50 protein-coding genes and 2 pseudogenes (1 of these 52 running past the window's edge) are annotated in these 56,942 nt (G+C 70.3%); 33 read left to right on the plus strand and 19 right to left on the minus strand.

Annotation, left to right across the window (positions count from 1 at the left end; all coding sequences use genetic code 11):
• From AB0C19_RS06640 to AB0C19_RS06655, 4 genes are all read left to right on the plus strand, one after another.
• Positions 1-420 carry the 3' end of a LamG-like jellyroll fold domain-containing protein gene (locus AB0C19_RS06640; protein ID WP_357180473.1) on the plus strand. It extends 528 nt beyond the left edge of the window, so 420 of the gene's 948 nt are visible here — the last part of the coding sequence; its start codon lies off the left edge, out of view; it ends in the stop codon at positions 418-420.
• Between the two features lie 37 nt (positions 421-457).
• Entirely contained in the window at positions 458-2,560 is a 2,103-nt protein-coding gene (locus tag AB0C19_RS06645; protein WP_357180476.1) for a PQQ-dependent sugar dehydrogenase, read from the plus strand.
• Positions 2,561-2,661: 101 nt separating this feature from the next.
• Entirely contained in the window at positions 2,662-3,132 is a 471-nt protein-coding gene (locus AB0C19_RS06650) for a molybdenum cofactor biosysynthesis protein (protein ID WP_357180479.1), read from the plus strand.
• Positions 3,133-3,290: 158 nt separating this feature from the next.
• Complete coding sequence (locus AB0C19_RS06655; RefSeq protein ID WP_357180482.1) at positions 3,291-3,818, plus strand: hypothetical protein; 528 nt, start codon at positions 3,291-3,293, stop codon at positions 3,816-3,818.
• A gap of 1 nt (position 3,819) precedes the next feature.
• Here the strand turns inward: AB0C19_RS06655 and AB0C19_RS06660 are convergent, their stop codons facing one another.
• The 4 genes from AB0C19_RS06660 to AB0C19_RS06675 all read right to left on the minus strand — a co-directional run bounded on the left by AB0C19_RS06660 (position 3,820) and on the right by AB0C19_RS06675 (position 6,199).
• On the minus strand, positions 3,820-4,197 hold the full coding sequence (locus tag AB0C19_RS06660; RefSeq protein ID WP_112672939.1) for a nuclear transport factor 2 family protein: 378 nt from the start codon (positions 4,195-4,197) through the stop codon (positions 3,820-3,822).
• Positions 4,198-4,302: 105 nt separating this feature from the next.
• The gene (locus tag AB0C19_RS06665; protein WP_357180486.1) at positions 4,303-4,722 is read right to left on the minus strand and encodes an ATP-binding protein; all 420 of its coding nucleotides are present in this window, start codon (positions 4,720-4,722) and stop codon (positions 4,303-4,305) included.
• Between the two features lie 273 nt (positions 4,723-4,995).
• Entirely contained in the window at positions 4,996-5,832 is an 837-nt protein-coding gene (locus tag AB0C19_RS06670; RefSeq protein WP_357180489.1) for an oxidoreductase, read from the minus strand.
• Between the two features lie 34 nt (positions 5,833-5,866).
• A complete protein-coding gene (locus AB0C19_RS06675; protein ID WP_357180493.1) occupies positions 5,867-6,199 on the minus strand; it encodes a nuclear transport factor 2 family protein in 333 nt (110 codons plus the stop codon).
• A gap of 181 nt (positions 6,200-6,380) precedes the next feature.
• On the opposite strand from AB0C19_RS06675, the gene AB0C19_RS06680 reads away from it, so the two are divergent.
• Both AB0C19_RS06680 and AB0C19_RS06685 read left to right on the plus strand, forming a co-directional pair.
• Positions 6,381-6,767: a DUF2267 domain-containing protein gene (locus AB0C19_RS06680; RefSeq protein WP_357180496.1), complete on the plus strand. Its 387-nt coding sequence runs from the start codon at positions 6,381-6,383 to the stop codon at positions 6,765-6,767.
• 171 nt (positions 6,768-6,938) lie between these two features.
• A complete protein-coding gene (locus AB0C19_RS06685; RefSeq protein WP_357180718.1) occupies positions 6,939-7,898 on the plus strand; it encodes a hypothetical protein in 960 nt (319 codons plus the stop codon).
• 75 nt (positions 7,899-7,973) lie between these two features.
• On the opposite strand, the gene AB0C19_RS06690 is transcribed toward AB0C19_RS06685, so the two are convergent.
• Both AB0C19_RS06690 and AB0C19_RS06695 read right to left on the minus strand, forming a co-directional pair.
• Positions 7,974-10,379, minus strand: a complete 2,406-nt coding sequence (locus AB0C19_RS06690; RefSeq protein WP_357180498.1) for a ricin-type beta-trefoil lectin domain protein — start codon at positions 10,377-10,379, stop codon at positions 7,974-7,976.
• 248 nt (positions 10,380-10,627) lie between these two features.
• Positions 10,628-11,494: a copper resistance protein CopC gene (locus tag AB0C19_RS06695; protein ID WP_357180501.1), complete on the minus strand. Its 867-nt coding sequence runs from the start codon at positions 11,492-11,494 to the stop codon at positions 10,628-10,630.
• A gap of 103 nt (positions 11,495-11,597) precedes the next feature.
• On the opposite strand from AB0C19_RS06695, the gene AB0C19_RS06700 reads away from it, so the two are divergent.
• From AB0C19_RS06700 to AB0C19_RS06710, 3 genes are read left to right on the plus strand one after another with little or no spacing between them, the layout of a single operon-like run.
• Positions 11,598-12,074 (plus strand): hypothetical protein, encoded by a 477-nt coding sequence (locus tag AB0C19_RS06700; protein ID WP_357180504.1) that lies wholly within the window; start codon positions 11,598-11,600, stop codon positions 12,072-12,074.
• Positions 12,075-12,079: 5 nt separating this feature from the next.
• The gene (locus tag AB0C19_RS06705) at positions 12,080-13,420 is read left to right on the plus strand and encodes a hypothetical protein (RefSeq protein WP_357180507.1); all 1,341 of its coding nucleotides are present in this window, start codon (positions 12,080-12,082) and stop codon (positions 13,418-13,420) included.
• A 37-nt stretch (positions 13,421-13,457) separates the two neighbouring features.
• Complete coding sequence (locus tag AB0C19_RS06710; RefSeq protein ID WP_357180510.1) at positions 13,458-14,225, plus strand: nucleotidyltransferase domain-containing protein; 768 nt, start codon at positions 13,458-13,460, stop codon at positions 14,223-14,225.
• A gap of 35 nt (positions 14,226-14,260) precedes the next feature.
• On the opposite strand, the gene AB0C19_RS06715 is transcribed toward AB0C19_RS06710, so the two are convergent.
• The 3 genes from AB0C19_RS06715 to AB0C19_RS06725 form a co-directional block, all read right to left on the minus strand.
• Complete coding sequence (locus AB0C19_RS06715) at positions 14,261-15,655, minus strand: FAD-dependent oxidoreductase (RefSeq protein WP_357180513.1); 1,395 nt, start codon at positions 15,653-15,655, stop codon at positions 14,261-14,263.
• 233 nt (positions 15,656-15,888) lie between these two features.
• Positions 15,889-17,601, minus strand: a complete 1,713-nt coding sequence (locus tag AB0C19_RS06720; protein WP_357180516.1) for a hypothetical protein — start codon at positions 17,599-17,601, stop codon at positions 15,889-15,891.
• 247 nt (positions 17,602-17,848) lie between these two features.
• Positions 17,849-19,420, minus strand: coding sequence for a bifunctional NAD(P)/FAD-dependent oxidoreductase/class I SAM-dependent methyltransferase (locus AB0C19_RS06725; protein WP_357180519.1), 1,572 nt, complete (start codon positions 19,418-19,420; stop codon positions 17,849-17,851).
• Positions 19,421-19,496: 76 nt separating this feature from the next.
• Here AB0C19_RS06725 and AB0C19_RS06730 point away from each other — a divergent pair, with 76 nt between their 5' ends.
• Entirely contained in the window at positions 19,497-20,093 is a 597-nt protein-coding gene (locus AB0C19_RS06730; RefSeq protein ID WP_357180522.1) for a helix-turn-helix domain-containing protein, read from the plus strand.
• A gap of 17 nt (positions 20,094-20,110) precedes the next feature.
• Here AB0C19_RS06730 and argJ read toward each other — a convergent pair whose 3' ends face one another.
• Complete coding sequence (gene argJ, locus AB0C19_RS06735) at positions 20,111-21,280, minus strand: bifunctional glutamate N-acetyltransferase/amino-acid acetyltransferase ArgJ (RefSeq protein ID WP_357180525.1); 1,170 nt, start codon at positions 21,278-21,280, stop codon at positions 20,111-20,113.
• A 401-nt stretch (positions 21,281-21,681) separates the two neighbouring features.
• Here argJ and AB0C19_RS06740 point away from each other — a divergent pair, with 401 nt between their 5' ends.
• The 4 genes from AB0C19_RS06740 (at position 21,682) to AB0C19_RS06755 (ending at position 25,179) form a co-directional block, all read left to right on the plus strand.
• Positions 21,682-22,521, plus strand: a complete 840-nt coding sequence (locus AB0C19_RS06740) for an alpha/beta hydrolase (RefSeq protein ID WP_357180528.1) — start codon at positions 21,682-21,684, stop codon at positions 22,519-22,521.
• 107 nt (positions 22,522-22,628) lie between these two features.
• Positions 22,629-23,333, plus strand: coding sequence for an HAD family hydrolase (locus AB0C19_RS06745; RefSeq protein WP_357180531.1), 705 nt, complete (start codon positions 22,629-22,631; stop codon positions 23,331-23,333).
• Between the two features lie 723 nt (positions 23,334-24,056).
• Positions 24,057-24,527, plus strand: coding sequence for an Imm26 family immunity protein (locus AB0C19_RS06750; protein ID WP_357180534.1), 471 nt, complete (start codon positions 24,057-24,059; stop codon positions 24,525-24,527).
• 271 nt (positions 24,528-24,798) lie between these two features.
• Positions 24,799-25,179, plus strand: coding sequence for a hypothetical protein (locus tag AB0C19_RS06755; RefSeq protein ID WP_357180536.1), 381 nt, complete (start codon positions 24,799-24,801; stop codon positions 25,177-25,179).
• Between the two features lie 15 nt (positions 25,180-25,194).
• On the opposite strand, the gene AB0C19_RS06760 is transcribed toward AB0C19_RS06755, so the two are convergent.
• On the minus strand, positions 25,195-26,958 hold the full coding sequence (locus tag AB0C19_RS06760) for an IS481 family transposase (RefSeq protein ID WP_357180721.1): 1,764 nt from the start codon (positions 26,956-26,958) through the stop codon (positions 25,195-25,197).
• Between the two features lie 272 nt (positions 26,959-27,230).
• Here AB0C19_RS06760 and AB0C19_RS06765 point away from each other — a divergent pair, with 272 nt between their 5' ends.
• On the plus strand, positions 27,231-27,848 hold the full coding sequence (locus tag AB0C19_RS06765; protein WP_357180539.1) for a DUF2625 family protein: 618 nt from the start codon (positions 27,231-27,233) through the stop codon (positions 27,846-27,848).
• Between the two features lie 39 nt (positions 27,849-27,887).
• On the opposite strand, the gene AB0C19_RS06770 is transcribed toward AB0C19_RS06765, so the two are convergent.
• Positions 27,888-29,687, minus strand: coding sequence for an IS481 family transposase (locus AB0C19_RS06770; protein ID WP_357180724.1), 1,800 nt, complete (start codon positions 29,685-29,687; stop codon positions 27,888-27,890).
• A 929-nt stretch (positions 29,688-30,616) separates the two neighbouring features.
• Here AB0C19_RS06770 and AB0C19_RS06775 point away from each other — a divergent pair.
• On the plus strand, positions 30,617-30,934 hold the full coding sequence (locus tag AB0C19_RS06775) for a hypothetical protein (RefSeq protein WP_357180542.1): 318 nt from the start codon (positions 30,617-30,619) through the stop codon (positions 30,932-30,934).
• Between the two features lie 103 nt (positions 30,935-31,037).
• On the opposite strand, the gene AB0C19_RS06780 is transcribed toward AB0C19_RS06775, so the two are convergent.
• Together AB0C19_RS06780 and AB0C19_RS06785 are read right to left on the minus strand one after the other, a co-directional pair.
• Positions 31,038-31,934, minus strand: coding sequence for a hypothetical protein (locus AB0C19_RS06780; protein WP_357180545.1), 897 nt, complete (start codon positions 31,932-31,934; stop codon positions 31,038-31,040).
• Between the two features lie 266 nt (positions 31,935-32,200).
• Entirely contained in the window at positions 32,201-32,407 is a 207-nt protein-coding gene (locus AB0C19_RS06785) for a hypothetical protein (RefSeq protein ID WP_146755391.1), read from the minus strand.
• Positions 32,408-32,687: 280 nt separating this feature from the next.
• Here AB0C19_RS06785 and AB0C19_RS06790 point away from each other — a divergent pair, with 280 nt between their 5' ends.
• Positions 32,688-33,152 carry a hypothetical protein gene (locus AB0C19_RS06790; RefSeq protein ID WP_357180547.1) on the plus strand — a complete coding sequence of 155 codons (465 nt, stop codon included), beginning with the start codon at positions 32,688-32,690 and terminating at the stop codon, positions 33,150-33,152.
• Between the two features lie 275 nt (positions 33,153-33,427).
• Entirely contained in the window at positions 33,428-34,843 is a 1,416-nt protein-coding gene (locus tag AB0C19_RS06795) for a HEPN domain-containing protein (RefSeq protein ID WP_357180549.1), read from the plus strand.
• Between the two features lie 395 nt (positions 34,844-35,238).
• On the opposite strand, the gene AB0C19_RS06800 is transcribed toward AB0C19_RS06795, so the two are convergent.
• The 4 genes and pseudogenes from AB0C19_RS06800 to AB0C19_RS06815 all read right to left on the minus strand — a co-directional run.
• Entirely contained in the window at positions 35,239-35,817 is a 579-nt protein-coding gene (locus AB0C19_RS06800) for an HD domain-containing protein (protein ID WP_357180552.1), read from the minus strand.
• Positions 35,814-36,512, minus strand: a pseudogene (locus AB0C19_RS06805) (transcriptional regulator); the annotation flags it as partial. The gene AB0C19_RS06800 and the pseudogene AB0C19_RS06805, both read right to left, overlap by 4 nt.
• Before the next feature lie 87 nt (positions 36,513-36,599).
• A complete protein-coding gene (locus tag AB0C19_RS06810) occupies positions 36,600-40,274 on the minus strand; it encodes a hypothetical protein (protein ID WP_357180727.1) in 3,675 nt (1,224 codons plus the stop codon).
• A gap of 75 nt (positions 40,275-40,349) precedes the next feature.
• Positions 40,350-41,450 (minus strand): annotated as a pseudogene (locus tag AB0C19_RS06815) (choice-of-anchor A family protein); the annotation flags it as partial.
• Positions 41,451-41,651: 201 nt separating this feature from the next.
• On the opposite strand from AB0C19_RS06815, the gene AB0C19_RS06820 reads away from it, so the two are divergent.
• The 12 genes from AB0C19_RS06820 (at position 41,652) to AB0C19_RS06875 (ending at position 52,793) form a co-directional block, all read left to right on the plus strand.
• A complete protein-coding gene (locus AB0C19_RS06820) occupies positions 41,652-42,635 on the plus strand; it encodes a zinc-binding alcohol dehydrogenase (protein ID WP_357180555.1) in 984 nt (327 codons plus the stop codon).
• 2 nt (positions 42,636-42,637) lie between these two features.
• The gene (locus AB0C19_RS06825) at positions 42,638-43,036 is read left to right on the plus strand and encodes a 6-carboxytetrahydropterin synthase (protein ID WP_112590267.1); all 399 of its coding nucleotides are present in this window, start codon (positions 42,638-42,640) and stop codon (positions 43,034-43,036) included.
• Positions 43,033-44,079, plus strand: coding sequence for a glycosyltransferase family 4 protein (locus tag AB0C19_RS06830; RefSeq protein WP_357180558.1), 1,047 nt, complete (start codon positions 43,033-43,035; stop codon positions 44,077-44,079). The genes AB0C19_RS06825 and AB0C19_RS06830 overlap by 4 nt, the downstream gene beginning before the upstream one ends.
• The gene (locus AB0C19_RS06835) at positions 44,076-44,894 is read left to right on the plus strand and encodes a class I SAM-dependent methyltransferase (RefSeq protein ID WP_357180561.1); all 819 of its coding nucleotides are present in this window, start codon (positions 44,076-44,078) and stop codon (positions 44,892-44,894) included. Before AB0C19_RS06830 ends, AB0C19_RS06835 begins: the two co-directional genes overlap by 4 nt.
• 66 nt (positions 44,895-44,960) lie before the next feature.
• Complete coding sequence (locus AB0C19_RS06840; protein WP_238682385.1) at positions 44,961-45,899, plus strand: lysylphosphatidylglycerol synthase transmembrane domain-containing protein; 939 nt, start codon at positions 44,961-44,963, stop codon at positions 45,897-45,899.
• 58 nt (positions 45,900-45,957) lie between these two features.
• Complete coding sequence (gene ribA, locus AB0C19_RS06845) at positions 45,958-46,659, plus strand: GTP cyclohydrolase II (RefSeq protein WP_238682384.1); 702 nt, start codon at positions 45,958-45,960, stop codon at positions 46,657-46,659.
• Positions 46,656-47,399 (plus strand): dihydrofolate reductase family protein, encoded by a 744-nt coding sequence (locus AB0C19_RS06850; protein ID WP_357180566.1) that lies wholly within the window; start codon positions 46,656-46,658, stop codon positions 47,397-47,399. The genes ribA and AB0C19_RS06850 overlap by 4 nt, the downstream gene beginning before the upstream one ends.
• Before the next feature lie 95 nt (positions 47,400-47,494).
• Positions 47,495-48,064, plus strand: a complete 570-nt coding sequence (locus AB0C19_RS06855; protein ID WP_357180569.1) for a DinB family protein — start codon at positions 47,495-47,497, stop codon at positions 48,062-48,064.
• Positions 48,065-48,108: 44 nt separating this feature from the next.
• Entirely contained in the window at positions 48,109-48,921 is an 813-nt protein-coding gene (locus tag AB0C19_RS06860; protein WP_357180572.1) for a TetR/AcrR family transcriptional regulator, read from the plus strand.
• 13 nt (positions 48,922-48,934) lie between these two features.
• Positions 48,935-49,390 (plus strand): GNAT family N-acetyltransferase, encoded by a 456-nt coding sequence (locus AB0C19_RS06865; RefSeq protein ID WP_357180731.1) that lies wholly within the window; start codon positions 48,935-48,937, stop codon positions 49,388-49,390.
• Between the two features lie 102 nt (positions 49,391-49,492).
• Positions 49,493-52,183, plus strand: a complete 2,691-nt coding sequence (locus AB0C19_RS06870) for a hsp70 family protein (protein ID WP_357180575.1) — start codon at positions 49,493-49,495, stop codon at positions 52,181-52,183.
• A 37-nt stretch (positions 52,184-52,220) separates the two neighbouring features.
• Positions 52,221-52,793: a nucleosidase gene (locus AB0C19_RS06875; RefSeq protein WP_357180578.1), complete on the plus strand. Its 573-nt coding sequence runs from the start codon at positions 52,221-52,223 to the stop codon at positions 52,791-52,793.
• A gap of 11 nt (positions 52,794-52,804) precedes the next feature.
• Here AB0C19_RS06875 and AB0C19_RS06880 read toward each other — a convergent pair whose 3' ends face one another.
• Positions 52,805-53,989 carry a low temperature requirement protein A gene (locus tag AB0C19_RS06880; RefSeq protein ID WP_357180581.1) on the minus strand — a complete coding sequence of 395 codons (1,185 nt, stop codon included), beginning with the start codon at positions 53,987-53,989 and terminating at the stop codon, positions 52,805-52,807.
• Positions 53,990-54,159: 170 nt separating this feature from the next.
• On the opposite strand from AB0C19_RS06880, the gene AB0C19_RS06885 reads away from it, so the two are divergent.
• From AB0C19_RS06885 to AB0C19_RS06895, 3 genes are all read left to right on the plus strand, one after another.
• Entirely contained in the window at positions 54,160-55,023 is an 864-nt protein-coding gene (locus AB0C19_RS06885) for a S1 family peptidase (RefSeq protein WP_357180584.1), read from the plus strand.
• Positions 55,024-55,117: 94 nt separating this feature from the next.
• Complete coding sequence (locus AB0C19_RS06890; protein ID WP_357180587.1) at positions 55,118-56,143, plus strand: sugar kinase; 1,026 nt, start codon at positions 55,118-55,120, stop codon at positions 56,141-56,143.
• Positions 56,144-56,210: 67 nt separating this feature from the next.
• Positions 56,211-56,819, plus strand: coding sequence for a bifunctional 4-hydroxy-2-oxoglutarate aldolase/2-dehydro-3-deoxy-phosphogluconate aldolase (locus AB0C19_RS06895; protein ID WP_357180590.1), 609 nt, complete (start codon positions 56,211-56,213; stop codon positions 56,817-56,819).
• The last annotated feature ends 123 nt before the right edge of the window (positions 56,820-56,942 follow it).

The following is a 56,942-nucleotide window of genomic DNA, read 5'->3' on the forward strand; positions in this document are numbered from 1 at the left end:
CTGCTGGAGCTGATCGACGTCGACGGGCAGTTGCGTCTCGTCGCGCTCGGCCGGCGGCTCGACGGCGGCAACTCACAGACCTTCGCCGCCACCCGGGACTGGCGCGAGCTGCTGCCGGTGGGGGAGTGGGTGCACCTGGCCGCCACCTTCGACTTCGCCACCGGCGCGCTCGCCCTCTACCGCAACGGCGAACCGGTGGACGGCTTCTACACCCGCGCCGACGACCCGTGGCTGGTGTCCGGGCCGGGCCCGCACGTGACCACCGCGTCCGACCCCCGGGGCATCAAGATCGGCGGCAGCTTCCCCCAGGACACCCTGGAACGCAACCCGTGCGACTGCCGGATGGACGGCCTGATGTTCCTCGACAGTGTGGTCTCCGCGAACGACGTGCGGAGGCAGTACCGCCACCTTGCCCGCTGACCACCCTCGGCACCGTCCCACCGAGAAGGAGACACGCGTGCGCACCCTGCACCGCCGCGCCGGCGCCGTCCGCCGGCCCACAGTGAGGGCCGGCCTCACCGCCCTCGTGCTGATCCTGTCCACACTGGTCGCCACGCCCGCGCGGGCCGCCGACGCGGTCGACGACCCGATCCCCGAGATGCCGGTCCAGTCCCGACTGGGGCTGGTCCTCAGCGAGTACGCCAGCTTCCCGCAGTCGTACCCCACGCCGGCGCCGACCGACGCGCGGCTCATGCGTACCGCGCGGATCAACACCATCATGGAGGTGCCCGACGGCTCCGGCCGGCGGGCGGTGCCCGACCTCAACGGCAGCCTCTACCTGGTCGAGGGCGGCGTGCCGCACGTCTACCTGGACGTGGCCGCGACGTTCGCGCCGCGGTTCTTCTCCGGTCGTGGGCTCGGCCAGGGCTTCGGGTACGTCGCGTTCCACCCGGAGTTCGGGGTGAACGGCCGGTTCTACACCATCCACACCGAGTTGGCGTCGACGACGACCGTCGCCCCCGACTACGCCCAGCCCAACACGCTCTTCCACGGTGTCATCACCGAATGGACGGCGACCGATCCGGCCGCCGCCACCTTCGCCGGCACCCACCGGGAGGTGCTGCGCATCGGCTTCGGCGGCCAGGTGCACGGCATCCAGGAGATCAACTTCAATCCCACCGCCAAGCGCCACGACCGCGACTACGGCCTGCTGTACCTCGCCGTCGGCGACGGTGGCCAGGGCGCCCGCAACACCGATCCGCAGAACCTGGCCCTGCCGCACGGCAAGCTGCTGCGGATCGACCCGCGGGGCACCAACTCCGCGAACGGGCGCTACGGCATCCCGGCCGGGAACCCGTTCGTCGGCCGGGCCGGCGCGCTCGGCGAGCTCTACGCAGTGGGTTTCCGGGACCCGCACCGGTTCAGCTGGGACCGGGCGACCGGCCGGATGTACCTCGGGCACATCGGTGAACACGCGGTCGAGGCGATCTACGAGGTCCGTGCCGGGGACAACTTCGGCTGGAGCGAGCGCGAGGGTTCGTTCGTCTTCGACAAGGCGGCCACGAACCCCTGCGACCGGCTGCTCCCGCTGCCCGCCGACGACGACAGGTACGGCTACACCTATCCGGTCGCCGCGTACGACCACGACCCCGCGGCTGGCTGGAACTGCACCGACGACGTCGGTGTCGCGGTGGCCGGCGGCTTCGTCTACCGGGGGCGGACGCTGCCCGCGCTGCGCGGCACGTACGTCTTCGGCGACCTTGTCGACGGCCGGGTGCTCTACACCGAGGCCAACGAGATGCGCCGGGGCCGAGGGCTGGCCACGATCCACCAGCTCGCGCTCTTCGACACGGCGGGCACCCCGGTCCGGATGCGCGACCTGTCCGCACCGGGCGCGCCTGGTGACCCCAACCGGGTGGACCTGCGCTTCGGCACCGACGCCGCCGGTGAGCTCTACGTCGTCGCGAAGGCCAACGGAAAGGTCTGGAAGGTGACCGGTACCCGGGAGTTCGCCAGCGGTGACGTCGGGGACGTCACACTCCGCCGCACCGCCGGGGCCGCGAACTGGGCGCCGGTCACGCCCGCGAAGTGGCAGTTCACACACGACCAGGTCATCCTGGCCGAGGCCGGGGAGAGCCGGCCGGGCCCGCGCCGGCCCTTCGAGTACGCCGTGCTGACCAACGGTCCGGCGTGGTCGTCGGTGCGGGTCGACGCCCAGGTAAGGCTCGACACGCCGGTGGAGATCACCAACCGGGATGTGATCATCGTCTTCGGCTGGCGTTCGGACACCGAGTACTACTACGCCCACCTCTCCACCGACAACACGATCTATCCGCACAACGGCATCTTCAAGGTGAACAACGCCGACCGGGAGCGCATCGACCACCAGTGGAACGGCCGGTCCCGGGGCGCCAACCCGGCGATCACCGATGCCAGGTGGCACCACGTCCGGGTGGTGCACCTGCCGACCACCGGTGAGATCGCCGTCTACGTCGACGGGCAGCGGGACCCGCTGCTGACCGCGAAGGACACCACGTTCGGCTCCGGCCGGGTCGGCTTCGGCTCGTTCGACAACGTGGGCCGACTGCGCAACCTGACCGTCACCGGCACACCTGCCTGAACCGGGTCACGGTGGGGACGGCGACGCTCGCGCCGCCGTCCCCACCGGCTCATCCGTCGACCTGCCCCGGCGGTGCCGGTCCGGTTCGTAGAATTCCTGCCATGCCGGAGATCGTCGAGTTGCTGGCCTCGCCCGTGCACCGCTTCCTGGGTCGGCCCGCCGACGGCCCGGCACCGGCCCCGCCCGGGGAGCTGGTCGACGCCGTCCGGATCCGGGCCGGCCTCGGCATCGTCGGCGACCGATACTTCGGCCAGCCGGCGCACCGCGACGCCAGCGTCACAGTCATCGCCCAGGAGTCGCTGCCGGTCGGCATCGGTCTGGCCGAGGTACGGCGCAACATCCTCACCACCGGGATCGCCGTGGACGAGCTGATCGGCAGAGTGCTGGTGCTGGACTCCGGCGACGGCCCGGTCAGCCTGCGGGTCAACCGGGCGGCCCGACCGTGCGCCTGGATGGACGTCACAGTCGGCCCGGGGACGTGGAAGGCGCTGCGCACCACCGGCGGCATCCGCTGCACACCGCTCAACGACGGCACCCTGCGCATCGGCGCGATCGACGCCGTCGTGAGCTGAGGAAAGGGCTCGACGGTGACGGCCCGGCTGGTCGATTCGGCGAGGTGACGCTCTGGCGAGCCGGTGCGTGGTAGAACCAAACCGCGCATCGGCTCGCAGGTCTCCGGGCAGCCGGGGGCAATGCCGGACGGGACCTCATCCGAAACAGAGGTGGTGCGTTGAACCTCGAGCTGCGGCAGCTCATCGAGGAGTTGCGGGCTGAGCTGGCCGACGTGCCGGACAGCCTGGCCTACGCTGACTTCGGCGAGGGGGCGGCCATCGACGCCGTGCCGGTGGGGCTCCCGGCCGACCTGCGGGACCTCCTGCTGGTGGCCGACGGGCTGCGGGCGGGCCGGGTCGAGCTGGCGTCCTCGTCGACCCTCGCGGGGATGCAGTACCACCTGGACTACGCTCCGGACTTCTCGTCCATTCCACAGGACCGGGCAGGCTGGCTGGTGGTCGGCGTCCGCAGCGACGAGCCGATCTTCATGGATCGTGGCACGGGAGCGATCTGGTACTTCCCACCCACCGGCACCGAGTGGTTCATGTCCGACGCGTTCGAGGAGCTTGCCCCCGACGTGGAATCCTTCGTGGACTACTACCTGCTCGGGCCGGGCTACGCCGACCTGACCCCCGCCGACGACCGGTGGTTCGCGTTCCTCGACGAGCAGGGCCTGCTCGACGAGGACGACGAGGACGGCAGCTGAGTCAGACCGGGCTGATGTGTGCGGCCAGGACCCGCCAGCCGTGCGGGTCGTCGTGGACCCACGTCCTGGTGTAGCGCAGCCGCGCCGCGAACGGCGCCCCCTCGGAAAAGCCGGACACCCGGCCCAGGAAGAACGTGACCCCCGTCTTGCCGACGACGAGCAGGTCCAACTCCTCCTCCACCAACTCCTCGACGACCGTGCGGCGGTCCCGGTGGGCGGCCAGGTCATCCTGCTTGCTGTGGGTACGCCCGTCCGGGCCGATGGCGATCAACTGGTCGACCAGCAGCTGATCGAGGGCGGCGACGTCGCCGGCCCGTTGGGCTGCCTGCAGGGTGCGCTCGGCGTCGAGCAGCTCAGCCTCGCGTGCGCTGTCCGGCATCGTGCCGTCCTCCCGTTCGGGTCCGACCCGGTGCCACAGTCGGCCCGGGCTGTCCGCATTGTGGCAGCCAACCCGACCCGGGTGGGGAGGGATCGCCGCTGACATTCACAGACTCAGGCGAATCCGTACGACGGTCTCCCCGGGACCGGTGAGCACCGCGACCTCGTCACAGATCTGCTCCACGATCGCCAGCCCGCGACCCCGTACCGAGTCTGCGGCCGGCATGCTCCGGCCGAAGGCCCGCGTCGGCCCCTGGTCGACCACGTCGCAGAACACCTGACCCGGCTCGGCCCAGAGCCGGACCCAGCCGCCGCCTGCGGTGTGCTGCAACGTGTTGGTGGCCAGCTCGCTGACCGCCAACGTCAACAGCTCCGCCCGCTCGGTCGACAGGCCACGGGCCAGCGCCCCGGCGCTGACGAACGCGCGCAGCGCTCGGATGTCGGTCGCGACCTGATACGCCATGGTGTCCGCTGCGTGGGTGGGGACACTCTGCTCGGCCACGGTCTCCCGTCGCTCGCCCGGCATCAGCCCGCCCGATGCGGCTGCCCGGCCAGCGGCACCGCGTCCCGTGCGGGTGCCGTGGGCGTGCGAGCCTCGAAGTGCGCCATCGGGCAGCAGGAACCCTTCTCGTAGCGACAGCTGTTGTCGCCACATCATGTCACCCACTGCCCGCTTGACTGTCTCGTCCGTTCGGCGGTTGATCACTTGCGGACCGGCCCGACCAGCGTCGCGGCCCCAAGAGCAATGAGATGAGCCTGGCGGGCCGGGCAGCCTGGCCGGTCCGGCAGGGGAGCCGGGTCAGGGTGTCGCGTCGAAGGCGATCGATTCGCTCAACTCCCGCCACCGCGCGTCCGAGGCGGCGAGGGCCTCGGCGGCCGCGTGGGCGGCGGCCACCGCGTCGGCGCCGAGCAGCAACCGGAGCGGCGGGTCGTCGACCCGGGTAATCCGGATGATCGCCTGGGCGGCGCGGGCCGGGTCGCCCGGCTGGGCGCCGCTGGCCTGGCGCAGCCGTTGCACGGCCGGGTCGATGACCGGCCGGTACGGTTCGCTGATCGGCAGGGCGCTCATCGACGAGCCGGCCCAGTCGGTGCGCAGCCCACCCGGCTCGACAGAGGTGACCCGGATCCCGAACGCCTCGACCTCTTTGGCGAGCACCGCGGAGAAGCCGCTGACCGCCCACTTGGCGGACTGGTACGCGCCCAGACCCGTGCTCGCGACCCGGCTGCCGACACTGGAGATCTGTAGGATGTGCCCGCGCCCCTGGTCGCGCATCACCGGCAGGGCGGCCCGGGACAGATTGACCACGCCGAAGAAGTTCGCCTCAACCTGCGCCCGGAAGTCGTCCTCCGACATGTCCTCGATCGCGGCGACGTCCGCGTACCCGGCGTTGTTGACCAGGATGTCCAGCGCCCCGAACGTGTCCACAGCGGTGCGGACGGCGGCGCGGGCGGCGGCGGGGTCGTTGACGTCGAGGGCCACCGTGCGGACCTGGTCACCGTGGCGGTCGACCAGGTCGTCGAGCTGTGCCGGGTTGCGGGCGGTGGCCACCAGGTGGTCGCCGTCGGCCAGAACCGCCTCGGCGAGGGCGCGGCCGAGACCACGCGAACAGCCGGTGATGAGCCAGACTCGCGGCACGGCATTCCCCTCGTGTCGGTGGACCTACTCGTCGTCAGGGTCGGATGTCCAGAGCGCCGATCAGCCCGTCGCGCAGCGTGAACCGGTACCGCAGCTCGATCGGGCTGCCGGGGAAGTCACCGGACACCCGGGTGATAGCCAGGTACGAGTCGCCCGCCTGCGACGTGACCCGGACCGGCTCCGCGGTGTACGAGTAGGCCTCCATCGTCTTCTGTCGCCAGGCGCGGATCGAGGCCCGCCCGTCGTACAGGCGGTCCTCGTCGGCGACGCTCGCGGTGTCCGCGAAGCAGGCGACGAAGGCGTCCAGGTCCCGGTCGTTGACGGCCCGGAAGTACCTGTCGATCACGTCGGGCAGGTCGAGGGCCATCTGCTCCTCCTGCGGCACGGGCCGCCGTCGGGCAGCCGTCGGGTTCCCGGTCCGACCTCACCGTACGAGAAGCCGACGGCACCGCGCGGAGCAACCAGCAGAACCATCCAGGCTGCGGCTGCCTGGTTTGCTGCCGGTGGGCCCGGGTAGCCACGCGTTTCCGACAGCGAAGGGCGGGGGCATGGCCGAGCTGGCGTTCGTCGACAAGGTTGCGGCACGGGCGGGTCTCCCGCCGGAGCAGGCGCGCTCGCTCACCGAGGCGGTCCTGCGGACCCTCACCGAGAGGCTCAGTGGTGGGGAGGCGGGCGCGTTGGCCCCCCACCTGGCCGACGAGCTGAGCCCGCTGCTGGTCAAGGCCGCCGAGCCGCCGGAATCGTTCGGCTACGACGAGTTCCTGCGCCGGGTGGCCGATCGCGCCGGGATCGACGGCGCGGCCGCCGAGCGGGGCACCCGCGCGGTGCTCCAGACGATGCACCGGGTGGTCGGGCACCGGGAGTTCGAGGACGCCCTGGCCCAACTCCCGGCGGACCTGCGGGCACTGGCGCAACCGCTGCCGCACGGCCCCTGACCAACGCCCACCGCCGCGCGCCTCGGGCGTCGGTGACCGTTCGGTCAGTGGCGTGCCGCCACGGCACCGGATCTACTGTGCGTTACCGATCGAACGCACAGTGGTGGTGGCCCCGCGCCCGTCCGCCGGGTCGTCGCCGCTCCGATCCGAGGAGCGTCCCCCTTGGCGTCCATGGTGTCCCCACGTCCCCTGCTGACCGCGGCGACGACAGTCGTCGCGCTGATCACCCTCGCTCCCGCTCCCGCCACCGCGTCCCCGCACAGCTATCGGGTCGTCGACCTCGGCACCCTGAGCGGGGGTGACGGCGCTGCGACGGCGATGAACGACCGCGGCGACATCGTCGGCTGGAGCACCGTCGCCAGCGGAGCCCGGCACGCCGTGCTCTGGCGCCACGGTGTCATCACCGACCTGGGCGTGCTGCCGGGCGACACGGATTCCAGCGCCGTGGACGTCAACGAGTTCGGTGACGTGGCGATCACCTCCTTCGGCTCGGACTACCTGACCCGCGCGGTGCTCTGGCGCGACGGTCAGCTCCACGACCTGGGCACCCTGGGCGGGGAGAACAGTGTGGCGATCGGCGTCAACGACCGGCGGCAGGTGCTCGGCACCAGCGAACCGGCCGGCGAGATGCCGCACCGCTTCCTGTGGCGCGACGGTGTCTTCACCGACCTGGGCCTGGAGTACTTCTACGAGTTCACCGCCGACTTCAACAACGCGGGCGACGTGGTGGGCGGGTTCAACGTGCCGCCGCAGGACTACCCGTGCACCTGCGTCGGCGGTCTCCTGCGCAACGGCGTCTTCACCCAGATCGGCAGCGAGGCCATCGGGGTCAACAACCGGGGCCAGGTGGTGGGTGCGGCGAACGGGCGGGCTTTCCGCTGGCAGAACGGGACACTGACCGACCTCGGCACGCTCGGTGGCGACTGGAGCCGAGCCACCGCGATAAACGACCGGGGCGACGTGGTGGGCCAGAGCACCACCACCGCCGCGTGGCGCCCGTTCCTCTGGCGCAACGGAGTGATGACCGACCTGACCACCCGGGGCGTGTGGGAGACCGACTCGATCGTGGACATCAACATTCGGGGCCAGCTCGTCGGCGCCCGGGGGAACCGGCCGGTGCTGTTCCGCTGAGCGGCGTTCCTCGCACCACGGACTTGGCGGGGTGCGGCCTGACCCGCCGGTCAGGCCGCACCCCTTCGCCCGAGGTCAGCCGATTACCCCGCTGCTGACCACCCACTTCTGGTGTGCGCCGCCCGCGTACGTGCCGAGCTGGATCTGGGTGCGGTCGGCGCTGCTACCGCCGGCGGCCTCCATGATCTTGCCGGACTGCGGGTTGCGGATCGACCCGTCCGCCTGCGGCTGCCAGACCTGCGCGCCGGTGCCGTTGCAGGTCCAGAGCTGGACCTTCGTGCCGTTGGCGGTGCCGGCGTTGTCGATGTCCAGGCACTTGCCCAGCACCCGGTACGTGTCGCCGACCTTCGTCCACGACTGCGCGGCGGTGCCGTTGCAGGTCCACAGCTGGATCTTTGTGCCGTCGGCGGTGCCCGAGTTGTCGACGTCCAGGCACTTGCCGCCGACGCCGGTGATGGTGCCGCCGGTCGGTGGCGGGGGACTGCCCGGGATCGAGTTGAGCGTGTACCACGCCTCGGTGCTCCACAGAGACTCGCCGCTGGTGGAGGTGAACGGGCGCGGCGAGCGCAGGTGCACCACACGGCCGGCCTTGCGACCGGGCACCGTGAGGGTGACCTTCTTGCCGTCCGCCGACAGGGTGGCCGACGTGACGGTCAGCGTCTCCTCGTCGATCTTCGGACCGCCGTAGCTCGACGTCGCCACGTACCTCCACTGCTTGAGCTTGTAACGCGCGGCCAGCTCGGCGGCGGTCGCCGTCGACACCGGCTGGGTGTACTCCACCTCGAAGCCGGTCGTGGTGGCGCGCATCGCGAGCATCTCGAACGTGGTGGCGGTGTTAGGGGTGAGCTTCTGCAGGCCGTACGACAGCTTGCCGGTCTGGCCCCAGTTGCCGCCCGCGCCGAGCCCACCGACGTAGATCGCGCCGTCCGGGCCGACGTTGACCTCGGAGACGCCCGCCTCCAGGCCCTGGGTGAGTCGGAACAGCGCGCCCTGGTACTCGCCGTTGACCTTCTCCACGTTCGCCCGTTGCAGGCCGCCGTAGGTGACGTCACCGATGACGAACTGGCCGGCGTAGCGACCGCTGGTCAGGTAGAGCGGCGTGCTGGGCGAGTTGGCGATCTCGTTCTGCGGCATCCAGAGCACCGGCTGCGTGACCGGTGCGGTGTCGAACGGACCCGCCGGGTTCGTGAAGTGGTTGAAGAATCGGCCCTGCTTGACGTGCACCAGCTTCGACGAGGGTAGCCAGCCACCCTGGTTGTCGGTGACGAAGATGCCGCCCTCCGGGCCCCAGCCGATGCCGTGCGGCGTCCGCAGGCCGCCGGCGACGTAGCTGACCGCGCCGGTGTCCTTGTTGACCTTGAGGGTGGTGCCGCGGTTGGTGGCGGGTTGCGGGTTGGTGGTGGCGCCGCCGGAGTTGATCGACACCGACAGGTTCAGGTAGAAGAACCCGTCCTGGTAGAGCAGGCCGAACGCGAACTCGTGGAAGTTGCCGCCGTACGGCCAGGTGGCGACGGTCTCCAGACGCTCGGCCACCTCGTCACCGCCGGTGTTCACCAGACGGGTCAGCCGCTGCTTCTCGGTCACGTAGACCACCCCGTCGACGACCTTGAGCCCCATCGGTTCCTTGAGGCCGCCGGCGATCTTCTTGGTGGTCACGTTGCCCGGGGTCGTCGACCCACCGGTGTTGCCGAGGATCCAGACCTCGCCGTCCTGCGAGCTGCCGGACTGGTCGCTGCCGCCCCAGGTGCTGATGACCAGCCGGCCGTCGGCCAGCCAGTCCATGCCGGTGACCTTCGGCTGGAAGCCGCTGGGCCGCAGGTTGGTCACTGTGTAGCCGGGGTGCACGCCGGTCAGCGGCAGGCCGTCGCCGGGGGTGTCGGAGACACCCTCGCACTCCTTGCGTCCGGGTGCTGTCACCCGGACCACGCCGGCGTCGGTGCTCAGCGCCGAGTTCGGTACGACCACGAAGGTCGACGAACCGGGGGTCTTCCACTCCAGGGTGATCTGCTGCCCGCCCCCACGCTCGAAGTGGTCGATGCGTAGCGGGTGCAGGCCGGCGGTGAGGGTGACTGTGCCCTCCTTTGGCGGCGTCGCGCCGTGCAGCCCGTCGTGGTTGATCACCACGGCGGTGTCGATCGACAGCTTGGAGCCGTCGTCGCTGCTGAGCCGGAAGGTGTAGCTGCCGGCCTGGGTGGTGGTGATGTTGCCGAGCACCTGCGAGACGAAGTTGTCCTCGAAGCCGAAGTCGGCCGCCGAGGTCCAGTTGATGGTGGACATCAGCTTGTCCACGTTGGGGGTCTGGGCGGGCTTGAGGGTGCACAACTCGGACAGCGGCACCTGCACGTCGAAGACGCGCAGCGTGACGCCCGGTTCCTGCGCGGGGGCGGCGTTGGCGGGGACGGCCCAGAGACCGGCGGCGAGGACGAGTGTCAGCGCACCCAGGACGGGATGGTGGAGTCGGCGTAGCAGGCGTGTGCCCATCGTTCCTCCAGGAGGCAGTGGAGTGTCCGACGGCCGGCGTGGATCAGTGGTGAGGATGACCGTCGGCCCGGCTCCGTAACGTCCTCGACGCCGACGAGTGACATTGCGGAAACACCGGGTGGATGGCTCGGAACATTAAGGCGTTTCGATTGGAGTGTCCATGGCTTCGCCTCGATACATCAAAAGTTCCCAATGTCCGTGCGAAAGTTCGCGATAATACGCGAAGAATGCCCGACTATGGCGACCGTCTACCGCCGTCCGCGCCGCGGCGGGCCACCGCTCCGATTGCCGGTCTTCCGAGTCGGGTTGGCGGACTTGCGGGTTGCGGCTCCGCCTCGGCCCGCGCCGCCGGCGGGCCGACGGTCCCCAGTAGATGCTCCGCGCGCTGCGGGCCGACGGCGGGCCGCCACCAGCACGATCGCCGAGACCACGACGACGATCAGGGCCGGGACCAACCAGGCCGGGAATCCGCCGTCACTCTGTTCCTCGGTGGCGCCAGCCGGGTCGCTCGCCGGGTCGCCGGTGGCGTCCGCCGGGGCGCCGGTCGCCCCCGGGCTGGCCGAGCCCTCGCCCTCGGCCTGGGCGAGCAGCGCCGGATCCGGCCCCGCCGTCGGCGCCGACCAGCCAGCCGGAGCCGGCGTGCCCGGGCCCTGGTAGTCGAAGGTCACCTCGCCCCGCACCGCCTCACCGTCAGAGGCGACCGAGAGGTAGCTGGCGGTGTAGCGGCCCTTCGCCGGCCAGTGCGCGACGGTCACCATGGCCGGGAAGCCGGTGTGGTAGAGCCGTGGCTCGAACACGCCGTTGACCATGAAGTACTCGGTGACCGGCTTGTCCAGTCGCTTCGGCTCACCGTAGGACCACCCGTTGTCCACCCGCGACCCGTCCGGACCGCTGATGGCGAAGTGCGCGTTGGACGCCGGCTTCTCGGTGAAGTACAACGCCAACTGAGTCAGTGGCTCGCGTACGACGGTGCCCTTCAGCGGGGTGGAGGTCGCCAGTTGGCCGTGCGCGGACGCCGGGGCGACCGGCAGCAGCAGCGACACCACCAGTGTCGCCGCCAGCGCCGCCACGACACGGCTCAGAACCTCACGCACAGTGACCAGCTTCGATCGCATTCGTTCATCATGGTCATTTCCCCCGCACCGAACAAGACGTAGAGTTCTCCTCCCCGACGATCAACCCGACACCCGTCCCCCTCGCGTCGTTCGGAGTCCGCCCGTGTTCGTCAGTACCCCCGCCGCCCGGACCGCCGCCACCCTCGCCGCCGCGACCCTCGGCGCCCTGCTCCTCGCCGGTTGCGGGCAGGACGACGACCCCTCGGTGGCGACCCCCTCGTCGGCGCCCACGTCCGTCGGCCCGTCGAGCGCCACCCCCACCGCGCCGACCCCGACGGCCACCAGCACGCCCAGCGCCTCCGCCAGCACCGCCGCGGTGGACCAACAGATCACCGTGACGATCGCGAAGAAGCGGGTCGATCCGCCAACCGGGCGGGTCACCGTCAGTAAGGGCCAGCTGGTCCGGATCACCGTCACCTCCGACGTGGCCGACGAGTTGCACGTGCACGGCTACGACCTGGGTGCCCGGCTGCCGGCCGGCACGCCCGGCTCGGTGGAGTTCCGCGCCGACAAGACCGGGCTGTTCGAGGTGGAGACGCACGAATCCGAGCTGGTGCTCTTCCAGCTCGTCGTCCGCTGAACGAGATGACTGCCGCTCCCACGCTGCTGGCACACGGCGTCGGCGGTCGCCAGGACCTGCCGATCACGCTCCCGCAGCTCGTCGTCGCCGCCGCGCTGACCCTCGTCGTCACGTTCGTGGCCCTGGGCCTGCTCTGGCGCGAACCCCGGCTCGACCGGGACGCCACCGGCGGTCGCCCGGTGCCGCGCTGGCTCGCCCGACTCGTCGACGCGCCCGCGTTCCGGTGGGCCCTGCGCGGGCTCGGCCTGTTCGCCGCCGCCTGGTTCTGCCTCGGTCTGCTGGGCGGGCGCGACACCGCTGACAACCCGACCGCCGGCGCGCTCTACGTGCTGCTCTGGGTCGGGCTGGCCCCGCTGTCGCTGCTGCTCGGCCCGATCTGGCGGGCGGTCAACCCGCTGCGCACCGTGCACCTGCTCACGGCGCTGGCGGCGCGGCGCGACCCGAACCGTGGGCTCCGTGAGCTGCCCGACAGCGTCGGTTGGTGGCCGGCCGCAGCCACAGTGTTCGGGTTCGTCTGGCTGGAACTGGTCGCCCCCGACCGGGCCACCCTGCCGGTCATCACCGCCTGGCTGGTCGGGTACGCGGTGGTCCTGCTGGCCGGCGCTGTGCTGTTCGGCGCCGGCTGGTTCGACAACGCCGACCCGTTCGAGGCGTACAGCACACTGATCGGTCAACTCGCCCCGCTCGGCCGGGCCGCCGACGGCGTGCTGGTCTGGCGCAACCCGCTCGACGGGATCGCCGGCCTGCGACCCCGCCCCGGGCTGGTCGCCGTGGTGATCGTGCTGCTCGGCTCGACCATGTACGACAGCCTCTCCAACGCGCCGGGCTGGTTGCGCTTCAGCCAGGAGAACGGCCTGCACCCGGCGGTCACCGGCAGCGCCGGTCTGAGCCTCGTCATCGCCGCCGTCGCGGTGGCGTATCTCGCCGCCACCGGTGCCGCGGCGCGCATCGGTCGCGCCGACGCGGCCGAGGCCCGTGGGGTGCCGGGCGAGATCGCCCACTCCATCGTGCCGATCGCAGTGGGGTACGTGGTCGCGCACTACTACTCGCTGCTGATCCTGGAGGGCCAGCGCACCGTCGCGTTGCTCTCCGACCCCCTGGGCACCGGCGCCAACTGGCTCGGCACCGCCGACTGGGAGCCGCGGACCGCGCTGATCACGCCGTCCGGGGTCGCGACCCTCCAGATCACCGTCATCATCCTCGGGCACCTGCTCGGCACGCTGCTCGCCCACGACCGTGCCCTGTACCTGTTCCCCCGGGCCCGAGCGGTGGCCGGCCAACTACCCCTGCTGGCGCTGATGGTCGCCTACACCGTCGCCGGTCTGCTGCTGCTCTACGCGGGGTAGTCCCGCCCGGGCTCCGACCCGTGCGTCATGATGGCCCGTGGACTCCGATCTCCAGCGCTACCTCGACGACCTGGTCAGCACCGCCCGGGACGTGCTCGGCGACGACCTGGTCGGCGCGTACGCGGCCGGCTCGGTGGGGCTCGGGGCGTACCAGCCCGGCCGCAGCGACGTGGACGTGGCGCTGCTCAGCGCCGGGCCGCTCACCGACACCGCCAAGCGGACGTTGGTCGCCCGGCTGCGGCACGAGGCGCTGCCCTGCCCCGCACGCGGACTGGAGTTGGTCGTCTACGACCGGGCGGTGGCCGCCTCCGGCACCCCGGAGCCCGGCTTCGAGGTCGAACTGAACACCGGGGCCGGCATGCCGTACCGGCGCACCCTCGACCCCGCCGACCGCCCGGCCGCCGACGGCCGATTCTGGTACGGCCTCGATCGCAGCATCCTGCACCAGAGTGGACTCCCACTGCTCGGCCCGCCGGCCGGAGAGGCCTTCACCGACCTCGCCCCGGCCGACCTGCGCCGGCTGCTCCTCGAGGCGGCGTCCTGGTGGCTCGCCCTGCCCACACCGCCGGCCGACCAACCCGCGCCCGGCGCCGAGGACGCCGTACTCGGCGCCTGCCGGTCACTGGTGCGCCACCGCGACGGCGTCTGGCTCGCGAAGGTGGCCGCCGGGCAGCGGCTGATCGACGCCGGCGACCCGGCCGAGGTGATCCGTCAAGCGGTCGCCGCGCGACACGGCGGGCCGCCGCCCACCGGTGCGCAGGCCCGGGCCTTCCAACGGCGGGTACGCGACGAGATCGCCGGGTAGTCGTTTCGCCGCTGCGGGGGCAGGCCTCGCGGCGCTCAGCGGACCGGGCTGGACTTCAGCGAGGCGAAGAGCAGGTTGAGACCCTCGGTCATGGTCGGGTGGGTGATGATCGCGTCCCGCAGGGCGGTCCACGGCATCCCGGCGAGCATAGCCAGCTGCACCGAGGTGATCACCTCACCGGCCTCAGCGCCGAGCAGCGCCGCGCCGAGTATCCGGTCGGTACTGGTGTCGATGACCGCCTTCCACATGCCCTGGGTCTGGCGCAGGGTGCGTGCCCGGGGGATGGCGGCGACCGGCAGATGGGCGACCTGGATGTCGTACCCGGCGCGGCGCGCCTCGGTTTCGGTCAGCCCGATCCGCGCCAGCTCCGGGGTGGTGAAGACGGTGTACGGGATCAGCCGGTCGGCGGTGCTGCGCTGGCCACCCGCGAGGTTCGCCCGGATGATCCGGTAGTCGTCCAGCGAGACGTGGGTGAACTGCGGGCTGCCGGCGACGTCCCCGGCCGCCCAGGTGCGCTCGGCGCTGGTGCGCAGGTGCTCGTCGACCTCCACGAAGCCCCGCTCGCTGAGCCGTACGCCGGCCACGTCCAGGCCGAGCCCGTCGGTGACCGGTTCCCGCCCGGCCGCCACCAGCACGTCGTCCCCGATCACCACGCTGCCGTCGTCCAGCGTCACCCGGAGCGAGCCGTCGGCCTCCCGGTCGACCCGCGCGACGGCGACACCCACCCGTACGTCGATGCCGTCATCGAGGAAGACGCGCATCACCGCGTCGCTGACGTCGGGGTCCTCGCGGGTGAGCAGCCGTGGACCACCCTCCACCAGTGTCACAGCGCTGCCGAACAGCGCGAACATCTGCGCGAACTCCACCCCGACGGTGCCGCCGCCGAGCACCACCAGCCGGGCCGGCAGCCGGTCCAGGTGTAGCAACTCGTCGCTGGTGAGCACCCCGGCCTCGGCCATCCCGGGCACCGACGGCAGATGGGGGCGGGTGCCCGTGTTGATCACCACGTCGCTGCCACACAGCAGTCGCTCGCCGCCGTCGGCGAGTGCCACCCGTACGGTTCGAGGCCCGACGAACTGGGCCTCGCCGATCACCAGGTGCAGGCCGGAGTCGAGGAACTGCTGCCGATTGGCGGCGACCATCCCCTCGACCACGTCCTGCTTGTGCGCGCGCAACAGGTCGATGTCGACCCGGCCGCCCTCCACCGTCAGGCCGAGCGCCGACGCGTCCCGCAGCTGGCGGGCGGCCCGCGCGCTGGTCACCAGCGCCTTCGTCGGGATGCACGCGACGTTGATGCAGCTGCCGCCGATCATGCCTCGCTCGACCATGGCGACCCGCTGCCCGGATCGGGCGACGTCCATGCTCAACGTCTTGCCGGCCTTGCCGCCACCGACGACGAGCAGGTCGAACTCCTCCGGTTGGTCGGTCACCGGGCGCTCCTCTCGGTCACCGGCCAGGCCGGCGGCCACCGCTGGTACGCGGCGGCCAGCCCAGCCTGCCAGCTCAACCAGTCACGGCGACCCGGTTCCGCGCAGAATCGCCCGGGCCGCCCCCATGCCGCGATCTTGCACTTACTGTCGCGACGTAGGGGGCATTCCGCGCATCCCGGCGACCGAAACTGCAAGATCGGCGGGGCGGGGTGTGGAAGCGACCGCGGCTGAGGTCAGTGCCGGGCGGCGCCGTTCTCGCTGACCGGCTGCCCGAAGGCCAGGAACGGCACGGGTGTCGGTGCGTCAGTGCCGATGTGCCGAGGGAAGGTTCGCTCGGCGTCGTCGGCGCCAACTTCTCGGGCCACCGTGGGTTCGGACGTCGTCGGCTCGTCCGCCACCGCCGGTGCGTCCGCATGCTCGTCGTTCGCCTGCTCCGCCGGGGACCGGTCGCCAGTGGCCTGTCCTACCGGGGTGAGGTCGGCGTAGCCGTTCTGGACCGGGCTCCGGTCGGCAGGCGCGGCGTTGAGCGGGGCGCGGTCGACGGCGGCGCGATCGGCGTCCGCGTCGTCCACGGCGGGGCGCTCGACGGGGTACCGGTCGACGCCGACGCGGTCGACGGTGAGCCGCTCGACGCCTACCCGCTCCGGGGCGGGCCGGTCAGCGCTGGAGCGGGAACCCACCATCGGGTACTCAGCGGTCTCCGTACCGCCGGCTGCCGCGGCCATGACCGCGGCGGCGGCCAGGTCGGCCACCCGCTTCGCCTCCCGCTGTACGCGGGCGCGGACCTCCTTGGCGTGCCGCTCGGCGGAGTCCCCGGCACGCCGGGCCTCGTCCAACCGGGCACTCTCGGCGGTCAGGTCCCGACGGACCTCACTGAGTCGCTGCTGCATTCGGGACAGCTCGTTCTCCAGCGTCTCGCCCTCCTGGCGGATCTCGGCGAGCTGCTGGCGGCCGGTGTCCAGCTCGGCGTTCAGGTCGGCGGCCTCCTGCCGGCGCTCCTCAAGCTCCTTCTGCAGGGCGGCGAGTTGCTGCTGATGGCTGGCGGCCTGCTCGTCGGCGCGGTTGCGCAGCTCGGTCACGTGCTGCTGCGCCTCGGCCAGCAGCGCGGCGATCTGCTGCTCGGTCGCGCTGCGCTCCTCGGCCAGCTCCTGCTCGGCGGCGGCCTGCTGTTCGGCGATGTCCTGCTCGGCGGCGGTACGCCGTTCGTTGACTTCCCGCTCCACTGTGGCCTGCCACTGGGCCATCTCCTGCTGGTGCTTGGAGCGGGTCGACTGGAGTTCCTGCTGGATCTGGGTACGGGCCGACTTCATCAGCGCGTCGGCGGCCACCCGGGTCTGGTTGAGCTGCTGCGCGCTCTGCTCGGTGATCCGCTTGGCTTCGTGCTGGGCGCGTTCGTGCGCGGCCTCACCGTCGGCCCGCAACTGCTCGGCGTGCTCGCGGATCGCTGTCAGTTCGGCTTCGGCGTGGGTGCGCCGTTCCTCGTGCGCCTGCTCCTGCTCGGTCCGCCGGGCGGCCAGCTCCTCGGCCAGATCCTGACGTGCCTGCGCGGCCCGCTCACGGGTGTCGGCGAGGATCCGCTCGGACTCGCTGCGCAGCTCGTTGGCCCGGTCGGTGGCCGACTCGGTGATGATGCCGGCCTGCTTTTCGGCGAGCGCCATGATCTCGCCGACCATCGGGCCCAGATCGTGGAACGAAGCGCGGTCCACCTGCACGGGTTGCTCCTGAAGCTCGGCCAGTTCGGCGCGCAGCCGCTGCACCTCGGCGGTCAGTTCACGGACGCGGACGGCGGAGCGCCCGTGCTCTCCGCTCAGCATCGCTATCTGGCCGTCGAGCTGCTCCAGGTGCCGGTCCACCTGGCGTTTGTCGTATCCGCGCAGGGCGAGCTCGAAGCTCGGCCGGGAGGCCGCATCGTCGCGTGCTGCGTGCGGCTCAGCGCCGATGGACATGCACCATCCTCCGTACGATCGGGGCGTCAGGGTCGGCTGTCGCCTGCCCCACGGGCCGTCAGTGTGGCGCAACGCTACCGCCGAGCGGACCTCATGCGAAGTCCTGCCCCACCACCTCTCACGTTGCCGCCCCGCGTTCCCCCGTTCCCGCGCCGATCATGGACTCATGGTGCCGGAAAGATGGTGCTCCACCACCTTTGTCATCCACCACAACTCCATGATCGACGCAGGTCACCTCGGCGCGAGGTCAGCGTCGGCGGGCGACCAGGACGGCGTCGTGGTGGGTGATGTCCTCGCCGTTCTGGTTGGTGACGAGGCGGGAGCGTTCCTCCGCCGCCAGCACCTCCCAGTGGGCCGGCTCCAGATCGGCGGCCACGTCCTGAGCGGTGTACATCATGTCCGGCATGTGCATCCGGTGCGCCGACCCCCACAGATCCGACGGGTGGTGCCCGACGATCAGCAGGACACCGCCCGGTGCCACCGCCGCGGCCAGCCGGTCGAACAACTCCTTCCGCTGCGCCGGGGGCAGGTGCATGAACTGCGCGGACACCAGGTCGTACGCCTCCTCGGTGGGCGGCTTGTCCCGCAGGTCGGCGTGGGTGAACTCGATCCGGTCGCCCACGCCGGCGGCCTCGGCGTGGGCGGCGGCCCGGCTCAACGCCGTGCTGGAGATGTCCACCGCCGTCACCTGCCAGCCGCGCTCGGCCAACCACACCGCGTCGCCGCCCTCGCCGCTGCCCACGTCCAGCGCGCGCCCCGGGGCCAGGTCGGTGACCTCGGCGACCAGCTGCGCGTTCGGCCGGCCACTCCAGACCGACGGCCGGGACTGGTAGCGCTCCTCCCACGCCGGTTCCTCGAACGTCGTGGCCACCAACTGCCGGTACGCGGCCACCGCGTCGCGGGTGTCCTCGGCGATGAGATCGGCGTTGATCGCCGCCGCGGCGGCCAGGCCGGCCCCGGCGGAGGTGATCACCTGAGCGCGGATGTCGGCCACGTTGCCCGCCACCCAGACACCCGGGACGGTGGTCGCGCCGGTGGCGTCGGCGGGGATCTGGGCGCCGATGACGTGCTCGCCCATCATCACCTCCTCCGGGGCCAGACCGAGCCCCACCAGCACATCGGAGCGGGGCGTCAGTCGCGTCCCCACCACTATCGCGTCGAGCGCCACCACCCGGCCGTCGGCGAGCCGTACGCCGGTCAGCGCGTCGTCGGTCACCTCCACGGCGGCGATCGGGCCGGGCACCACAGCGATGCTGCGGGCGGCGAGCCGCTCGGCGGCCTCCGCGTCGGGTGCCGGGGCGTCGTGCAGGAGGAGCAGCACGCTGGAGCTCCACTGTCGCCACATCTCGGCCTGGTGCACGCTCAGCGGGCTGGTCGCCAGGATGCCGATCCGGCGGTCCCGAACCTCCCAGCCGTGGCAGTACGGGCAGTGCAGCACGTCGCGACCCCACCGCTCGGCCAGGCCGGGCACGTCGGGCAGTTCGTCGGTCAGACCGGTGGTCACCAGCAGCCGCCGGGCCCGCACCGAACTCCCGCCAACGCTCAGCCGGAACCCGTCGTCGTCCCGGGTCGCGGCCTGCACCCGCCCGGTGCGGAACTGCCCGCCGTACCCGGCCACCTCGGCCCGTCCGATCGCGAGCAGCTCGCCCGGCGGCGTCCCCTCCCGGCCCAGGTAGTTGTGCACCCGGTCGGCCGGCGCGTTGCGCGGCTCACCGGAGTCGATCACCAGCACCGACCGTCGGGCCCGGCTCAGCGCCAGGGCTCCGCTGAGCCCTGCGGCGCCGCCACCCACCACCACCACGTCGTATGTCTCGTCCACCGGTATCTCCCTCTTGCTCTGTCGGCTGCGCCCACCATCCGTCGCCGTCGGCGGGGTGGCAACTATCCTTGCCGTTATGGCAAACGAGGACAGCGCCGCGCTGGCGGCCGTCGGCCCCCGGCTGCGTGCCCTGCGTCACCAACGCGGGACCACGCTGACCCAGCTCGCCGACCTGACCGGCATCTCGGTGAGCACCCTCTCCCGGCTGGAGTCCGGTAGTCGTCGCCCCACCCTGGAGTTACTGCTTCCGCTGGCGAGGGCCTACCAGGTGGCGCTGGACGAACTGGTCGACGCCCCCGCCACCGGCGACCCCCGGGTACGCCCCAAACCGATAGTCATCCACGGCGTGACGTACCTGCCGCTGACCCGCCGACCGGGCGGTGTCCAGGCGTTCAAGCAGATCTTCCCGCCGGACCCGTCCGCCGGGGGCCGAATCCCGCAGGCCCACGAGGGGTACGAGTGGCTCTACGTGCTCTCCGGCCGGCTACGCCTGCTGCTGGGTGACCGTGATCTGACGCTGACCCCGGGGGAGGTGGCCGAGTTCGACACCCGCATCCCGCACCTCTTCTTCAACCCCGGGCCCGGCACCGCCGAAGCCCTCAGTCTCTTCGGGCCGCAGGGGGAGCGGTTGCACGTCCGCGCCCGCCCGGCCAGACCCGACAAGCAGCCATAGCCCGGGTGCGTCGTCGCTCAGGTGGTGTAGTCAGCGTTGATCCGGATGTATCCGTCGGTCAGGTCGCACCCGTACACGGTGAAGGCGCCGGCGCCGATTCCCAGGTCGACCTCGATCACCACGTCGTCGCCTTCGAGGTGGCGCCGCAGCCGAACCAGGGTCTCCTCGGTGGCCTGTGTCGGATAGACCTCGATACCGCCGAAGCCGATCCGTACCCGTTGCTGGTCGATGTCTTCGTCGTCCTCGCACTTGCCGATCGCCATGGCGACCCGGCCCCAGTTCGGGTCCGCGCCGTGCACGGCTGTCTTCACCAGCGGCGAGTTGACGACGGCCTTGCCCACCCGCTTGGCCTGCTCGCCGTCCCGGGCACCGCTGACCCGGACCTCGATGAGCTTGCTGGCGCCCTCGCCGTCGCGGGCAACCATCCGCACCAGGTCCAGTGCGACGGTGTGCAACGCCTGTTCGAACTCGTCGAGATCGACGGGCCCGGCGAGACCGTTGGCGAAGACCGCCGCGGTGTCGCTGGTGGAGGTGTCGGTGTCGATGCTGACCGCGTTGAAGGTGCGAGCGATGACCGACCGGAACACCCGGTCCAGGTCGACCGGCTCGATGCGGGCGTCTGTACAGAAGAACGTCAACAGGGTCGCCATGTTCGGTTCGATCATGCCAACGCCCTTCGCGACGCCGACGATGCTTGCCGCTCCGCAGCTGACCCGCACTACCTTGGGTGTGGTGTCGGTGGTCATGATCGCCCGTGCGACCCGGTCGAAATCGGCAGGCGGAAAGGGCCACCGAAGCTCGGCCAGGCGCTGTCGCACCCTCGGCATCGGATACTGCTTCCCGATCACCCCGGTCGACGCGATGAGCAGCTCTTCGTCGTCCAGCCCGGCGGCGCGAGCCACTGTGGACCGAACCTCGCGGGCGTTCTCCAGCCCTTCCTTGCCGGTGGCCACGTTCGCGTTGCGGGAGAGCACCACGACGCCGCGGGCGGACGACGTCGACGCCGCCGAACGGCTGAGTACGACGCTGGGGCCGGCGAACCGGGAGCGGGTGAACACCGCGGCGCTGACCGCGGGCACCTCGGAGACCAGGGCGGTGAAGTCGTCCTCGTCCTCCTTGAGCCCGGCGTTCGCGACCACCGCGCGGAACCCCTGGGGAACGATCATGTACTGCTCCATCCTTCTCATCTCGGCCCGCTCCTGGGCCGCGAATGCCGCGGCGGACGACGTCAAGGCTCACACCAACTCGGACACCGGTGACCTGCGGTCACCGAAGCCGGAGCGGACCTCCGCGCGCCGGCACGGCGCAGGCCGAAGCCCATCGAAGGGCAGCCGCAGCGGCACGCCCTTCGTGACCCAAGGTATCAATGCGGTCGCTGTCCGACGGACGCCCGCCCGGCGCATCCCAGGGACGGTCCGCCGCTTCGTCAACTCCGGCCCCCGGCACCGCCGAGGCCTCAGCCTCTTCGGACGGCAGGGGGAGCGGCTGCACGTCCGGGCCCGCCCCGCCGCCGCGCAGGGAAAGGGGTGATCAAATAGGCAGGTCCGCGTCCGGTCCGCCCGGTCGACGTCGATGCGAGGATGGCCCGATGACCGATGCGGCATCCAAGCGCTGGAGCGACCGGATCGAGCACCGTGACATCATCGTCAACGAGGTGCCGGGCTTCCGCCCACTGACCTTGGATCTTGTCGTGCCGGTGGAGGCACCCCGACCCGTCCCGGTTCTGGTGTGGATCCACGGTGGCGCGTGGCTGTTCGGCTCGCCCAAGCAACCGGCGGACTGGCTCATGGAGGCGGACCCGTTCACCGCCGCCATCCGTGCCGGGTTCGCGGTCGCCTCCGCGCAGTACCGACTCAGCGGCGAGGCGCACTTTCCCGCTCAACTCGACGACGTCAAGGCGGCGGTGCGATGGCTGCGCCGACACGGCGACCAGGTGGGCGTGGACCGCGAGCGGATCGGGGTGTGGGGCGAGTCGGCCGGTGGACACCTGGCCTCGATGGTCGCGCTGACGGGGAACGACCAGGACGACAGTGACGTCCGGGCGGCGGTCTGCTGGTACGCGCCATCGAACCTGTTGACCATGCAGTCGCAGGCACACCCGTCCGGAACGATCGACCACGACGCGGCGGACTCGCCCGAGTCCCTTCTGATCGGCGCCCCGTTGGCCGACAACCCGGGGCTGGGCCGGGTAGCCAGTCCGATCACCTACGTCACCGACCAGGCCCCACCCATGCTGCTGATCCACGGCGACCAGGACGTGATCGTACCGGTCGGGCAGAGCGAGGAGCTTGCCGCGGCATTGACCGCGGTGGGGGCCGAGGTCGAGCTGTCGGTGGTGCCGGGCGCCGACCATTGTTTCGGCGGAGTGCCGCTGGAGCCGCTGATCCGCGGCAGCCTGGCGTTCTTCACCCGGATCCTGGCTGCCTGACGCACTGTCCTCGCCGGCATTGCTCATGCCGCTGGTTGGGCGGTGCGCGCTGGCGATACTCGACCGCTGTCAGTAGGCCGTCTGACCGATCTCAGTAGGATGCGCACGTGTCTCGGCCAGTGATCTTCGACCTCTTTCACACCCTGGTTCACGGCGCTGATGGCGAGCGTGACCGGGTAGTTGGCGAGATGGCGCTCATAGTCGGGGTGGCTCCGGCCGCGCTGGTCGCTGCGTACCACGCCACGTGGCGTGACCGGCTGGTCCGGTGGGACGTGGAGGAGACCGTCCGCATTCTCGCCGCACGCCTTGGCGGCAGGCCAACCGACGAACAGGTGATACGGGCCGGTGGACATCGACGAGCCCTCGCGCGCCGGGTGCTGGGCACTGTCTCGACCGCCACTCTGGACGTGCTCGACGCGCTGCGCGGTGACGGGCGCCCGCTAGCCCTCATCAGCAACGCCACCTCGGAGACCGCCGAGGCATGGCCGCAGAGTCCGCTTGCCCGCTGCTTCGACGTCGCGGTCTTCTCCTGCGAAGTCGGGCTGGCCAAGCCGAACCCGGCGATCTACCGCAATGCCGCTGAGCGGTTGGGCGTCGCGCCGGCCGAGTGCGTCTTCGTCGGTGACGGCGCAGACGGCGAGTTGGCCGGCGCGGCAGCGGTCGGTATGACAGCGCTTCGTACCACTGAGCACAACGACACCGACCCGAGCTGGGGCGGACGCGCGTTCGCTACCCTTGGCGACCTGCCCGCCCTGCTGCGCGAATCGGCCGGTCTAAGTTCCGCTTCGACGTTTGACGGCCGGGTTGAGTGACCAACTGGGTGACAACGGACGCGACCGCGGCCGGACGCCCATGGACGCTGATGATCCGTTCGGGCAGTTCGGCGCTGCTACTCGCGCAGCTCATCGCCGGGTGATCGCCCGCTCACACCGAAGACGTCCAGTGGCTCCACGTCGGTCCCGACGGACAACGGGCGCAGCCTGTCGTATCGCACGCCTCGACGTCCCAATGGATGTTGCCCGTCGCCGGGCAATCTTGTCGGCTGCACTCCGTCGAGTCACCCTCATGTAGGGTCACCGTTCCGAGACACGACGGAGCGGGCTCGACGCCATGCGGGAACCGCGCCACGGGCACCTTTCCGAGTGACTAGCTGAGTGACGATCGAGAAGCACAACGCTTGACGCGAGTGGACACTGGCGGACGATCTGGCCCAGCGCAGCGGACAGCAGCCGCAGGTCAGGGCGTCGTGATGGTTGCCTGGGGGTCAAGGAGTCGTCGGTTCGAAATCCGGCCGTCCCGACGCAGGTCAGAGGCCATTCGGAACCTTCCGGATGGCCATTTCTGATCTTGTAAAGCAGCGAAGTGCAGCAACGGCTCGCCTCAAGCCTTCCAGGGCGCTGGGAGGCGTCGAGCTGTTGCGGTGGGACGTCGGAAGACCCAGGGGGCGGTCTGAGACGATCCGCGGTGTGGAGCAGCCGTCGTTGGAACAGCGAGTGATCCGGAAGGCGCGAAAGAATCGCGCGCCTGGGCGAGTAGTGCGGATCGACCTGGGCGACGGTCGGTGGGCCTACGGTCGGCAACTGTGGTCGATCAACGCGGAGTTCTACGACCACGTCGACGCCACTGGGCAGGCTGCTGACCTTCTGGAACTGGTGGCGAAACCGGTCGCGTTCACGACCTGGGTGACAGACCGATGTCTCCAACGCAACGGCCGCTGGGTCCTGCTCGAAACGGTCCCGCTCCTGAAGCGGGAGCGGCAGCGCCTGGACGTCAAGTTCCGGCAGGACATGTTCAGTGGAGCGTTGAGCATCGCCTCCCGATCGCACCCTCCCTCGGTGTACTTCAGCGAACGGCCAGCCACAGTCGAGGACTGCGAGGGCCTCGAACGGGAAGCCATCTGGAGCCCCGAGCACATCGAGGACCGGCTGCGCGACCACTTCGACGACCGTCCGAACATGTGGGTGGAGTCGCTGCGCCCGAAGCCCTCACGCGGGGATCGTCTCTGATCAGCGCCGAACCGGGGCGGCGGATATGCCACTGCACCACCTGGCATGAGAAACCGAATGTCGATCATGTCAAGCATCTGGTGGGACGCAGATGTAAGGCGTCAGCCGGGACACGACAATAGTGCTGCCGGCAATGCCTGGTCTCGGATGATGTTTGACGGACCGGCGTCGGAGGATCCTTGACGCCAGGTCGTGATCGATTAGGTCTACTGCCTACGGCCGATGGTAGGGCTGGTCACCCGCGTGAGGCGGAAGGGCTAGCGTGTTCCGCGTGCCTGAGGAACCCGACGAATATTTTATGATGCACGAGGAGTCGGTGTTGGCCAGTCTGGTCGAGCTGTCCGGCGTCGAGATTCTGTGGTGCGACGACTTCTACGACGGAGCGATCGACGGGCTGGCCCGGTGGGATGGGCGGGAGTTCTGGTTTGCGGGGGTCTATCCACTGGGCCATCGCCCCCGGCGCTATGTCCTGCATGAGATCAGGGCCGCGGGCGTCGAGGCCGCGTCAGCGCTGCACCGTCAGTTGGGCGCATACGCTGAGGCATCCCGCCACGGACGCTTGGACTCGACACAGGAGAGAGCGTGGGGCCAGGTGTGGGCGAGCCGGCCGGATTATCGCGGTGCCCCGGCTGTTGGGTGGTTCACCGCCTAGCCTCAGGCTCAAGGTTCAGCCAGTGGTGCTGATGCGGTGGTGCGCCTTGGTGCGGTTCAGGTCGGTGGTGCTGCGTCGGGGGACGGCTTTGATTGGAGTGTCGGCGTCGTAGACGGTGACGGTGTGCTCGTCCAAGGCAACGGCGACAAGCTTGCGGGCGTGCACGACGCCGACCTGGATGCGTTGCCCGGCGACTTGGATGCTGCCGTTGACCGATACGACCCGTTCGACGGTGGGCGTGGTGGCCGGTGGTGGGATCGGGGAGGCGGGTCGGGCGTCGCGGATGCGGCCGCAGGCGGTGGGCGGCAAGGGGCAGCGCAGGGTGCGGCGCAGCTGCCCGGTCTCGTCGATGACGTGCAGGAGGGTGCCGTCGAGGCGGACCCGGACCCGTTGGCCGGCCAGTGGCATGCCGACGCTGATCTGCCGGCCAGCGATGCTGATCCCGCCGCAGGCGTTGACGACCCGGTCGACCTTGACGGCGGTGGTCTGCTGTTCGACCTGAGGTAGTGGGGGCGGTCCGGCGGGAGTGCCGCCGTCGGCCAGGAGCCGGGCGAGGTCGCGTTGGGACAGCCGGGAGGGGCTGGACTTGATGCGGGTGCCGTCGGCGGTCAGGACGTGCAGCCGGTCGGTGTCGACCCAGATAGTGACCGGGGTGCCGGCGAGGGCGGGGCCGAGCCACACCTGTTGTTGAGCGACGGTCAGGTTGCCCGACGGTGGCACGACCCGAACGAGTTGCACCGGCTGGGAACGGCCGGTGGACACGGTCACCGATCCGGCGTCGACCTCGACGACGGGTGGCGTTCTCGGGGCCGGTGGTGCGGTGGGCAGCAGCCCGGACGGCAGGCGCAGCGGCAGGGCCTCTGTTCCGGAACGGTTCCGGGCAGGGGTGGGTCGGTGGAATCGGTCGGCGGGATACTCGTCGTCGATGCCCTGGTGCGGCCGGTCGTAGTTGTATTCGGCGACGAACACGTCCACCGCGGCTTGCGCCTGCTCGATGGTGGCGAACACCCGTCCGTCCAGGCCCTCGCCCTGCAGGCTCTGGTGGAACCGTTCGACCTTGCCGGTGGTGGTTGGGGAGCGGGGTTTGGTGTTGCGGGCGACGATGCCGTTCTCCCGGCAGATCCGCTCGAACAGCACCTCACCAGGGCGGGGCTTGGTGAACCGGCCGGTGAACTGTTTGCCGTTGTCGGTCAGCACCTCACCCGGCACCCCGAACCGGGTCAGCGCGGCGGCGAACGCGGCGCAGACCGCCCGGACGGTGGCCCGACGAACAACGGTAGCGATCACGCAGTAACGAGAGTGGTCATCCAGCCCCGTGACCACCTTTGCCTCCGTGCCGTCAGCGAGCAGGACCCCTCCGACGATGTCCATCTGCCACAGCTCCATCGGCTCCGGACGTTCCCACCGCCGATAGTCCTCCCGCCGACGCTTCCGCGGCACCGCCGGAACCAGGTTGTTCCGGCGAAGGATCCGATACACCGTCGCCCGAGCTGGCGCAGGAGTCACACCCCGACGCCCTGCCTCGAACCGCAGCCGACGCGGACCCCACCGAGGATGATCCCGACGCAGCTCACACACCAACGCCTCCGTCGACGGGTCAACCCGGTGCGGGCAGACATGCGGACGGTGAGATCGGTCCTCCAAGCCCCTGACGCCCTCGGCGGCATACCGGGCCAGCCAGTTGTGAATCGTCTGCCGCGACACTCCATACCGGGCGGCGACCTCCGTCTTCGGAGTCCCACCCAGGCACTCCATGACGGCGTGAAACCGCTGTTCCATGACGCTCAACTCCGCGAGTCCCACCCGGTGCTCCTCCCGCCTGAGTTACAGGCGCAACGAGCACCAAGCCGACCGGGTGTCAAACGTCAACCGAGGCCGCAGTGTCAACCATGAACCGGCGCAGGACACAGGACTGCCGGCGATGTCGGGTCTCAGGACGTCGGTGACAGATCAGTCTCGGGACCTGCGTGACACGTCCGGCTAGACGATCTTGTTTCCCATGTAGCAGGCCCTCAGCGTCGCATGGTTGATGCCCCTGGGAGGCTGAGGGGGTGGAACAGTCTGCGTGGGCGGAGATATCGGCGCTGGTGGCAGCGGCTCCGTATCCGGTGGAGGTGCTGCCGGCCGACTCTGAGCGGGCGGCGGCCTGCCTGGCGGCCCTGGAAATCACGACGAGGTCGTGGCTCGGCGCGGTGGTGGCCAACAGTGGCGGGCTGGTGATCGATCACGGTTGGCTTCGGGTGCTCGGCGGTGGGCAGGACGGGCTGCCGGATGTAGCTGCCGAGATGGATGCCAATGATGGTCGTCTGGTCGTCGCCTTCGACGTGATGGGCGGACAGTTCGCGTGGTTGCCGGCAGAGCCAGGCGCGAGGCCGACGGTGCATTACTTCGGCCCGGAGGACCTGGCGTGTCATGATCTTGAGCTCGGGTACGGCGACTGGCTGCATGCGATGCTCGCTGGCGCGGTGACGCAGTTCTATGAGGGTTTGCGCTGGCCGGGGTGGGAAGCCGAGGTGGCCAGCGTCGCTCTGGATGAGGGGATCAGCGCGTTGCCGCCGCCGTGGACCAGGGAGGGGAAGGATCTCTCGGTGGTGTCCCGTAAGCCGATCCGGCTTGCTGAGCTCGTTTCGGTTCACCAGGAGTTTGCGCGTCAGCTCCGCTACCTCTAGAACACCGCTGCCTCTCCGGTCGACGGCCCGAACGCGGTGTCATCGTGGCGTCCTTCGGGCAGGCTCGGGTTTGCGGACCTTGAACCGGGCGATCGGTTTGACGGTGGTGCGGGTGACCTCGGTGACGAGTTGGTCGCCGTCATGGACGCGGAAGGTGGTGTCGGCGGCTTCGACGGTCAAGGTTGATCCGGCGTGGGCGATGCCGACGTGGATGCGTTGACCGGCGATGACCAGGGCTCCGCGGCAGCTGACACGGCGTTGAACCCGGATCGGTTCGGGTGTCGGGGTTGGTGGTGGTCCGGCGGGGCGGGCGTCGCGGATGCGGGCGATCTCGGCCGGTGCCAGCGGGTTGGGCAGGCTGCGTAGTAGGACGCCGTCGGCGGTGATCTGCATGAGGCCACGGTCGAGTCGGACGGTGACCCGCTGTCCGGCGAAGTGGTAGCCGACGGGGTGTTGGCGGCCGGCGAAACTGATCAGGCCGGTGGCGTTGACGAGCCGTTCGACTTCGATCGGGGCGCCGGCCTGGACGGTGCCTGTGGTGATCGGTGGTGGCCCGGCAGGTCGGGCGTCGTCGGCGAGGAGTTGGCGCAGGTGGTCGGGGGTGAGCCGAGACGGGACGGTCTTGAGTCGGACGCCGTCAATGAGCAGGTGGACGACGGTGGTGTCGACCCAGAGGGCGACCGGTAGTCCGGCGCGTGTGGGGCTGAGCCAGAACTGTTGCCCGCAGACGGTGAGGTTGCCCGAGGCGGGAACGATCCGGGTGACCTCCACGGCCAGGCCCACGTTGCTGGTGGCCACCGGCGCGGCGGGGACGGTGGTCTGCTCGGCGGATGGTGCGGGCGCCGGTGGCGGCGCCGACAGCCGGCGGCGGGGCTCAGGAACGGTGGTGGTCAGCGTTCGCGGAAGCAGCAGCGGCAGCTGCTCGTCGGCTGGTGGGGCGATGAACCGGTCGGCGGGGAATGCCATGCTCAGGGACTGGTGCGGCCGTTGGGTGTTGTATTCGTGGCGGAATGCGTCGATGGCGGCTTGGGCTTCTTCCGGGTTGGCCCAGACCTCGACCTCGTCGAGGAGTTCGCGTTGCAGGGTCTGGTGGAACCGTTCGACTTTGCCGGTGGTAGTCGGGGTGCGGGGTTTGGTGTTGCGGGCCACGATGCCGTTCTCGCGGCAGATGCGTTCGAACATCACCTCCGCTGGGCGGGGCTGGTTGAACCGGCCGGTGAACTGCTTGCCGTTGTCCGTCAGGACCTCCTCGGGGATCCCGAACCGCTGCAACGCTTCGCTGAAGGCGAGGCAGACAGCCCGGCCGGTGGCCCGCCTGACGACCTGGGCGATGACGCAGAACCGGAAGTGGTCGTCGATGCCGGTGACAACCTTCGCCTCACCACCGTCAGCCAGCCGGATACCACCAACGATGTCCAGCTGCCACAGCTCCATCGGCCGGCCCCGTTCCCACCGTTTGTAGTCCTCCCGACGACGACGGCGGGGCGTCGGGTTGACCAGCCCGTGCCGGATCAACACCCGATGCACCGTGACCCGAGACGGAATCGGGCCAGGGCAGTTGCGGCGGCCCAGCTCAAAGACCAGACGACGAGCACCCCAGCGAGGGTGGTTCCGCCGCAGCTCACAGATCAGCGCCTCCACCTCAGGCGGAGTCTGCCCCGGCGAGGAACGCGGACGGCTGGACCGATCGGCCAGCCCTTCCAGGCCCTCGTCCTGATACCAGGCCAGCCAGCGATGCACGGCCTGGCGGGAGACTCCGAACCGTTCGGCGACGTCCGTGACCGTCGACCCGGCGAGCACGTCCTGGACGGCTCGGTACCGCTGTTCCATCACGCTCATCTCCACCAACACTCGGCGGAGTGTCACCCAGGTCCTGATACCGATGTGTCACGCAGGTCCCGAGACCGGACACCGGACTGCCGGCGATGTTGTGCAAAGTTTCTGTACGTCTTCAAGGCGGCCCTGAACGGGCCGCACGCGCCGCCGCCTGGGCGCGCGTCCGTCGCTCCGCTGACGCTCCGACTCCGGCCACGCAACACGCCCGGCGGCTGGCGCGGAAGCGGGAAGCCCAAGGGGCCGCCGCAGAACGACAGGGAGCGTTGGCCAGGTGGTGAGCCGGCAGCCGGCCGGGCCGCGCGGCCACGAGCCCGCGCGACGCACGGGAGCGCACGCCGGCCGCGTCGGCGAGCTGGCGATGGTCGCGGGGTTGCGGTTACTGCGCCTCCGGCGGGGGCGCTCGGGCTCCGAGATGGTTGCAACCCCGTCGGCGGGTTGCGGTCCGTGGGTGGTTGCGCGAGCCATCCCGCCAGCCGACGACCCGGGCAAGCCGAGCAGACCGCCACCCGACCCGCCAGCGTCCGAACGTGCGTCAAGGCCGTCTTGACGTGGCGGGCCGGGAGGCGGCCCGCTCCCCAGAGGGCGGGTCGACGGCGGACGGGATGGCGCAGCTCTCGTCAGGGGTTGCGGCAACCGCCTATCTTCCTGCTGTGAGCTTTGTTGGCAGTATGTCGCTGATCAGTGACCTTGACTTAGGAGATGTCCCAGCGTGGGGTTCATTCGTCACCACTCTAGGTGCGTTCGTAGCCGCTATCTGGGCGGGCAGGACAGCCCGGAGACTTTATGAGCGAGAATCAGCACGCGATCAGCGCGCGGAGGAAGACCGGCGTGAGCGCTCGGAGGAGCAGCGGAGAGCCCAAGCTGTGCAGGTCTGCGGATGGTTCGGCAGAACGCCGAGATCAGGGGTTATGGGCGGGTTCTGGTGTGCTTGGATGCAGAACGCCTCCCCTGTTCCTGTTCACGATGTGAAAGTCGAATTCTACTTCCGCAAGTTTGGCACGGAGGGGGAGCCGGACTTGCGGGATACGAAGTTGATGAGCGTTCTTCCACCCGCAAGTGAGCCGACGGTTGTTTTGCCTGACGGTGACCTGACCCGTGAGGGGGGCGAGCTGGACGCATACGGTGAACCTGTGGTTTCGGAAACAACTAAAGACTTTGCCGTAGCGATCGAATTTACTGACGCAGCGGGATATCGCTGGCGGCGCAACACACGCGGTCAACTGACGGAGCTGTCGATTAAGGAGCACTGATGCGCGAGCAATGGCCTGACTGTCTGAGCCCCTGGCCGTCGGCCAACTCGATATGCAAGCTGAGAGTGAGGGTTTGCCGGATGGGCGGGACCCCGCTCGCGGCTCAAGCGCTAAAGTCGATCGGTGTCATAAATGTCGAGATATCTGAACTCGGCGTGCATGGCTCGGCCAGCCGTCGTGCTCGTTCGTCTTCGCTGATCTCACGTCGTGGATGTGGTACGTGCTCAGCATCGACCCAGCCACAGTGCCCACAGACGCCAGCGACCACCCGGTACGACTGGCAGGACTCGCATCGAACGCTCAGTCGAGCGTGACGCAACCGTGCAGCACTGAACATGCCAAGCAAGTGCTCCACCATCTTGAGCGCGATCTCCGCATCTATCCGTGCGGCGTTCTTGGCATGTGTTAAGCCGTTGGTGTATGACCACGTCTCTATCGAAATAGCCTTTAGATAAGATCGCAGTTTCGCGGACGAATCGCCCGGTGCAAGGCGATTGGCCAAGTGTTCCACCCAGCCCTTGAAATCGGCCTTTTTCGGCGGCGGGGTGCCGTCCGGCACCAGGTTTTCATCGGCAGTCTCGTCGATGAATGATACGAGGCACTCCCGCAGCCGCATGCCGACGGCCTGAAAGTTCTCGGCCTCATCGCCGCTATCATAGGCATCAAATGCTTGCTGCCAACGTCGCCATGATCCCGGCAGAAGCTCAGCGTGAGGTTCGGCGACTGGAACTTCACGCTCCTGCTGATAGGACAGTCGTAGAGCCAAGCCGACATGGAATGTCAATACAACATCGCGGCTTTTGAAGTCGACTTGGCTGTACAGATACATGGGTTCCGTGACAACCCACCAGCGACTACCGGTGCAGTGCACATCCCAGATGTCGTGCCGCACACGTCCTACCAGCTCGGAAGCGGCCTTCTCAAGGTGGACAACCTCTTCCTTGGCCTGGTCCCGGACATAGGCACGGACTGCCTCTTGCTCACGCTTGCTGGGGCGCATGTGGCATGCCTTCCGACTGGTGCTATCGAGCCCACGTCGACGAGGGTCAGGCTCAGGCCGTCCCTAGGCCGTCGGAGGCCGATCATGAGCGACTAACGACAACCACTGGTGACGACGTCTACCCAGGTGACAAGGCGTGATGCGCCTCTTGACCAGGCCAGCCACCGCCTCCTTACCTGTAGTTGTTGAACTGCACAGCCCGCACCCGACCGCAACGTGAGTCCGTCCGTGGGCCCGCCAGATGCAGTCGATGATGCTCCTCTCTCTCAGCGGTTCCGGCCGGGGCTGTTCCGGTTGCCGCGACCTGCCAGGCCGTAGGCGACGGCCCCGATCAGCAGCCCGACGATGGCTCCCATCAGGCCGGTGCCCAGCGCCGAGTCTCCTGCCTCGTACCCGTCGCCGCCCAACCAGCCCCAGAGCGCCCCACCGAGCGCTCCCAGGACCAGGCCGACCAGCGGGAGGCTTCTCCTCATACCCACCATAATGACGTCCCCGCCAGCGGAGGGCTAGCGTCGCCCACCGAGAAACGTGCGTGCGATTGGCGTGCCCGATCTGTGCCCGACGCAGCGGTCAACACGGGGCCACACCGATACCCAGCCGGTCCTGCAATCGACGCCCTGTAGCTGTGTCTCGCGTGACGTGACTACCCACCGTACGAATCAAGGCGATTCCCAAGCTGAGGTTAAGCACCTTCCAAACTGACGACCGTGGAGACCTCCCCGGCGAGACCAGGTGGATGTACGGTCCATCGCCATGAGCTATGACCTGATCTTTGTGCCTCGAAGCGACGAGCAGTCCTGGGATGATGCGTTGGACGCGGCAGAAGACGCCGACAGCGACGAGCGGCCAAGCGGCGAGGCTTGGGCCCGACTGGTGGCGGCGGCGCGACAGGTGCTCGGTGAGGTTTCTGTCTTCGAGGGGGCCCACAATTACGAGCTAACCCACGAGCCGACTGGCATCCAGGTCAGCTACTACGCAGAAGAGGCTGGGATCACGGTTCCCTACTGGTACCGAGGCGGAGATGCTCGGGCGGTCGTCACGGCGATGTATCAACTCGGCGAAGCCGTCCAGGCGGTCACGGGCCTACCCGGGTACGACCCCCAGCTGGAGTTGCCGTTGTCGGATGCCGTCACGCAGATGGAGCTTGCCGTCAGCGCCTTCGATGAGGTCGCGGCGTCCTTTGCGGAACGAGGGATTTCCAGCCCCAGCAATGGCTGAGTGACTATCTGGGTGACGACGGGCACGAGCGGCGGCGGACGTGCACGGACGATCGTGGACCGTTGTCGCAGGTACACGCCCAGGACAGCGCAGGTCAGCGAGCCGTGTTGGTTGCCTGGGGGTCAAGGGGTCGCGGGGTTGACATCCATAGGAGCATCGGGATGGGGCGAGAGACCAACGGGGTTATTCTCGGCCAACGTCACGTAAGACCGTCGATGCTGGCTCCGTGCGTCGCTGCCTTAGGGGAAGACAATTTCATCGGGGGAGGCGTACCAATGGAAGACATTGACGAAAACGGCATATTCTGGCTGCCTGGCTCACCAGAAAAAACATTTGTTGGCCACCTGAAGTTTAGTGCTGAGGGCGGAGCGTCGCTGGTTGCACTCGAAGGTTTTGCCGTCCCGCGTCAATCAGGAGATGCCGTTCCGCGCATCCTCGGGCAAGTGAGAAATAAGAAAGTAACGCTACTTGATTCCGGGCGATTCGCCGAAACGGTTTACGGTGCTGGCCTGGCGTACAGCAGATATCGTCCCCAGCACCTGTTCATGGGCCAATCTTTCATACCTGAAGATGAGCCATCTTTCACAACCGCTCACGCGAGATATCATAACCTTCCCCAATGGGTCAATCGCACTGGCTTCATTTTTGATCGTCACGATAGCCTGGACGAGATCACAATCCGATACAAGCAGCCTGATGCGCTAACAGGCCAATTTTCTCGCGGGACCGTCTATGTAGACTTCAGCTGGCGATCCGATGGAGAAGATCTTCGCGAAAGACGAATTGTCGAGTGGCCCAGCGTCCGAGTTGCCTATCCCCACCCCACCCCACTCGGCGAAGTTCTGAGGGATCTTCGGCACGTTCAAGACCTAGTCACACTTTGCACTGATGCGCCTAGTCAAATCAACTCGATCAGATTGCAACGACCGGACCTACCGCAGATAAGTCTGGCTGGGAAACCGTTTCCCAACTCGCAAGACCCGATTGAATACTTCAATGAGCCGGTCGAATCGCCCAACGGATTGAAGACTGTTCATAGTCATCGCATGCTGGTCGGATTGGATGATGTTGGTGGAATCGAGACCATATGCAAGTGGCTCGATAATGCAGATGATTTGGGATACGTCTTGGGCTTGTTGATGACGGGCCGAACAAACAGAAGCGTGTATGTCGAAAACCGATTTCTGAACATTTGTGCTGCGGCGGAGGCTTTCCATCGCCTGATTTACGGGGGTACTCAAATATCCCCAGCGCGGTTTGAAACCTTGCGGAAGCTGGCTATTGAGAGCATGCCGAACGGAAAGGATCGAGCATGGATTAAAGGCAGACTGCGGTACAACGAGCCAACTCTAGCCGATCGGCTGCAGTCGCTTGCCAGCGAAGTTGAACCCGCTTTGGATGGGCTAGTTCCTGACGTTAGGAGTTGGTCGATAACTGTTGCCGAGGTCAGAAATAGGTTAGTGCATCAAGATCGCCCCGGGATGCATGCGTTTGATGGCTCCCTACTATATTGGCTAGCCGAGTCTGTGTTCTCGCTGGCGCGTGCATCCATGCTGCGTCATGCAGGTGTCGGCGAAGCGGTGATGCGCCACATCGGTGAATCGCGCAGAACGACTTGGTATCGCACCAGGCTCGATGACGCCCTCACCCGAGCACGTCAGCTGCTCGATCAACGTCGTTCGGCTCTGTGAAGCGCTGGCCCTGCCCTGGCCCTGCTCGCCTGCTGGCGACCTCCGCCCGGCATCGGCGGGGCGGGTCGGGTGTGACCGGCAAGATCCGGAACATGCGCGGAATGATCAAGCGCACCGCTTGGAAGTCGGCGAGCGTACGTCCTGGTAGGACGAGGGGTGCGCCTGCCGGCGCTAGCCCCTTCCTAAACCGTGTGCGTCTGATGCCGCCTGGGGCACGTCTGGGGTCCGGCATCGGCAGACCCAAGATCATGCCGTTCCCAGGCCGTCTTAGGTAGACCAGCAGTGACTACCGATGACCGGCTATGACCTCTTCAAGCCTAGGTCACGAGGCGTCTCGTCCACTTTGATCGGCTGTGCTCATCGTCGGGATCAATACAACGCCAAGTGTTGAACGCTTACTCCTGTGGCGGGGGTGTGAGCCAAGCCAGGGGTTGTCCGTTGAGGGCGGCGTCGGCAAGGCGGTGGGCGCTGGCGGTCTTCAGAGCGGCTCGCGAGCTGTCGATCCAGCGCTGCACGTTGTCGACGCCTTGGTGGCGGTACTCGACGGCTTGGACGAGGCATTCCAGCTTGTCAGCGTCACGAGCGACGACAGCTTCTAGTGTCTCGCCAGCTTCGTATTCGGCGACTGCGGCGGTGATGACGTCGGCGACGGCCGGTGGGCAGGCGGCGACCTGGTCGGCGGTGACGGCGGTGTTTGGTACGGCGGTGAGGTAGCGCTTGGCGATGTGTGGGATGTCGGTGATTCGGGTTTCCTGGGTGTCATGCAGGGTGCAGAGCATCGACACTCGGGCTGGGTCGGCGCCCTCCATGGCGGCGAGCATCACTCCGATGAGCGCCGTTCGGAAGGAGTGCTCGGCGATGGTTTCGGGTTGCTTGACGCCGGCGAACCACCAGCCGGTCCGGGCGGCGCGTTTGAGGACGCCAGCTTCGAAGATGAAGTTCATCGCTCCGGCGGCGTCGTGGTCGTCGGTCATCTGCCCGTCCCTGTGCCGGTGAGCCCGTCCGCCCGCAGGCTGTAGACGATAGAGGTTAGTTCCTGCCGCGACTGCGCGGAGATCCGGTCACTGTCCAGGAGCGGGACGCTGCGGTCGAGGAGCGCCCGAGTCGCGGCGGGGTTGTCGAGAGCGAGACCGCGTCGTGCGGCCAGCAGAGCCCGGACGTTGTGGATGGTGAGGTCGACGAAAGGACGCTCTGGTTCGAGGCGATGGACCAGGTGTCGAAGAAGGATTGAGTCGTGCCAGTCAGCGAGCGCTTCGGGCATGAAGGAGTCGTCGCGGTGGCGGTGCGGGATCTCGCCCACCCAGTAGGCCGAGTAGTTGAGGGCCGCTCGCTCGCAGGCGTCGTCGGGGTGTGCGCGAGCGATGAAGTCTCGTAACGGGTCCGGGTCGCCCTGGTTAGCGAGGGACGTGACAACGGAGCGGGCGTCGGGCCACAGCGGTGACCACGTGCGAAAGGTGGTCGTGCGGCGTGCTCGGGCGGTGGTCTGGGTGAGCCAACCTGCTGCTGGCTTGGTGGGGTCCGCACCGGCAAGGAAGCACGCTTGCCGGTGCGGCAGTAGGTTGCGATGCCGTGCGGCTGCGGCGCGATCGGCGAGCATGTGAAGGTGAGCGAAGAACGCACGTTGCTCGTCGACGGGCAGGCTAGGCCCGGACGCGACTGGATCCCGTCGGAGATGGGCGGCGGGTAGCCCTTTGGCGACGTGCCGCGAGGGCCGGACCGGTTCCCCTCCGGTCCGACCCCCGCGATCAGGTCCGCGCTAGGCGCGGATCCTGCGCTGCCGGACGACCAGCAGCAGCGCCGCGCCCAGGAGCACCGCCAGCACGCCGGCGCCCATCCAGAGCCCGGCCGGGAACGACGTACCGGTAACCGGGAGCTTGCCCTTCACCGGGATGGTGATGGTGGACTCGGGCGAGATCGGCGCCGGGCCGTCCGGCGGGGTGCCGGTCGCCGTCGCGGTGTTGCGCACCGACCCGTTGTGGTAGTCGGCCTTGCTGACCGTGTACGTCGCCGTGCAGGTCACTGCGGCACCGGCCGCGAGGGTGACGGCGCCGTTCGGGGTCCGCTCCGGACCACAGGTGATCGGCCCGAGGTTGGCCGCCGAGGCCGGCGCGGTCAGGGTGTCGGTGATCGTCACGCCGGTCAGCGGCACCTGACCGGTGTTGGTGACCACGAACTGGAACGGCACGTGTTGCCCCGGTCGGACGATCTTGTTGGTGCTGCTCGACTTCACCACGGTGATCGCCGCTCCGCGGGTGGCTGTGACCTCGGCCGAGGCCGGCGCAGAGCGTACCGGTGCGGGTGGGGCCTGGCCGGGGATGGTCGGCGGCGTGCCGGCCGCGACGGCCGTGTTGGTGATTCGGCCGGCCTCGATGTCCGCCGCGGTGACCGTGTAGGTCGACGTGCAGGTGGTGCTCGCCCCGACGGCCAGGGTGACAGCGCCGTTGGCGACCGGCGGCGTGCCGCAGGTGATCGCCCCGGGCGTCCCGGTGCCGGAGAAGTCGGTCTCGTCGACAGTCACCGCGCTGAGCGCTGTGGTGCCGGTGTTGCTCACCACGAACCGGTACGTGACCACGTCACCGGCCGCGGACACCACTGTGGGCGTCACCGACTTGGTGATGGCGATCGCCGGGTGTGGGATCGGGATGTCCACCGGCGACGGTGGGGAGACCGGCGGTGGCCCGAACGGTGGCGTACCGGTGGCAGTGGCGACGTTGCGCAGCGACGAGCCGGTGAAGTCCTCAGCGGTCACCGTGTAGGTCGTCCGGCACTGGATGGAGGCGCCCGGCGACAACGTCACAGCGCCGTTCGGGATGTCCTGCGGACCGCAGGTGATCGGCCCGAGCACGCCGCGCTCGGACGGCGGCAGCACTGTGTCGTTGACTGTCACGTTGGTCAGGGTGAAGCCGCCGGTGTTGACGACCAGGAAGGTGTAGGGCACCTGCTGGCCCGGCGCGGCGATCGCCACAGTGGTCGTCGACTTGATCACCTCGATGTTGGCGACGAGGCCGGACTCCGGGATGGTCAGTGTCGACGGCGGCGAGTCGACCGGAGCGCCCCCGCCCGGCGGTGTGCCGTGCGCGGTGGCGACGTCGGTGACCCCGTTGTTGTCGAGGTCGGCCTGCGTGACGGTGTAGGTGGCGGTGCAGGTGGTGTTCGCGCCGGGCGCGAGGGTGGTGGCGGCGCAGGTGATCGGGCCGAGGTCGGCGTTTGACGACGGCGGTGTCTGCACGTCTGTCACGTTGACGTTGCTCAGCGTGAGACCACCGGTGTTGACCACGAGGAACCGGTACGGGACCTGCTGCCCGACCGCGTTGATCGCCGCCGTCGTGGAGGTCTTCACGACCTGGATCGCGGCGACGATCCCCGCGTCCGGAATGGTGAGCGTCGCCGGCGTCGAGTCGATCGGCGTGTCACTGCCGGCCGGTGTGCCGTGTGCGGTGGCGACGTCGGTGACGCCGTTGTTGTCGAGGTCGGCCTGCGTGACGGTGTAGGTGGCGGTGCAGGTGGTGTTCGCGCCGGGCGCGAGGGTGGTGGCGGCGCAGGTGATCGGGCCGAGGTCGGCGTTGGACGACGGCGGTGTCTGCACGTCGGTCACGTTCACCGAGGACAGCGTCACGGTGCCGGTGTTGGCCACCAGGAACCGGTAGGGCACCTGCTGCCCGACCGTGTTGATCGAGACGGTGGTGGACGACTTCAGCAGCGAGATCGACTGGATCAGGTCGGCCGCCGGAATGGTCAGCGTCGAGGGTGTCGAGTCGATCGGGTCGTCACTGCCGGCCGGTGTGCCGTGTGCGGTGGCGACGTCGGTGACCTCGTCGTTGTCGAGGTCGGCCTGGGTGGCCGTGTAGGTGGCGGTGCAGATGGTGTTCGCGCCCGGCGCGAGGGTGGTGGCGGCGCAGGTGATCGGGCCGAGATTGGCGTTTGACGACGGCGGTGTCTGCACGTCGGTCACGTTCACGTCGTTGAGCGTCACGCCGCCGGTGTTGGCCACCAGGAACCGGTACGGCACCTGCTGACCGACCGCCGTGATCGACGTGGTGGTCGACGACTTCACCAGTGAGATGCCGGGGACGACCACGTCGCTCGGGATCGTCAGGGTGGCCGGCGGCGACTGTACGGGCGGCCTGCCGCCGGGTGGTGTGCCCTGCGCTGTCGCGCTGTCCCGGACCGAGCCGAAGTCCAGGTCGGCCTGGCTGACGGTGTAGGTGGCCGTGCACAGGGTCTGCGCGCCGGGGGCGAGGGTGGTGGCGGCGCAGGTGATCGGGCCGAGGTTCGCGTTCAACGACGGCGGTGTCTGCGTGTCGGTCACTGTCACCCCGGTGAGGGTGAACCCACCGGTGTTGACGACGTGGAACTGGTACGGGACCTGTTGCCCGACAGTGGTGATCGACGTGGTGGTCGAGGTCTTCAGGATGGCGATGGACGCGACCAGGCCGGTCTCCGGAATGGTGAGTGTCGAGGGCGTCGAGTTGACAGGTGCGCCGACCGTTGGGGTGCCGTGCGCGGTGGCGACGTTGGTGACGCCGTCGTTGTCCAGGTCGGCCTGGGTGACCGTGTAGGTGGCGGTGCACAGGGTCTGCGCGCCGGGGGCGAGGGTGGTGGCGGCGCAGGTGATCGGGCCGAGGTTCGCGTTTGACGACGGCGGTGTCTGCACGTCGGTCACGTTCACGCCGGTCAGGGTGAATCCGCCGATGTTCAGCAGGTGGAACTGGTACGGGACCTGCTGCCCGACAGTGGTGATCGATGTGGTGGTCGAGGTCTTCAGGATGGCGATCGCCGCGATCAGACCGGCCTCGGGAATGGTCAGCGTCGACGGCGGTGAGGTGACCGGCGTACCGCCGCCGGGCGGGGTGCCGCGCGCGGTGGCGACGTTGGTGACGCCGTTGTTGTCCAGGTCGGCCTGGGTGACGGTGTAGGTGGCGGTGCAGGTGGTGCTCGCGCCGGGCGCCAGTGTGGTGACCGGGCAGGTGATCGGGCCGAGGTTCGCGTTGGACGACGGCGGCGTCTGCGCGTCGGTGACGGCCACGTTGGTCAGGGTCAGACCGCCGGTGTTGGCGACCAGGAACCGGTACGGCACCTGCTGCCCGACCGTCGTGATCGACGTGGTGGTGGACGACTTCACCACGGTGACGGCTGCGGTGAGCACCGGCGCCGGGATGGTCAGCGAGTTCGGATCGGAGACCACCGGTGCACCGGTGGGTGGGCTGCCCTGTGCGGTGGCGACGTTGGTGACGCCGCCGTTGTCCAGGTCGGCCTGGGTGACCGTGTAGGTGGCCGTGCAGGCCGTCTGCGCCCCTGGCGCCAGGGTGGTGGCGGCGCAGGTGATCGGGCCGAGGTTGGCGTTCGACGACGGCGGGGTCTGCGTGTCACTGACCGAGATGTTGGTCAGAGGGACGCCGCCGGTGTTGACCACGTGGAACGAGTACGGCACCTGCTGACCGACGCTGGTGATCAGCGTGGTGGTCGACGACTTGATCAGGGCGATATCGGCCGGGGTTGCGCCCGCGCAGGACAGTGTGGTGCTGAACGGGAAGTAGTGGATCTCGCCGCCGCGGTGGTCCAGCGTACGGGTGATGACGCTGCCCTCGGTGTTGCTGGAGGAGAGGTCGGTGAGGCTGGCGTTGGGGGCGTAGATGGTGCCCTCGACGGTGGCGGCGTTCGGGGTGAGGGTGAGCGCGGTGGCGGTCGGGAAGTTGAACAGGATGTAGCGCGCCTGCGGCCCACCGATCCCGGCGAAGTTCGGCGCGGTCCAGGCGAACGTGTTGCCCACCCCGCTGGTGTCCACGTTGACCAGCAGTGGCGTGTCGGCGGTCGGCTGGCTCGCGAAGGTCAGGGTCTGGATGTTGGCCAGGTCGGCGGCGGTCAGGTTGAGCACATTCGTCACGCCCGGGGTCAACGTGACGACGGCGTTGCTGCCTGGCGGGATCGGGCGGGGCAGCACGTCGCCGTTCGGCGTCCGCAGCACCACGGTGTTGTCGCAGGTGGCCAGGCCGGCCGTGGTGTCGCGGAAGGCGGCGAACGCCCCGGCGAAGTTGATCGGCGAGGTCGGCCCGACGCTGGCAACCGGCTGCCGGGTGACCAGTTCCACCCGGGGTGAGGCGTCGTAGTCGTTCGCCGGCAGGATCCGGGTGTTGACCTGGGCGCCGTTGTTGTCGGTGTTGCGGACGAAGGTGCCGGTCAGGTTGCCGACCTTGGCGTAGCCGTTGGAGAGCACCTGGAGGCGGCTGCCGCCGACGCTGCCGGCGAAGTTGACCCGTCCACCCACGACCAGGGCGCTGGGGTTGGCGTCGCCGGGCACCACGAACGATCCGGCGGTCGCCCCGGCGAGTTGGTAGTTGCCGAAGGTGAGGTCACCGCCGACGGCGAGGGTTCCCTCGTTCTCGTCGTTGTTCACTGTGGCGTTGCCCTCGGTCATCACGCCGAAGCTCAGCGCCTCGGCGACCGGGTCGACAGGGCCGATGGCGTCGTCGACGGCGGCCAACACCGGATTGATCGGGGTGGGCGCGCCGGGTGCCGGCACCAGCAGACCGTTGACCGCCAGCACGCCCGCGACGGCGGCCAGCGCCGTCGCTCGTGACCTGCGGCTACCCCACCACGAAATCTTCATCACGCCCCCGTTGGTTCGAATGTGCCAGGGGAGCCTATAGGGGCAAAAACACCCTTATGCCGGGTTTGTCCGAATGGCGGTCCTGCCGGGCGGGCTTCGAACTGTGCGCACCGAACTTCCGTGTTTATGATCGACAACCCCCGACCGGGGACCCGACACGGCCGATCGATTCGGCCCGGAGCAGAGCTGAGGTGCGCGACGGTGATTCGCGAGGCGTACGCCTGCTGGGTGCGCGAACCCGGAGTGGCCGAGATCCAGCCGGTGTCGCTGACCGCCCCGGGCCCCGACGAGGTGCTGGTCCGGACCCGCTACTCCGGGGTCAGCCGGGGCACCGAGACGCTGGTCTTCGCCGGTCGGGTGCCCGCCGACCAGTACGCCACGATGCGCGCGCCGTTTCAGGAGGGCGAGTTCCCCGGCCCGGTGAAGTACGGCTACCTCAGCGTCGGCGTGGTCGAGCAGGGCCCGCCGGAGCTGCTCGGGCGAACGGTGTTCTGCCTGCACCCCCACCAGAGCGCGTACGTCGTGCCGGTGGGTGCGGTGGTGCCGGTGCCGGAGGGGGTTCCGGCCGCCCGAGCGGTGCTCGCCGGCACTGTGGAGACCGCCGTCAACGCGCTGTGGGACGCGGCGCCGCTGGTCGGCGACCGGGTCACAGTGATCGGCGCGGGCATGGTGGGCTGCTGCGTCGCGGCGCTGCTGGCCCGGTTCCCCGGCGTGCACGTCGAGTTGGTCGACACCGACGCGCGGCGGGCCGGCGTTGCCGGGGCCCTCGGTGTCGACTTCGCCAACCCGGCCGACGCCCGCGGTGACCGGGACCTGGTCGTGCACGCCAGCGCCAGCGCCGCCGGCCTGCAACAGTCGCTGGACCTGCTCGCCCCGGAGGGCACCGTCATCGAGCTGAGCTGGTACGGCGACCGCCCGGTGCAGGTGTCGCTGGGCGGCGCGTTCCACTCCGGTCGACTCAGCGTGCGCAGCAGCCAGGTCGGCATGGTGGCACCCGCCCGACGGGGACGGCGCAGTTACGCCGACCGACTGGCGCTCGCCCTGGACCTGCTCGACGACCCGGCCTTCGACGCGTTGATCACTGGCGCGTCGCGCTTCGCGGAGCTGCCCGACGTGCTCGCCAGACTGACCTCGGGCGACCTGCCCGCGCTCTGCCACCTCATCACCTACGAAGACGGAGAGTGACAGTGTTCAGCGTGACAGTTCGGGACCACATGATGATCGCCCACAGTTTCCGAGGCGAGGTGTTCGGGCCAGCCCAACGGCTGCACGGCGCGACGTTCGTGGTGGACGCGACCTTCCGCCGGCCCGACCTGGACGCCGACGGGATCGTTGTGGACATCGGCCTGGCCACCGAGCAGCTTCGGGCCGTGCTGAGCGAGCTGACCTACCGCAACCTCGACGACGAGGCGGCCTTCGCCGGGGTGAACACCACCACCGAGGTGCTGGCCCGTACTGTCGCGGACCGGCTGGTCGAGCGGGTGCACGCCGGTGAGCTGGGCGCGGGGGCGCGCGACCTGACCGGCATCACCGTCACTCTGCACGAGTCGCACATCGCCTGGGCGAGCTACGAGCGGTCGTTGTGACCGATGCGGGCCGGGCGGTGCACGTCGTCCTGCCCGGTGACATCGACGATCCGGCCACTCCCAGCGGCGGCAACTCCTACGACCGGCGGATCTGCGCGGGGCTGAGCGAGCGCGGCTGGTCGGTGCACGAGCATCCGGTGCCCGGCGCGTGGCCGCACCCCGACCCGGCCGACCGGGCGACGCTGGGCGCTGTGCTCGCCGCCGCGCCCGACGACGCCGTGGTGCTGGTCGACGGCCTGATCGCGTCGGCCGTGCCGGACCTGCTCGCCCCGCACGCCAGTCGGCTGCGCCTGGTGCTGCTCGTGCACCTGCCGCTGGACGACGAACCGGAGGCCCGCGCCCTGGCCACCGCCCGCGCCGTCGTCACCACCAGCGAGTGGACCCGCCGCGCCCTGCTGGCCCGTCACCCGGCCCTCGCCGGCCGGGCCCGGGCCGCGCCGCCCGGGGTGCGGCCCGCGCCGCCGGCAGCCGGCTCGGTGGCCGGCGACCGGTTGCTCTGCGTCGCGGCGGTCACCCAGCACAAGGGGTACGACGTGCTGGTCGACGCGTTGGCCACGCTCGTCGGCCGGCCCTGGACGATGGTCTGCGCGGGCACCCTGGCCCGGGAACCGGATCTGGTGCACCGGCTGCGTGACCGGTTGACCGGCGCGGGCCTCACCGAGCGGGTACGACTGGTCGGCCCGCTGACCGGCGCGGCGTTGGACGACGCGTACGCCGCCGCCGACCTGCTGGTGCTGCCGTCGAGAGGCGAGACGTACGGCATGGTCGTCACCGAGGCGCTGGCCCGCGGCCTGCCGGTGGTCACCACCGAGGTGGGCGGGCTGCCGGAGGCACTCGGTCACGCGCCCGGCGGTGAGCGCCCGGGACTGCTGGTCCCGCCGGGTGACCCGGCGGCGCTGGCCGCCGCGCTCATCCACTGGCTGGACGACGACGCGCTGCGCGCTCGGCTGCGGCGTGCCGCTCTCGCCCGGCGCGACACCCTGACCGACTGGCCGGTGACCACCGCGTTGCTGGCCGGCGTGCTGAAGGAGGTGGCGGAATGACCGCCGAGGAGACCCTGCCGTTCGCCGACTGGCTGCGGTTACGTGAGCCGGCCGACGCGGCGGCACGTGCCGAGGACCTGCTGGACGCCATCCGGGCCCGGCTGACCGGGGACGCCCCGACAGTGATCCACGACCTGGGCAGCGGTACCGGGTCGATGAGTCGTTGGCTGGCCGCCCGGCTACCCGGATCACAGCACTGGGTGCTGCACGACCGGGACGCCGACCTGCTGGCCCGGGCCGCCGAGGGCATGCGGGGGGTGACCGCCGCCGACGGCGCCCCGGTCACCGTCCACACCCGCTGCGGCGACCTCACCCGGCTGACCGCCGCCGACCTCGCCGACGGTTCCCTGGTCACCGCGTCCGCGCTGCTGGACATGCTCACCGCCCAGGAGATCGAACGGGTGGCGGATGCCTGCGTCGGCCGGCCAGCCCTGTTCGCCATCTCGGTGACCGGGCGGGTCCGGTTCACCCCGGCCGACCCGCTCGACGACGCGGTCGAGGCCGCGTTCAACGACCACCAGCGGCGTACCGTCGAGGGCCGGCGGCTGCTCGGCCCGGATGCCGTCGCCGCCACCGCCGCCGCGTTCGCCCGGCGCGGCGTCGACGTGCGGGAACGGCCCAGCCCGTGGCGTCTCGGCCCGGAGCAGGCCGACCTGACCGCCGAATGGTTCCGAGGGTGGGTCGGGGCCGCCTGCGAGCAGCGCCCCGACCTGGCCGAACCCGCCCAGGCGTACGCCCGCCGTCGGTTGGCTGACGCGGCGGCCGGCCGACTCACAGTGATTGTCGAACACACTGACCTGCTCGCCGGTGGATGAACCGTTCACGCCCTGGGTACGTGCACTAGGGCAAGTGGACGATCTTCGAAGGGGAGGCCGGCGCCGATGTTCTGGGCCTGGGCACGAGTGGTCGGCGGGGTGGGTCTGCTCGCCGTCCTGCTGTGGCAGGTGGGCAGCGGCCCGTTCCTCGCCGGAGTACGACTGATCGACGCGTCAGCGTTGGCTGCGGCGCTGGTCATCGGGGTGCTCACCACCGTCTGCGCGGCGTGGCGGTGGAGCCTTGTCGCCGGCGGCCTCGGCGTACGCCTGCCACTGGCGACCGCTGTGGCGCACTGCTACCGGGCCGTGTTCCTCAACGCCACACTGCCCGGCGGGGTGCTCGGCGACGTGCACCGGGCGGTACGCCACGGCCGCGACGCCGGCGACGTGAGCCGGGGCATCCGCGCCGTGGTCTGGGAGCGTGCCGCCGGGCAGGTGGTCCTGGTCGGGGTCGCGCTGGTGGTGCTCGCCGCCTTCCCGTCGCCGGTCCGGCCGTACCTGCCGGTCGCCGCCGCGCTGCTCGTCGCCGGCGGGCTGGTCGTCGTGCTGCTGGCCCGGGTCCTCCCAAACGGTGGCGGGTCGCGCTGGGCGACGGCACTGCGTACCGCCGTGGCGGACGTACGGTCGGGCCTGCTGGCGCGGCGCACCTGGTTCGGTGTGCTTGTCGCCTCGGCCGTGATGGTCGCCGGTCACCTGGCCACCTTCCTGGTGGCGGCGCGTACCGCCGGATCGGATGCCCCGCTGTCCCGACTGCTGCCGTTGACGTTGCTCGCCCTGCTCGCCATGGGCCTGCCGTTGAACGTGGCCGGTTTCGGGCCGCGCGAGGGGGTGGCGGCGTGGGTGTTCGGCGCGGCCGGCCTCAGCGCGGCCGAGGGCATCGCCACCGCCACCGTCTACGGCGCACTGGTGTTGGTGGCCAGCCTGCCCGGGGCCGCCGTGTTGCTGGCCCGTCGGCGTCGAATTCCGGTCGCCGCTCGGGAAGCCGCCTCCGGCGGCGGATGTTGAGTCGGTTGTGAGACGGTACGCGTCGCCGGACGGCGGTGGCGCCGGACAAAGGAGTCCCATGCCCGAAGCATTGCCGGTTGCCACGATCCGCACGCAGGTCACGGTGCCGCTGGCGTTTCCGGATGGCTACACCACGACCGCCCGGGTGTTCACCTTCAAGGGCCTGGTGGACGGTCGGGAGCACCTGGCCCTCGGCCTCGGCGACTGGGCGGGCGCCCTGGACCGGCTCGCCGCCGGGGGAGTAGCCCCGCTGGTCCGTCCTCACAGCGAGTGCCTGACCGGCGACGTGTTCGGCAGCCAACGCTGCGACTGCGGGCCGCAACTGCGCGAGGCGGTGCAGCGGATCGCCGAGACCGGCGGTTTCCTGCTCTACCTCCGGCAGGAGGGCCGTGGCATCGGCCTGTACGCCAAACTCGACGCGTACGCGTTGCAGGACGCCGGGTTGGACACCTACCAGGCCAACGTCGCGCTGGGCCGGGGCGAGGACGAGCGGGACTACACCGCCGCCGCGCAGATGCTGGCCACGTTGGGCGTGCCGCGGGTCCGGCTGCTGAGCAGCAACCCGGACAAGGCCGAGCAGTTGACCCGGCTGGGCGTGGACGTTGCCGAACGGGTGCTCACCAGCGTCTTCCTCTCGCCGGCAAACGCCGAATACCTGGCGGCGAAGGCGGCCAAGGCGGCGGAGGTCGAGGCGGCCGAGGCGGTCGAGGCGGCGGATGTGCTCGCGGGTCGTGCTCCTGAGCGGCCCGTCTCCCGATGAGTTGGCGGCCGGGCCCGACACGGCCGTACGTGCTGCTGAGTTGTGCCGCCTCCATCGACGGGTACATCGACGACGCCTCCGAGCAGCGGTTACTGCTGTCCAACGAGGAGGACCTGGACCGCGTCGACGCGGTCCGGGCCAGCTGTGACGCCATCCTGGTCGGCGCTGGCACTGTTCGACGAGACGACCCTCGGCTGCTGGTGCGGTCCCCGAGCCGTCGGGCCGAGCGGGTGGCGGCCGGTCGGCCCGCCTCGCCCACGAAGGTCACACTGACCGCCCAGGGCGACCTCGACCCGATCGCCCGCTTCTTCACCGCCGGTGATTCGGCCCGGCTCGTCTACTGCGCCACTGGCGCGCGGGAGAAGACCGAGGAGCGGGTCGGCCGACTGGCCACCGTGATCGACGCGGGTGAGCCCGTCGACCCGGGGTGGCTGCTGACCGACCTGGCCGCGAGGGGCGTACAGCGGTTGATGGTGGAGGGCGGCGGGACGGTGCACGCCCAGTTCCTCGCCGCCGGTCTCGCCGACGAACTGCACCTGGTGGTCGCCCCGTTCTTCGTGGGTGACGGCCGGGCACCCCGGTTCGTCGGCGAGGGCCGCTTCCCCTGGCACCCGGGTCGCCGCGCGCGCCTGGCCGAGGCCCGTCAGATCGGCGACGTGGTCCTGCTCCGCTACGCCCTCTCCGACCGCTGCCCCACCAACCCCGCCGCCCGACCGGTTGATCATGGCGTTGGCGGGTGATCCAATCTCCGCGGAACCCGCCAAACCCATGATCACCCCGGGTGGGGTGGGTTTATTTTGTGGACGGCGGGGGTCGGTTGGGACAGGATCTCCGGATGTCCGTACCGAGCCTGGCCTTGTTGCGCTGGCAGTTCGACCTGACGTGGTCGCTGTTCGAGTACCACCTCGAGCGACTCGATCCCACGGACTTCCTCTGGGAGCCGGCCGATCACTGCTGGTCGGTGCGGCAGAGCACCGACGGCACCTGGACCCCGGACTGGGCCGACACCGAACCCGACCCGGTCCCGGTGCCGACGATCGGCTGGCTCACCTGGCACGTCGGCTGGTGGTGGACAGTGGCGATGGACCATCTTCGGGGTGGAGCGGCGCGACAGCGCACTGCCGTCGTCTGGCCGGGCGCGGGCGAGCCGAGTGTCGCCTGGCTGCGGGGCCTGCGCACCGAATGGCTGGATCTGCTCGACCAGCTCGGCGACAGTGACAGCGACAGCGACAGCGCCCTCGACCGCCTCGCGACGTTCCCGTGGCCGGACGGGACCGACCACACCGTCACGCACACGATCGGTTGGGTCAACTCGGAGCTGATGAAGAACGTCGCGGAGATCGGTCAGCTCCGGCTGCTGCGCGCCGCACGCACCGATCGGGACGGCCCGGCCGCTCGACCGTAGTATTTTCGTCGCAGGGAGTGCCGTGACGAAACTGGAGGCGGCGCGTGCTCAGTGTCCGGTGTGTCGAGTGCGAGGCGGACCTGCCCGTCGGCACCGGCCGGGGGCGCCCGCGCCGCTACTGCTCCCGGCGCTGCCAGGCCCGCGCGTACCGCAGGCGTCGTGAGCACGGCCCCACCAGCAGCCCTCGTCGGATTCGGGACCTGCCCGCGCCGACCGGCGGCGACCCGCGCCACCGATTGGTCGCCCTCGCTGTCGAGTTGGCGGACGCGGGCGGTCTGGAGGCCGTCTCCCTGCGGGTCCTCGCCCAACGCGCGGGCCTGCCCGCCCACGCCGTGTACCGGCACGTCCGGAACCGGGCCGACCTCCTCGCCGCGATGGCCGAGCAGATCACCGCCACCCGACCGCCCGGCACCGCGCCACCACCGCGCGATCCGCGCCAACGGCTCGAACGGCTGGCCGGGGACGAGTGGGCGATGTACCGCCGACATCCCTGGCTGCTGGCCATCCTCGCCACCGATCGGCCGCCGACCGGGCCGGCGGTACTCGCCATGGTCGACCGGGTGGTGGCGGCGTTCACCAGCGCCGGGTACGAACCGGCCGAGGCGTTCCGCGCCTACCTGGCACTCAGCGGTTACGTCCAGGGCATGGCCCTGCTCATCCGGCGTGACCCCGGGGACACCACCTACCACGCCTGGTGGTCGGCGACCCGCACCCGGCTGGAGCGGACCGGCCGTACCCGGGACCGACAGTGGCTGGCCGCGGCCGGGCAGACCAGACCCGACGCCGACCTGGACACCTGGTTCCAGTTCGGCCTGCGCGGGCTGCTCGGTGGCCTGTTGCCCGACCCCGCTCGGTAGGGTGGCCGTCGTGCTGCGACTGGAGACAATCACCAAAGATAATGTGGAGGCCGCGTGCCGGGTGAGCGTGCGGCCCGACCAGGAGAAGTTCTCGTCTCCGGTCGCCTGGTCCCTCGCCGAGGCGTACGCCCAGCCCGAGATCGCGTGGCCGCGTCTCATCGTCGAGGATGACGAGATCGTCGGCTTCCTGATGGGCTTCTTCGACATCGTGTGGGATCCGGCCCACCCGGACGACAGGCGCTCGGGGCTGTGGCGGCTCAACATCGCCGCCGAGCACCAGGGCCGTGGGTACGGCCGCTTCGCGGTACAGGCCGTCCGCGACGAGGCCCGCCGACGTGGGCACGACCGGGTCTACACGACGTGGGAGCCGGGGCCGGACGGCCCGGAGCAGTTCTACCTGAAACTCGGGTTCCAGCTGACCGGGGAGACCAGCGAGGACGAGGTGGTGGGCGTCCACTCCACCCACTGACCGGACGCCACCGACCACCCCGGACCGAGTGATCAGCGGTGCGGCGGGGCCTGCGTACGATGCGGGGTCGAGTTCCCCTCGTCGCGGCGGAGGTATCGGGCAATGGCAGGCCAGCACGAGGGTTTCGCCCTCGGCATCGACCTCGGCACGTCCAACACTGTCGCGGTGCTGCGCTGGCCGGACGGGCGGACCCGTCCGCTGCTGATGGACGGTCAACCGCTCAGTCCGTCCGCCGTCTACGCCGACCCGGACGGCACTTTGCACACCGGCTGGGACGCCCGCCGGTTGGCGCAGGCCGACCCGGCCCGGTTCGAGGCGAACCCGAAGCGTCGAGTGGACGAGCCGACAGTGCAGCTTGGCGACCGCGCGTACCCGCCGGCCGACCTGCTCGCCGCGGTGCTGGCGGCGGTCGGCCGGGCGGCGGTGGGCGCTGTGGGTTTCCTGCCGCCGGCCGTGGTGACCTGTCCGGCCGCCTGGGACGCGACGCGGCGGCAGGTCCTCGCCGACGCGCTGCTGCGGGCCGGCTGGCCGCAGGCGGCCGAGCACACCCTCGCCGGGCCGACACCGCCCGGCACCCGGCTGCTGCGGGAGCCGGTGGCCGCCGCCCGCTACTACACGCAGGTGCTGCACCGTCCGGTTCCGGTCGGTGGGGCGATAGCGGTGTTCGACTTCGGTGGCGGAACGCTCGACGTCGCTGTGCTGCGCAACGAGGGCGCGGATCCCTGGGGGGACTCCGGCTTCAGCGTGGTCGCCGACGGTGGCCTGCCAGACCTGGGCGGTCTGGACCTCGACGCCGCGCTGGTGCGTCGGGTCGGCGAGTTGGTCGGTGAGCGGCACGCCGATCAGTGGGCCCGGCTCACCCGACCGGCGGATCCGGAGCAGCGCCGCGACCAGGTCCGGCTCACAGACGAGGTACGTGGTGCGAAGGAGACCCTGTCCCGCTCCGCTGTCGCCCCGGTCGCGGTGCCGGGAGTGGCCGAGACGATCCAGCTGACCCGGGCGGACGTCGAGCGGGTGGCCACGCCACTGCTGCGCCGGGCGGTGCAGCGGACCCGGGAGGTCATCGCCGCCGCCGGGCTGCGCCCCGATCAGCTCGACGGGCTGTTCCTCGTGGGCGGGTCGTCACGAATCCCGCTGGTGGCCCGCATGCTGCACGCCGAGCTGGGGATCGCGCCGACGGTGCTGGACCAGCCCGAGCTGCCGGTGGCCGAGGGCGCCCTGACCGACCTGCCGCTGCGCAAGCCGCTACCCGCCCCGGCGTACGCGGGAGCGCCGCTCGCGCCACCCGCGGCGGCGCCGGTGAGCCCGCCCGCCCCGGCGGGAGCGCCCGCGCCGGTCGTACCGTCGCAGCCCTGGCGGGGATCCACCCCGCCGGCGGGCCCGCCCCCCGGGCCGGGTCTGGCCGGCGCCACCCCGACCCCGCCCGGCGGCGCGACAGGCTGGCGGCGGGCGCGCTGGGTGGTGCTCGGCGCGGTGCTGGCCCTGGTCGGGGTGGCCACCGCGGCGACGCTCTACCTGACCCGGGACCGCTATCCGGATCTGAAGTTCGACTCGCTGCGCGAGCTGTCCCGGCCGTCGGCCGGCGCCGAACGGCCGGTCGCCATGTGGACGGCGGTGCTCGACGACCGGGCCTACCTGGCGTTTTCGCTGCCCGACGACCGGCTGGAGGTGGTGGCCGTCGACGCGGGCAACGGCCACCAGTTGTGGCGGAAGCAGACCGACGTGCGGGCCGACGACTGGGAGGCGATCATCGCCGTCCCCGGGGCGGTCGCGGTCCTCGCCGACGCACCGGGCGACAGCACCCCCCGACCGCTGGCCGTCCTCGACGGTCGTACCGGCGAGCAGCGCTGGCAGCGCGTTCTGCGTGGTGACGACGACGTCTACTTCGCCGACGACACGGCGGTGCTGGTGGACCGGACCGCTGACGAACTGGTCGGTCTGCGCCTGAGCAACGGCTCGGCGAAGTGGACGCAGCCCAACCCCCGCGGCCAGTACGCCGGTGGCCGTACCGTGGTCCGGCCGGTCGGCACCGACGCGGCGGCGGGCGGGCCGGCCTTCCTCGACGGCGCGCCCCGCAACCCGTGGGCGAGCAAGGGGCGGCGACTGGTCCAGGTGGGTGCGGACCGGTCGGTGCGGCTGCTCGACATGGCATCCGGCGCGGTGCTGCGCCAGTGGGGCAGCGTCGCCGACCTCGACGACCTGGTGGTCGCCCACGAGGACCGCCTGTACGTGGCCGCCAACGAGGGTGGTTACCAGCTCCTCGCGTACGACCTGGGCTCCGACGCCGAGCCGGTGGTGCTGCACCGCTCCGGCAACGACGAGTACCGCCCGAAGGAGCTGATGGCCTGCGGTGAGCGGCGGGCCTGCCTGTTGCAGGTGCCGAACAACGACGTCGCGCGCACCGAGGTGGTGGCGGCCACCGAGGGTGAGCAAATGATCAAATGGTCGGCGCCGGGCGTGACCGGTCTGGTTCCGTTGGGTGAGCAGGTGCTCGCCCAACGGGAGTTGCCGGAGCCGACCGTCACCGTCTTCGACGCCGCCGGCCAACCGGTGCTGCGGGACCGGGGCGGAGTGGCGGTCCGCCTCGACGCGGGCAACCTGCTGGTCTTCGCCAAGGCGCCCAGCGTGGTCGCGGACAACCGGGTGCTGGCCGGGGTGTGGGCCGAGTCCGGGGAGGTCGACGAGTTGGGTGAGCTGAAGGACGTGCGCAGCTCTTCCTGTTCGTGGAACACCCACGTGATCGCCTGTGGCGCGGACAAGGACTTCGTGCTGTACCGCTTCACCGACGACTGACGTCACCGGCCCACCGGTCGGCTCGTACGATGCTCCGGTGAATCTTCGAGGTACGGTCCGCGCCGATCGTCCGTTGGTGGTTCTTGCCGTGGGTGAGGAGGCCCGCTACCTGCCGCCCGAGCTGCCGGTATTGCTCACCGGCATGGGCAAGGTGAATGCCGCCAGCGCGGTGGCCGCGGTGCTCGCCGCCGGGCCGCGCCCCGCCCTGTTGCTCAACCTGGGTACGGCGGGAGCGTTGCGCCCCGGGTGGGCCGGGATCCACGAGGTCGCCACAGTGCTCCAGCACGACCTGGACACCGAGCTGCTGCGCACGCTCACCGGCGAGACCTACGGGGCGCCGCTGCCGCTGGCAGCCGAGGGCGCGGTGCTCGCGACCGGTGACACCTTCGTGGCCGACGACGCCGAGCGGGACCGGTTGGCGCAGCGCGCCGACCTGGTCGACATGGAGGGGTACGCGGTGGCCTGGGCCGCCGCGCAGGCCGGTGTGCCGTGCCGGCTGGTGAAGCAGGTCAGCGACGAGGCGGGGGAGGGCGCGGCCCGAACCTGGCAGGAGTCGGTGGACGCGTGCGCCCGGGACCTCGCCGAGTGGGCCGCTCGACACATCGTCTGAACAGGTAAGGGTCAGTCGTCTGCTTGCCGCATCCGCAGGCCCGGTGTGGTCTCCCGGGCCGCTCCGGGAATCAGGATGTGCGCCGCCAGCGTGAGCGCCACGACGGCGGTGACCAGCAGCGGCGGCCAGCGGCCGGCCCACGGCAGCGTGAGCAGCGGCAGGGGGAGGCAGAGCATTCGCCGCCACGGCACGAGCATGGACACCAGCAGGGTGAACAGGGCGCGGCCGATCACGAACAGCGCCGGACCGCCCATGATCAGTAAGAGCCACCCGACCGGGGTCGTGCCGGTCGGCCGGGTGACGACCAGGTCGAACGAGGCCGCCGTGGCGACCACGCCGGCCAGCATCACCAGGTGCGTGTACGGAGCCACCCGGGCCGGCCGGCCCGACTTCGGCCCGGCCCCCGCCTCCAGCAACTCGCCGGCCCGGAAGACGTAGACCTGCCAGAGCAGCAGCATGATGGCGAACGCGCAGAGCAGCGCGGCGACCCGGAGCCCGGCCAGCGGGCCCCGGCTGACCTGCAGCGTGGGAACCAGGATGATGTCGCCGAGGGCCAGGATGATGAACTGCTGGTACCGCTCGCCGAGATGCGCGGTTGTCCGCTCGTACTGCTCCGAGGGCACCCGGCCCAGCCAGGGCGTGGGGTAGCGGGCCGCCGCGGAGATCAGGTCGATCGTGATGGCGATGGCCCAGAGGGCCCAGTTCACAGTGCCGGACGCCGCGCCCGTGATCCAGAAGACGCCGGACACCACGAACCAGAAGAAGAACCGGCTGGCCCGGACCATGGCCGCCCGATGTCGCTTCCGGTACAACGTCGTGACCAGGATGATGCCGCGGATCACGTGCGTGCCGACGTACGAGATCGCGAAGACCATCGCGTGCCCGTCGGAGACCATCGGCAACGATGCCGCCATCCCCACCGAACCGACCATGGCGACCATCAGGATGGCCTGGATGGGGCGCTGCTGAGGGTCGTAGAACTCGGTGGTGGTGGAGGTGACCGACCAGGTCCACCAGATCGCCGTCAGCATCAGCAGGACCATCGCGGCGCCGGACCAGTTGTGGACTTCCGCGAGCAGGGTCGACGTCAGCGCGAGCGAGGCCACGAAGACCACGTCGAAGAGCAACTCCAGCAGCGTGGCCCGCGTCGAACCGTCCGGCCGGCGTACCAGCGCCGCGGTGCCTCCGGTGGTCATGCCCGGCCTCCCGCCGTGTCTCCGAGGATTATCGGCGGTGCCGGCGCGGCCCGTCCCCGGATCGGCGATTCCCGCCGGTCGGGGAAGAGGGCGTCCGGAGGTTGCCACGGCGTCGGGCGCCGGGCGATGCTTTACCGCATCCATCAATCTCGATCTCTTCGGAGGTTCGGATGCGCCGCTCCCCGCTGGTCGCCCTCGTCCTGACCACCCTGCTGCTCGTCGCGCCCGGCGCGGCGCAGGCCGCCGTCCCCGACCGGGCCGCCGCGCCCGCCGCCGACCCGACGGCCACGCTGACCGGGGTACGCACCGCGGGCACCGCCTGGGGCCTCGACCCCGCCACCGGCCGGATGACCCTCACCGTCGACGACACCGTGGCCCCCGGCGAACTGGCCGCACTGCGGGCGGTGACCGACCGGGCCGGCGTGCTGCTGCGCCGCGAACCCGGAACGCTGCGCCCCCTGATCGCCGGCGGGCAGGGCATCTACGGCGGCGGTGGCGCGCGCTGCTCGCTCGGCGCCAACGCGCGCAGCGGCAGCACCTACTACGTGATCACCGCCGGGCACTGCACCACTGCCGCCGCCACCTGGTACGCCGACAGCGCCCAGACCACAGTGCTCGGCACCCGCACCGCCACCAGCTACCCCACCAACGACTACGGGCTGATCCGCTACACCGGCCGGATCGCCCACCCGAGCGCGGTCTACACCTACCCGGGCCTGCTGACCATCAACGGCCCCGGCAACGCGTACATCGGTCAGGCGGTGTGCCGCAGCGGCAGCACCACCGGCGTGCGCTGCGGCACCGTCACCGGTCTCAACCAGACCGTCAACTACGCCACCGGCGTGATCTACGGCCTGATCCGCACCAACATCTGCGCCGAGCCGGGGGACAGCGGCGGACCGCTCTACGTGGCCTCCACCGGCAGGATCCTCGGCATCCTCTCCGGCGGCACCGGCAACTGCACCGCCGGCGGCACCACCTACTACCAGCCGATCGCGGAGGTGCTGGCCGCGTATGGGCTGACGTTGCCCTGAGCGTCAAGGTGTGACGTGCGACGGGTTGCCCACCCCGCGCGGGACACCTAGGCTCGGCGACGCCCAGCACCCCCGCCGCGAGGACGTGTGCCCGATGCCGACCGCCCCCCGACCTGACCAGCCGAGTGTTCCGGCCGGCCTTCCGTCGATCGAGGTGGCCGCCGTGGGGGAGACGATGGTGGTGCTCTGCCCCGCGCCGGGTGAGCCGCTGGAGCGCGCCGAGCGGGTCGCCGTCTCGGTCGGTGGGGCCGAGTCCAACGTGGCCGGTTACCTGGCCCGCCTGGGACACCTGACGACCTGGGTGAGCCGGGTCGGCGACGACCCCTTCGGTCGGGCCGTCGTCCGGCACGTCGCCGCCGCCGGAGTCCGGGTCGACCAGGTGTGCGTGGACCCGGCCGCCCCCACCGGCCTGTACGTCAAGGACCCCGGCCCGGAGGGAACCGCAGTGCACTACTACCGGGCCGGGTCGGCGGCCGCCCGGATGGACCCCGCCACGCTGGCCGACCCGGCGCTGGCCGGCGCCCGGGTGCTGCACCTGTCCGGAATCACAGCGGCGCTGTCCGCGTCCTGCCGGGCGCTGGTCGAGCACGCGGTGACCGACCGACCGCTGGCGCAGGCGTTGGTCAGTTTCGACGTCAACCACCGGGCCCGGCTGTGGCCCGCCGAGCAGGCCGCGCCGGTGCTGCGCGACCTCGCCAACCGCTGCGACCTCGTCTTCGTCGGGCAGGACGAGGCGGAAACCCTCTGGGGTACCACCGACCCGACGGCCGTACGCGAGCTGTTGCCGGATCCGGCGACGGTGGTGGTCAAGGACGGCGCGGTGGGCGCCACCGCACTGGTCCGCGACGCCGAACCGGTCTTCGTGCCCGCGCCCCGGGTGACGGTGGTGGAGCCGGTCGGCGCCGGAGACGCCTTCGCCGCCGGCTACCTGGCCGGGCTGCTCCGCGGCCTCGACCCGGTGCGGCGGTTGCGCCTCGGTCACCTCGTCGCCGCGCAGGCTCTGACCAGCAGCGGCGACAACGCCCCCGTCCCGCAGTGGGCCTGGTTCGAGAAACTCATCGACGCCCCCGCCGACGCCTGGTCGCCACTCGACCTGACCGACCCGGGCGCGACGACCTGAGCCGGGCCGGCGGATTGCGACCCGACCAGCAGCAACAGTCCCACCGCGACATCGGATGGAGTGCACCATGACCACACCGGACTTCGACCACATCTTCGGCGGCGCCCGGGTGATGGCGATCCTGCGCGGCCTGCCGGTCGCCGAGACCGTTCGACTCGCCGAGCGTGCCTGGGACCTCGGCATCGACGTGGTGGAGGTTCCGGTGGCCACCGCCGACGCGGTGCCGGCGCTGCGGGCCGCCGTCGAGGCGGGGGCCGCACGCGACCGGATCGTCGGCGCCGGCACCGTGCTCGACGTCGACCAGGTCGCCGCGGCGGCCGACGCGGGCGCCCGGTTCACCGTCGCGCCCGGCCTGGACCTCGCGGTCGCCGACGCCGCCGCCGCGCGTGGCCTTCCGCACCTGCCCGGTGTGGCCACCCCCACCGAGGCCCAGCAGGCACTGCGGCACGGCCTCACCTGGCTCAAGGCGTTCCCCGCGATCTCCCTCGGCCCGGCCTGGTTCAAGGCCGTCGCCGGCCCGCTGCCGCAGGTGCGCTTCGTCGCCACCGGCGGCCTCGACGCCGGCAACGCGGGAGCGTTCCTACAAGCAGGAGTACGTGTCGTAGCAGTCGGCTCAGCCCTCTCCGACCCCACCCAACTAGACGCCCTAGCCAAGCTAACCCGCCCCACCCCCTAACCCGCCCCACCCCCTAACCCACCCACCCGCCCCACCGCCCTCCCTCCCCACCGCCCTCCCCACCGCCCTCCCTCCCCGCCCCACCCCGCCGATCTTGCACTTGCGGTTGCCGATGCGCCCTGA

It is taken from the genome of Micromonospora sp. NPDC048842 (assembly GCF_040649935.1).
Lineage (GTDB): Bacteria > Actinomycetota > Actinomycetes > Mycobacteriales > Micromonosporaceae > Micromonospora > Micromonospora hortensis.

What these genes read in the sequence shown, in the direction of transcription:
- AB0C19_RS06855 (WP_357180569.1), top strand. Translation starts at nt 47,495, where the DNA reads ATGTCCGTACCGAGCCTGGCCTTGTTGCGCTGGCAGTTCGACCTGACG.
- AB0C19_RS06695 (WP_357180501.1), bottom strand. Translation starts at nt 11,494, where the DNA reads ATGCGATCGAAGCTGGTCACTGTGCGTGAGGTTCTGAGCCGTGTCGTG.
- AB0C19_RS06880 (WP_357180581.1), bottom strand. Translation starts at nt 53,989, where the DNA reads ATGACCACCGGAGGCACCGCGGCGCTGGTACGCCGGCCGGACGGTTCG.
- AB0C19_RS06790 (WP_357180547.1), top strand. Translation starts at nt 32,688, where the DNA reads ATGAGCTATGACCTGATCTTTGTGCCTCGAAGCGACGAGCAGTCCTGG.
- AB0C19_RS06690 (WP_357180498.1), bottom strand. Translation starts at nt 10,379, where the DNA reads ATGGGCACACGCCTGCTACGCCGACTCCACCATCCCGTCCTGGGTGCG.
- AB0C19_RS06730 (WP_357180522.1), top strand. Translation starts at nt 19,497, where the DNA reads ATGGCAAACGAGGACAGCGCCGCGCTGGCGGCCGTCGGCCCCCGGCTG.
- AB0C19_RS06770 (WP_357180724.1), bottom strand. Translation starts at nt 29,687, where the DNA reads ATGAGCGTGATGGAACAGCGGTACCGAGCCGTCCAGGACGTGCTCGCC.
- AB0C19_RS06660 (WP_112672939.1), bottom strand. Translation starts at nt 4,197, where the DNA reads ATGCCGGACAGCGCACGCGAGGCTGAGCTGCTCGACGCCGAGCGCACC.
- AB0C19_RS06650 (WP_357180479.1), top strand. Translation starts at nt 2,662, where the DNA reads ATGCCGGAGATCGTCGAGTTGCTGGCCTCGCCCGTGCACCGCTTCCTG.
- AB0C19_RS06740 (WP_357180528.1), top strand. Translation starts at nt 21,682, where the DNA reads ATGACCGATGCGGCATCCAAGCGCTGGAGCGACCGGATCGAGCACCGT.
- AB0C19_RS06680 (WP_357180496.1), top strand. Translation starts at nt 6,381, where the DNA reads ATGGCCGAGCTGGCGTTCGTCGACAAGGTTGCGGCACGGGCGGGTCTC.
- AB0C19_RS06850 (WP_357180566.1), top strand. Translation starts at nt 46,656, where the DNA reads ATGAGTTGGCGGCCGGGCCCGACACGGCCGTACGTGCTGCTGAGTTGT.
- AB0C19_RS06870 (WP_357180575.1), top strand. Translation starts at nt 49,493, where the DNA reads ATGGCAGGCCAGCACGAGGGTTTCGCCCTCGGCATCGACCTCGGCACG.
- AB0C19_RS06835 (WP_357180561.1), top strand. Translation starts at nt 44,076, where the DNA reads ATGACCGCCGAGGAGACCCTGCCGTTCGCCGACTGGCTGCGGTTACGT.
- AB0C19_RS06885 (WP_357180584.1), top strand. Translation starts at nt 54,160, where the DNA reads ATGCGCCGCTCCCCGCTGGTCGCCCTCGTCCTGACCACCCTGCTGCTC.
- AB0C19_RS06895 (WP_357180590.1), top strand. Translation starts at nt 56,211, where the DNA reads ATGACCACACCGGACTTCGACCACATCTTCGGCGGCGCCCGGGTGATG.
- AB0C19_RS06685 (WP_357180718.1), top strand. Translation starts at nt 6,939, where the DNA reads ATGGTGTCCCCACGTCCCCTGCTGACCGCGGCGACGACAGTCGTCGCG.
- AB0C19_RS06705 (WP_357180507.1), top strand. Translation starts at nt 12,080, where the DNA reads ATGACTGCCGCTCCCACGCTGCTGGCACACGGCGTCGGCGGTCGCCAG.
- AB0C19_RS06780 (WP_357180545.1), bottom strand. Translation starts at nt 31,934, where the DNA reads ATGCGCCCCAGCAAGCGTGAGCAAGAGGCAGTCCGTGCCTATGTCCGG.
- AB0C19_RS06775 (WP_357180542.1), top strand. Translation starts at nt 30,617, where the DNA reads ATGCAGAACGCCTCCCCTGTTCCTGTTCACGATGTGAAAGTCGAATTC.
- AB0C19_RS06840 (WP_238682385.1), top strand. Translation starts at nt 44,961, where the DNA reads ATGTTCTGGGCCTGGGCACGAGTGGTCGGCGGGGTGGGTCTGCTCGCC.
- AB0C19_RS06795 (WP_357180549.1), top strand. Translation starts at nt 33,428, where the DNA reads ATGGAAGACATTGACGAAAACGGCATATTCTGGCTGCCTGGCTCACCA.
- AB0C19_RS06800 (WP_357180552.1), bottom strand. Translation starts at nt 35,817, where the DNA reads ATGACCGACGACCACGACGCCGCCGGAGCGATGAACTTCATCTTCGAA.
- AB0C19_RS06720 (WP_357180516.1), bottom strand. Translation starts at nt 17,601, where the DNA reads ATGTCCATCGGCGCTGAGCCGCACGCAGCACGCGACGATGCGGCCTCC.
- AB0C19_RS06890 (WP_357180587.1), top strand. Translation starts at nt 55,118, where the DNA reads ATGCCGACCGCCCCCCGACCTGACCAGCCGAGTGTTCCGGCCGGCCTT.
- ribA (WP_238682384.1), top strand. Translation starts at nt 45,958, where the DNA reads ATGCCCGAAGCATTGCCGGTTGCCACGATCCGCACGCAGGTCACGGTG.
- AB0C19_RS06760 (WP_357180721.1), bottom strand. Translation starts at nt 26,958, where the DNA reads ATGGAACAGCGGTTTCACGCCGTCATGGAGTGCCTGGGTGGGACTCCG.
- AB0C19_RS06785 (WP_146755391.1), bottom strand. Translation starts at nt 32,407, where the DNA reads ATGAGGAGAAGCCTCCCGCTGGTCGGCCTGGTCCTGGGAGCGCTCGGT.
- argJ (WP_357180525.1), bottom strand. Translation starts at nt 21,280, where the DNA reads ATGAGAAGGATGGAGCAGTACATGATCGTTCCCCAGGGGTTCCGCGCG.
- AB0C19_RS06675 (WP_357180493.1), bottom strand. Translation starts at nt 6,199, where the DNA reads ATGGCCCTCGACCTGCCCGACGTGATCGACAGGTACTTCCGGGCCGTC.
- AB0C19_RS06665 (WP_357180486.1), bottom strand. Translation starts at nt 4,722, where the DNA reads ATGCCGGGCGAGCGACGGGAGACCGTGGCCGAGCAGAGTGTCCCCACC.